Raw genomic sequence first — 56137 nt, 5'->3', positions numbered from 1 at the left:
GTTCTCACGGTCGACCCGGGTGCCCGCCAGCCGCTGGGTTCCCCACTCGTAGCCGTTGGTGATCTGCGTGAACTTGCCGCCCCCCGTGAGCTTCGCCTGGAGGGGCTTTCCGGTGAGGCTGTAGCTGGTGATGCTCGCCTTGAGGCCGCCGGACCCTCTGATCTCCGTGGGACGCAGGAGATCGTCGTAGGTGTAGAGGACGCCGTCACCGGCGAGCGAACCCGCCTTCGGCAGGAAGGTGCTCTTGACGCTGCCTGACGGGTTGTAGTTGGTTCCGAACCGGTAGGTGCCTGCCAGGGGCCCTTCGTTCGCAGGGATGACGGCGGCCGAGCGCGTGGCCCGGTAGAGCGCGTCGTACTCGTCCACACGGCTGACGTAGGCATTGCCGTCCACGTAGCGCGTTGCCGAGGCCAGCTGTCCCTTGCCGCCCGCGACCGTGTCGTAGGACCACTCGGCGAGCTTCGTTCCGCTGACGGATCCCTCGCGGAGCTCGGTCTTGCGGCCGACGTTGTCGTAGGCGTAGTAGAGCGTGTTCTTGGTCTTGCGGGCATCGGTGACGCTGGTGAGCTGGCCGCGGTCGTCGTAGGTGCTGGTGCTGGTGCCCTTGTCCGGGTCGTCCGCGGAGACCTGGTGTCCGAGCTGGTCGTAGGTGTACGACCAGGAGTTGCCCGCCGGGTCCGTGTACCGGGACAGCTTGCCCTGCGGGTTGTACGCGTAGCGGGCGACGTCGGAGTCCGCGCCCGGGCTGCGCTCGTGCAGCTGGTGGAGCTCGGTGGTCCTGCCCCGGGCGTCGACGACCGTGGTCGTCGCGGTGGATCCCGCGGGCGGGATCACCGTCGTGCGGTCGCCGCCGTAGAGCGTGCGGGTGCTGGCCAGTACCTTGCCGGCGTCGCTGTTTCCGGCGATCTGCTTGGTCTCCGCGACGCGGCCGAGCCCGTCGTAGGTGTTCCAGGTCTGGGATTCCACCTTCAGGGCGTTGTCCGGGCTGAACAGCCCGGTGCCCGGTGCGCCCAGGGCGTAGTACGGGGCGAAGGTCTTCGCGACGAGGCCGCGCTCGTCGTAGAAGGTGTCGGTGATCAGCTTTCCGCCGTCGGGGCCCGGTTCCTGGGTCTGGCGGGGGCGCTGGAAGCCGTCGTAGAGCGTGTAGGCGGTCAGCTGGCCGAAGCCGTCGTTCAGCTTCCGGGTGGCGACCGCGACGGGCTTGCCGTCCGTGATGGAGTAGGAGAACTCCAGGCTGGGCGGGCCGAAGGAGGACTGCGGCTTGTCGGGCAGCCAGACCTTGACGGAGCGGCCGAGGGCGTCGTAGGCGATGTCGGTGCGCCGGTTGTTGGCGTCCGTCCTCCTGAGGACCTGTCCGCGCAGCGGGTCGAGCAAGGTGGTGCTGGTCCAGGCGGTCGACGCGTCACCGGCCTTGGCGGGGGGCGCCGTGGTGGTGACGGTCGTGGCGAATCCCGTGCTCGGCGCATAGGCGGTCTTCGTGGTGCGGCCGTCGGAGCGTTTGGTGGTGGACACCAGGCGGCCCGAGCCGTCGAAGACGACCTCGGCGGTGAGGTCGGTGCTGGTCAGCTCCCGGGCATAGGCGTCGTACGTCTTGCCGGACTCGAGGTAGGTCGCCCGGTTGTTGTCGTCCTTCGTGAGCGTGGCCACGCCGGTGGCCTCGCCCTTGGTGGGCCGATCTCCGTAGCCGCCGCCGTCGTAGGCGGTGCGGACATCGGATATGACCTGCTTGGTGCGATCGACGGAGGAGGTGGCACAGGACACCGCCGTCGTCACCACGCGCGAACGCAGGGCGAGGATGTTGGCCTCGGTGTTGTCGGCGTACGTGGTCCGGGTGCACTGGTCGTCGGCCGGCGTGGACAGGTCCCCGAAGTCGTCGGCTTCCGTGGGCCGCCCGGCGACGGTGTCGTATTTCGTGGCCGCGGACGTCTGACGCCACTTCTTGCCAGCCCCGTCGTCGAGGGAAGTGAAGCTCTGTGCCGACTCGGTGCCGGTGAAGTTCGCGGTGATGGTCCCCCAGGAACGTTCACTCTTGGCGGTCTCGTGGTGCCAGGGCCGGCTGACCGTCTTGGCCAGCAGCTTTCCGCCGGGGCCGGAGTAGCTCTCGGTCCTGTACGCGAATCCCGCCGCGGACGAGTGATCGGTGATCGCGGCTCCCTCGTCCTTGCCCAAGGAGACGCTCACCTCCTTCTTGCCGCCGTCGGGGCCCTTCCTGTCCCCGTCCATGCCACGCAGGAAATACGTGTCCTGCTGGGACTTCACGCCGTCCGCGCCCTGCCCGCCGGTGCGGACGCGCACGTGGCCGTAGCCGCGCCACTGCGACCAGGTCTTGAACTTCTCCTTGGTCAGCCCGTTGTCGTCGTCGTAGTGCCAGGCGGCGTCGTCCAGGTAGTCGTAGCGGGTGACCTGGTCGGGGGCACCGCCCGTGCGGTCGGTCGCCGTCACGGCATCCACGACGTACTTGTTGAACCACTGCCGGGTCGGGTCGTCACTGCTGCTTCCGCCGGTGAACTGGGGGAAACAACGTGTCGTGTTGCTCTCGGGCGTCGGCTGTTTCGCCCAGTCGCATACGGGCTGGGAGTAGGTGACGTCGGTCTGGCCGCCCGTCTCGTCGGTGACGGTGGACAGGCGCTCCTTGATGAAGGGCGCCTTGCCGTCGCCGGTCTTGTCGAGGCGGTTGGGGCGCTGGGTGTAGACGAGTGTGGTCTTCGGAAGGGTGATGGCGGGGCTGGCGCTGTGGCCGGTGTGCTGGATGGATTCGAGCAGCAGCTGATAGTCGGTGTCGGCCATGCCCCAGCGGTGGCCGAACTTCCAGGAGTCGACGGGAGCGTAGCCGCCATCGGTCCTCAGGACGCTGGTAGTGATGTCCGTCAGGCGCTTGCGGGTCCAGAAAGAGGGCGACAGTCGTCCCTTGTCGCACTCCGTCCCGGCCTTGCAGTTCATGTCCCAGGGCGTGTCGTACCAGTACTGCTTCTTGTCGTCGATCGTGTCCTCGGCGCAGGTGACCTTGTCCTTGTCCTGCGGAAGGCACCGTTCGGCGTTGCCGAAGTCGAGCTTGGCCAAGGGCTTGGCGTACAGGTCGGACGACTGGAGGCCGTATTCGATGCGCTTGAGGTAGCCGCCCCGCACGTAGGGCGTGTCGTCCTTGGACTCGAGGTCGCGGCCGTAGGAGTTGGTCTCCTTGCCGTAGTAGTAGCCGACGGCGTTGCCGTGCCGGTCCACGGCGTAGTCGAGGTTCCACCGCCAGGCCTGCTGGCACCAGGAGTCCTTGAAGCCGTCCTTGTGGCAGGGTTCGCCGGCGTTGTTGCCGTAGACGGGGGCGGTCCAGGTGGAGTCGGTGGTGTCCTTGCCCTTCGCCCAGCCGTTGAGTTTGTGGTAGCCGAAGTAGTAGCGGGTGCCTTCCGGCGTGGTCACGCGCCAGTACTCGTTGTCGTTGTCACCGTTGTCGTGTTCGCTGCCGGTCAGCCGGGCGATCTTGGTGCCGTCGTCGTTCTTCAGCTTCCACTGGTCGCCGCCGGCCGGGACGAGTTCGCCTGCCTTTCCGTTGAACGAGATCGTGGCGTTGTCGTAGGCCCAGCACAGGTCGCCGGGCTTGTTGCCGTCGCCGTGCTCCTCGCCGTCCTCGGAACACGATTTGTAGCGGCGCTCGATGAAGCCCGGCCACAGCTCGAAGCCGTCGCCCACCCACGAGGGCTGGTTGTTGGTGTTGCCGGTGCGGCCGTCGACCGAGGACGAGGAATACCCCAGCCCGACCTCGGGCTTGAGGCCGCCGGGCACCTCGGGCACCGGGATGTTGTACGACCAGGTGAAGGAACCACTGTTGAGGTCGGTCCTCCACGTCGCCGACGGTGAGAGGGGTGTGGCCTTGTAGTCGCCCTTCTCGCCCCCGGCCGCAGGGGCGGCGGCGAGGACCGTTCTCGCACCCGCGCGCAGGCTCACTCGTTCGGCCGTGAGGGTCTGCTTCTCCGTGTCGTTGACGGCGACGACCGGCTTGGCGGTCCGGCAGCCGGCCTTGTCCGGGGTGGTGAGAGCGCACTCGGGGAGTTCCATCAGGCGCAGCCGGGACGCGTAGCCACCCCCGTACGCCTGGGCGAAGCCGGAGTAGTCGAGCCGGATGCCGGTGGGCGTGCTCCCCTGGGTCTTCAGGGCCGTCTTGGTCGTCTGCGCCGCGATGACGATCAGCGGGCCGCGCACTCCCGCCCGCTCACTGGCCTTGCGGTCCGCGATGCGTACTTCGGTCTTGCCGGCGGGCGGGGCGGCCGTCACCCCCTTCGTGTTCTTGTCCCGGGCGGCGGGCAGAAAGCTGACCGGCAGGCTGCCGGCCTTCACGGCCCGCCCCGCGGCCTTGGGCGGCTTCGACAGGTCGACCACGGTCTTCCCGCCCTTGGGCCACGCGGCCTTCGGTTTCTCCGACGGCACTCTGGGGGCGGGGTCGGTCTTGCGCGGCTTGCCCGTGGCCACCTCGCCGGCCACGGGCTTCCCCGGAGCGGGGGCTCCGGGCAGGGCATGACCACCCTTGGCCACTGCCGGGAGCGCCACGCCTTGCAGCAGCGACGCCATCAGGACCGTGGGCACGCCCACTGCCAGGCCTCTGCGCCACCGCGCCCTGGGGGCATGGGTCTTGCGCTTCATTCCTCGTCATCCCTCGCTGAATTGCAGAGTCGGCACGGCGCGACCTGTGCGCGGCAGCGTGCGGCGGAATCCTTCGTCCGGCTGTACTCCGGCCGGTTCAGTCGCTCGGTACCTGGGTGGGGAGGCCGGGAAGACCGGCGGCGAGCCGCTCTACCTGCTGCTTGGTCAGGGCTCCCTGGAAGGCCCATACGTCGTCGAGCTGTCCCGACCAGTGCTCCGATGCCGTCCCGCCGGCCACGGACCGCCCGAGCTGAAGGGACTTGCCGGCACCGGACGACATCGCGTTGCCGGTCCGGGAGGAACGGTCCGCGCAGGCGTTCTCCACGATCGTCGTGCCGGTGTCCGCACGGCAGGAGAACTCCTCCAGGGCGCCGTTCACGTACAACCGGATTTCATGGGCGAATCCGTCGTAGACCAGGGCCAGATGGTTCCAGGCACCCGCGTCCTGGAAGGCCCGGCTCTCCACCGTCGTGAGGGTCACGCCCTTGTCCGCGTCCTTGTCGGGCAGGGTCACCTGCCAGCGCCCCGGCCCCTCGGCGTCGGTGCCGTCCGGGGCCTTGGCACCGGGAACGTAGCGCAGGGTGAAGGCGTCGCGGAACGCGCCGTCCGCACTCATGACGGTCATGGCGCGCCCCGGCCTGTCCGCCACCCGCTGCGCCCAGGCGGTCATGGTGAAGCTGCCGCTGGTGTCGACGGGCATCCCGTGGGTGGCGGCCGCGTCGTCGGATCCGTCGAGCCGCAGGCCGCCGTTGTCGACGTGGCCGGCGCCGATCGCGGCTCCGCCCGACAGGGTCAGGTCGTGGCGGGGCGCCTTGGCGTCCGTGAGGTCGTCCGGTGACACGGCCGGCGTGCCCGAGGCCGTGTCCAGCTTCCATCGTCCCTTGACCTGGGGACGCTGTTGGAACAGTTGCCTGATCTCGTCGGCCGACACCGGGCGGTCGTAGAGGCGTACGTCGTCGATCTCTCCGGCGAAGAAGTTGCCCGGCTTGCCCGCGTAGGACCCCGCGCCGATCTGCAGTTGGCGGTCCGCGTACCAGGGCGCGGGCACCGGGGCGGAACCGGCGTCGACGCCGTTGACGTACAGAGTGAGGGTTTTCGCCACGATGTCGTGGACTCCGGCGAGGTACGTCCACTCACCGCCCCGGGGCGGCGCCCCGGCGCTCTGGACGACCTTGTTCTGCGAGGCGTCGGCGGTGTCGGCGGAGTGCTGGTTGAGCACCCATCTGTCGTAGGTGGGCGAGTAGTAGAGTTCGACGCCGCTCGCGTTCACGCCCGACTGCGTCATCACCACCGCGGTGTGCGCGGGCTTGTCCTTCGGCAGCCGCACCCATGCGGAGATCGCGAAGGCGCCCATGGTGTTGAAGTGCGGAGCGTCCACCGTCGCGTAGTCGCGTACGCCGTCCAGGGAGAGGGCCTTGCCATCGACGCCGGGCGAGCCCGGCCTGGCGCCTGCGTGGAAGGCGGCCGGCATGACGTCCGCGCGTCCGGTCACCTCCTGCGCACCGGCCTGCTCGTCCAGCGGGAAGATCGCACGCGCCGGACGGCCCGGGCCCCGGACGTGCTCCTTGGCATACAGCCGCGAGATCTCGCTCGGGGACGCCGGCTTGTTGAAGATCTCCACTTCGTCGATCTGCCCGGGGAAGAACGCGGTCGGCTTGCCGTTCGCCGACGACGCGCCGATCAGCAATCCGCGACGGGCGTCCCAGGGCGTCGTGTACGGCACGGCCGCCTCCTGCTGGCCGTTGACGAACAGCCGCAGCTCGCCGGCGCCGCTGTCGTAGACGCCCACGAGGTGCGTCCACTCCCCTGCCTTCACCCCGCCGGGCTTCTTCTGCATCACCCGTACCGGCAGTGCGCCATCGGTGTCCGAGGCGAACTGACTGAACGCCCACCGGTCGTAGTCCTTGGAGTAGTACAGACCGAAACCCGGCGAGCGGTTGCCCGCTTGGGCGGCCACAGCGGCCGGCTCGGAGGGCATGGCCGAGAGCTTCGCCCAGGCGGACACCGTGAAGCTGCCCGAGGTGTCCACCACCGGGGTGTCGCTCTCGGCGTAGGCGTCCTTGCCGTCGAGGGTCAGCGCCGCGCCCGTCACTCCCCCCGCCCCGGTGACCGCTCCTCCGTGCAGCCGCGCCGTCCGCTGGGGAGCCGCGCCCTGTGCCTCCTTGGCGTCCGGGCCGTCGTCCATCGACCACACGGCGCGCTCGGGCTGGCCGGCCCGCACCTTGTAGCGGTAGGTGTACGGCTCGCTGACGTTGCCCGCGGCGTCCATGGCCTGGACGGTCAGGAAGTTCAGTCCCGCCTCGCCGGGCAGGGCCCTGATGGTCCTGGCCGCTCCGTCCGTCGTGGTCAGCGCGTTCTTCTCCGAGGCATCGCCATTGACACCGTAGAGGTACTTGGTGATGCCCTTCTGGGCCGGGCCGACGGTGAAGGTGCCGTAGCGGCCGACTCCGTCGAACCACGGGTCGTCCGCGTCGGCGGAGGAGCCGGGCTTCGATTCCGGGTAGTCCCCCGACACGACCTTGGGAGCGGGAAGGACCTTGGGGTCGACGACGAAGTAGCAGCCGCTGGGTGACCCGGCGTAGGACCAGGGGGAGTATCCGTGCCGGTCGTAGGACCGCACGTACCAGTTCACGGGCGTACCCACCCTGACGTCGGCCGGCAGGGAGACCGCGAAGTCCGAGCCCGACTTCTTGAACGGGGTCAGCCCCGGCTTCCACCGCGCGACGTTGCCCTTGCCGTCGCCCGCGTCCCACTCGGCCTGGAACTCCACCGCGACGTCGTCGCCGTCGGGGTCGGTGACGTTGTTGGCGTAGACCTTCCCCAGGCTGCGTACGTGCACCGCCTTCTCGGGGATCCGGCACTGGCCGCCGTACTCCATCGACAGCTGCGCCATGGTGATCTGCGGCGGCGTCTGGTTGTACTGCACGCGCAGATAGGCGCGGTCGGAGAAGCGCTTCCAGGCGTAGGTGTCGGACTCGTCCGAGGCGCGCAGACCGAACGTCATCGAGGACCAGCCCTTGGCCGCCGCCTCCTTCACCGGGTCCAGCACATCGAATTCGGCGTCGGCGGAGGCGCAGCCCTCGAAGCCGTGGGCGAAGGACTCCTCACCCAGCTTCTTGATCCAGAAGCCGGACGCCTTCTGGGAGTTCCACGTGGTGGACGCGTCGATGCCCTTCGTCCGCCAGAGCTGCACCCCCTTCTTCTCGCACGAGGCCGACCACGTCTCGCGGACCACGAACTCCGCCGAGAGGATGGTCTTGCCCGCGAACCTCGAGGTGCCGATCTCGTAGAACAGGCGCTTGGTGTCCTCCGGCTGGCAGTGCATCCAGTCGCAGTAGCCCATGCCGGCGTCGCTCTTGCCGTTGAACTTCCACTGCGGCTCGTTCGCGAAGTAGCTGGTGGCCATGGTCCAGGCGGAGGCCTGCGGTGTGTACCACTGCGGGTCGATGAACACCGGGTACACCGTGCCGGGACCGCTCAGTACGGCCTTGTCCGGTGTCAGCACCAGCTCACGGCCGCTGTCGGCGACGTTCACGCCGACCCGGGCCTGCTTGCCGGACTCTCCGGGTCCCGGCTCGTCCGCGCCGCTCCCGGCGGCTTTGGCGAGCCCGCGCGCCGCCGACCGGACCGCCTTCGTCTTGTCCGCCGGGACCGGGCCCGGGCTGGAGTCCCACATCATCGGTGCCGGCGCCTCGAAGACGGCGCCGCCGGCGCCCTGGTCGACGGCCGTCAGTCCGCCCTGTGCGGTCTGCCGCACGGTCAGGCCCTCGCCGTCGAGCCGCAGGCGCAGCCGGGCCAGTTCGGGGTCGGCCGCCGCTTTCGCCGACTTCACGACCAGGAGCTGGGTGAAGCCGTCCGCCTGCGCGGCCAGCCGCAGGTCGACGTCCGGGAGGACGTCCGGGTAGGTGGCGGTGTCGCCGTCCAGGCGAGGGACCGGGAGCTTGGACGGCCAGCCCAGGGCGAGCTTGCGCCCGCCCTTGTCCAGCCGGACCAGAGGCCCGTCGCCTCCGCCGGAGAACCTCACCCCCACGGTGGCCGCACGTGGCGAGACGCCGCCGTCGGCGGCCTTCGCCAGCGTGGCGTCGACCGGCTTCCATTCGCCGCCCACTCGCGCCCGGACCGGGCGCAGGTACTCCCTGGCCTCCAGTTTTCCGTCGGGGCGGGCCACCACGTCCGAGGTCTCGGTGCGCCGGGACGCCACCTCCACGTTCCGGCCCGAGCGCTTGGCCAGGGCCAGCGCATCGGTCTCCGACGGGGCTGACGCGTCACCGGCCGGATCGGGCGCGGCGGACGAGGCCCTGTCCGGTGGGGCGGAGCCCGCCGCCCTCGCCACCGCATGGTCCGGCAGCACCCCGGTCAGCAGTGCCAGCCCGAGCCCCCACACAGCGGCACCGCCCAACGCACGCACGCGCGCATGACGAAACATCCCCCCAGCCCTCCCCAGAGCCTGACGCATGGTCGCGAGGTGTGACGGTAGGGGCACATGATGTGTCTGGTCCATGCCGGAAAATTGGGCAGAAACCGGGGAGATTCCCCCTAAGGGGGCCATTCGACAGTTGTGCCTTATCTCACAAACGTCGACAACGCGCCATCACCGCACCGGTATCCGCCACACCAGCCGTGTCCCGCCGTCCTTCGGTGTGGTCAGGTCGAGTTCGCCGCCGTGGTGGGAGGCGCGCTCGGCGAGGTTGCGGAGGCCGCTGCGGCGGGGGTGGCCGGTGCGGGGGATGCCGGTGCCGTCGTCGGTGACGGTCAGGGTGAGGTCGTGGCCGTCGTTGACGACGGAGACGTCCGTGGTGGTGGCTCCGGCGTGGCGGGCGACGTTGGCCAGGGCCTCGCCGAGGACGGCCACCGCGTCGTCGACGGCCGCGCGCGGCACCTGGGTGTCCAGGAGGCCCTCCATGCGCAGGCTCGGGGCGAAGCCGAGGAGGGTGCCGGCCTCGCCGACGGTCTGGACGACGCGGGTGCGCAGGCCGTACTGGGGTGCGGTCTCCCGGGACCGGAGTCCGAAGATCGTCGACCTGATGATCTTTATGGTCTCGTCGAGGTCGTCGACCGCGCGGTGGACGCGCTCGACGGCCTCGGGGTGGTCGATGAAGCGGTCGGCGCTCTGGAGGGTCATGCCGGTGGCGAACAGCCGCTGGATCGCCAGGTCGTGCAGGTCGCGGGCGATGCGGTCGCGGTCCTCCAGGAGGGCGATCTGCTGGGCGTCCGCGCGGCGTTCGGCCAGTTCCATGGCCAGGGCGGCCTGTCCGGCGAAGCCGGCCAGGTGCTCGGTCTCCTCCCGGGAGAACTCCGCCTGTCCCTTGCTGCGGGCCAGCAGCAGCACGGCCCGTACCGCCTCTCCCGACTTCACCGGTACGGCCACCGCCGGCCCCGGCAGGGACTCGGTGGCACTGCCGTGCACCGGGCCGCCGGCGGTGTAGGCGGCTCCGGAGAGCGAGCCGTCCGCCGGCAGGACCCGGCCGCGGATCTCCCCGGCCCGGTCGCCGACGGCCACCTCGACGGACAGCGCGTCGCCCTGGGGCACCGGCAGGGCCACCGTGGCCAGGGCGGCGCCGGTGATCTCCTGGGCGAGCTCGGCGATCAGGCCGATGACCTCGCCCGGCGGGCTGCCGGACATCAGGCGGTTCGTCACGGCGGCGCCCGCCCGCAGCCACTGCTCGCGGCGCGTGGCCTCCTCGTACAGCCGGGCGTTGTCGATGGCGACGCCGGCGGCGACGGCGAGCGTGGACAGCACGTCCTCGTCCTCGGCCTCGAACTGCGCGCCGCCGTGCTTCTCGGTCAGGTACAGGTTGCCGAACACCTGGTCGCGCACCCGGATGGGCACGCCCACGAAGCTGTGCATCGGCGGGTGGCCCGCCGGGAAGCCGTACGAGGCGGCGTGCTCGCAGATCCTGGGCAGCCGCAGCGGCTCGGGGTGACGGATGAGCTCGCCGAGGATGCCGTGGCCGCTGGGGTGGGGGCCGATGGCCGCGATGCGGTCCTCGCTCAGCCCGACGGTCAGGAACTGCGAGAGCGTCCGTCCGTCGGGGCCGATCACCCCCAGCGCGCCGTACTCGGCGTCCACCAGCACCACGGCCGCCTCGACGATGCGGCGCAGCACGTGCTCCAGGTCCAGCTCGCGCCCCACCGACAGCACGGCCTCCAGCAGGCTGTGCACCCGGTCGCGGGTGCCGCGCGCGGCGTCCAGCCGGGACTGGAGCTCCTCCAGCAGCTCGTCGAGCCGAAGGTGCGGTAACCGCACCGCTCCGTCTCCGGTGTTCTCCACAGTTGCTCTCCTCAAGCGACGCCCGACCCGAAATCTATCTTGATCATCCGGGTCGCGGCGCGCGCCCTCAGGTGCCGGGCTTGCGCCCGTAGACGTACACGTCGTCGCCGTTCTTCAGCAGCGACCAGTACGTCTTGGCGTCGGCGCGCCGCATGTTGACGCAGCCGTGCGAGCCGGGGGCCGACCAGACGCTGCCGTCGATGGAGTGGAAGGCCTGTCCGCCGTCGAAGAACTGGCTGTAGGGCATGCGGACCTTGTAGATCGTGGACCAGTGGTCGATGCTGCGCCAGTAGATCTTCTTCAGGCCCGTACGGGTCTCGTAGCCGTCGCGGCCCGAGCGGATGGGGAAGGGGCCGGACTTCAGCTTCTTGCCGTCCTGGATCCAGCTCAGCTGGCGGGTGAGGTCCACGCAGGCGATGCGGCCCTTGTTCGTCGGGCACTTGCCCGCGGCGTTGGGATTGGAGCCCGCGGCCCGCTGCTGGGTGACGAGGTCCATGACGCCCCAGGTGACGGCGCCCGCGTAGCCGATGGCCGGGCTGATGCCGTGGGCGAGCTGGAAGTCGCGTATCGCGCGGCAGTCGGCGGCGGACTGCTTGCCGTCGGCCGTCCGGCCGAGGAAGCGTTCGGCCTTCGCCTGGTACGGGCCGGTTCCGGCGGTGCACGCGGAGGTCGCCGCCTGGGCGGACCCGGCGCCCAGCGCCACGGTGAGGGGGGCGGCCAGTCCGGCCGCGCCGAGCAGGACGCCGATGCGGCGTGCGAAGGCTCTCTTCGGTGAACTTGTCATGAACGATATGACAGCTCGGCCCGCCCGTTGGTTGCGCCCGCTCCCGGACATCCCACCAGCCCTCCGGCGCGCGGCCTCACCACGGCGCCGGCGCCGGCGCCTCACCACAGCGTCAGCAGCGACAGCAGGCCGATCCCGGCCATCGTCCAGGCCACGTAGTCGCCGATGTGGCCGGAGTGCAGCCGGCGCAGCGGCGCGCTCCAGCCGCGGGACGGGACCAGGCCGACGACGGCCGCCGCGGCCAGGACCACGGCGAGGGCGGCCGAGAGCAGGCCGAGGACCGCGCCGCTCCAGGTCCACCACTCGCCGCCGTGGCCCGGTTGCCCGCCGGTGGCCCGGCCGTCGAGGACCGCGGCGGCGTAACCGGCGTGGTCCAGGAAGGCGAAGGAGGCCGCCGCGGTCGCCTCGGCGAGGGCGGGCACGGTACCCACCGCGAGCGCACCGGCCAGCAGCGCCACGGCGACCGACACCATCGGCGGGGGCGGCAGGCGGATCCGGTGACCGGTTTCCGGCTCCTCCTCCCCACCGGCCGTCTCGGGCTCCTCCTCCCCACCGGCCGTCTCGGGCTCCCCTTCACCCCCCACCGTCTCGGGCTCCTCCTCCCCACCGGCCGTCTCCGGCTCCTTCTCGCCGCCGCCCGCCGTCTCCCGCTCGTCGTGGCCGCGCTCGCCGGCCCCGAGGAAGACCCGTGCCGCGACCCTCAGCGCCGCGCCGCCGGTCAGCGCCGACACCAGGCCGAACAGCGCGGGCAGCCAGGCGGCCTGCTCCTCCACCACGGCCTTGCCCAGGCCCGTGCCGAAGGGCGGCAGGCCCGCCAGGGCGAGGCCGCCGAGGGCGAAGAGCAGCCCGATGCCCCGTATGTCCCGGCCCCGGCCGTGCAGTTCGCGCTCGTCCACGCTGCCGAGCCGTGCGAGGAGGATGCCGGTGCAGGCGAAGAGGGCGGCCTTGGCGCCCGCGTGGCCCAGGACGTACAGGCACGTGCCCGACAGGCCCTCGGGGGTCAGCAGGCCGACGCCGACGAGGAAGAGGCCGGTGTGGCCGACCGTGGAGAAGGCCAGCAGCCGCTTGATGTGCCGCTGCTGCCAGCACATCACGGCGCCGGTCAGCGCGCTCACCACGCCCAGGACGACGAGCACGCGCCGCGTGCCGTCGGCGGGGATGCCGCCGGGGCCGCCGAAGACCGTCGCGTGGACGCGGGCGACGCCGTAGACGCCCGTCTCCACCATGACGCCGGAGAGCACCAGGCACACCGGCGTGGGCGCGACCGCGTGCGCGTCCGGCAGCCAGAAGTGGAAGGGGACGGCGGCGGCCTTGACCAGCAGCCCGGTCACCACCAGCACGAACGCGGCGGCCACCAGCGCGTCGTGCCCCGGCGCCGCGTCCAGTCGCCGGCCGATCTGCGCCATGCCCAGTTCGCCGGTGCGCGCGTAGAGCAGGGCGATGCCCATCAGCGTGGCGTAGCCGCCGAGGGAGTTGACGAATCCGAAGGCCAGGGCGCCCTGCACCGGCCGGGCCTCCTCGACGTGGTAGCCGGTGAGGGCGTAGCCGACGACGCCCATCAGTTCGAAGAAGACGAAGGCGTCGAAGAGGTCGCCGGTGAGCGCGAAGCCGCACATCCCCGCCTGGAAGAGGAGGACGAGGGCCGGGAAGGCCCCCGCGTGGCCGCGCGGCGGCTCCTCGAAGTAGCGCCAGGAGTAGGTCAGTACGGCCACGATCAGTACGGAGGCCAGGGCCGCGAGCCCCAGCCCGAGGCGGTCGCCCACCAGGACGATGCCCACGCTCACGCCGTCGCGCGGCCGCCAGTCCCCCACCCAGGACACGGCCGTCGCCGGCCCCGCCAGCGCGGCGCAGGCGAGGGCGGCGGAGGCGGCGGCGCAGGCGCACGCCACCGTCTCCGCGGCGAGCCGCGGCATCCGGCGGCCCGCGCCCACCAGCACCGCGGCGCCGAGCAGGGGCACCACCACGATCAGCGGAAGCAGCCGGTCCACCACGGGTCAGCCCTTCAGCCCGGACAGCTCGTCGGGGTCGACGGTGCCGTGCCGCTTGCGGGTCTGCACCACCAGGGCCAGCAGCAGGGCCGTCACCGTGGCGCCCACGACGACGTCGGTGAGGGCGAGGGCCTGGACGACGGGGTCGACGACCGGCGTGCCCGGCGGGGTGTCGGAGAAGACGGGCGCGGTGCCGCCGCGGCGGTAGCCGACGGCCAGCAGCAGCACGTAGGTGGCGGACTGGGTCACCGCCAGGCAGCCGACCGCGTGCACGAGGTGACGGCTGGTGGCCAGGCCGTGGACGCCGGCGAGGAAGATCCACCCGGCGACGAGGTAGGGCAGTACGGTCACTCCCGCTTCCTCCTCTCCCCTCTCTCCCTTCCCTCCTCCTTCTCGTCCACGATCTCCAGGGCCTGGGCGAGGAAGCGGGCGAGCAGGACGACCACGGCGGAGGCGACCTCCATGCCGACGGCGGCGTTGAGCAGCGGGACCGTGCCGCCGGAGGACAGGGTGTTGAAGGTGCCGAGCGGCAGGATGTTGGCCAGGTAGGCCGAGCCGGCGAGCAGCCCGGCGGCGCCGAGGACCACGTACGCCCCCTCGCCGACGCCGTCGGCGAGCTCGTACAGCCCCACCGGGCGGACGCGCTCCAGGGCCCGGTAGTCGACGCCGACGTAGAGCAGGTGCAGGGCGGTGGCCACGACCACGCCGCCCTGGAAGCCGCCGCCCGGGCTGAGCTGGCCGTGGGCGACGACGTACAGCCCGATGAGGAGGGCCAGGGGCAGCACGGCGATCGCGTAGCGGCGCACGGCGGGCGGCACGGACGCGGGCTGCGGGGTGACGCGGCGTTCGCCGGAGGTGCGGCGCAGCAGGACGACCGTGCCGAGTACGGCGGCGAAGAGGATGCTCTCCTCGCCGAGGGTGTCGAAGGCGCGCTGGTCGAAGTTGACGGAGGAGACGGTGTTGGCGGTGCGCTGGAGCAGCGCCGCCTGGACGGCCCGGTCGCCGTAGGGGTGCCAGGTGCCGCCGAAGGGCGGCATGCGCAGGCAGGCGGCCGCGAACAGCGCCGCCGTGCCCAGCAGCCCGGCGGTCAGCACCCACAGCCGCGCCCGGCGCGTCACTCGCGCCGCTTCCGGCGGCGGACCTCGCGGACCGTCAGCAGGATCATCAGCGGGGTGACCGCCGAGCCGACCGCGAGCTGGGAGAGGGCCACGTCGGGCGCCTGCAGCACGGTGAAGAGCAGGGCGAGGCCGAGTCCGAGCAGGGAGAGCACGACGGCCTGCCGGGCGGGGTCGCGGGTGAGCACGGCCGCGGTGGCGGCGGCCGCGACGAACAGCAGCGAGGCGACGACGAGCGCGTCGTCCAGCGCCTCACGCATGGCGCAGGGCCCTGGAGGTGACGAGCCCTCCCGCCACCAGCAGGGCGCCGACGACGAGCAGTTTGAGCAGGGCCCGGCCGGGGCCGGTGGCGATGCACAGGGGTACGAGGGTGGCGGGGGTGCCGACGGCGACGAGGGGGGTCAGCAGGCGCAGGCCCGGCGGGGGCGCGTCGATCTCGTCGCCGAGCAGCCGGACGAAGACGAGCGTCCCGGCCGGGCCCAGCACCGAGGTCACCAGCGCGAGGTCCACGTACGACGGCCGCCCGTACCCCTGGGCGAGCAGGAGGAACACCAGGCACAGCAGCAGGGTCGCCGCGTTCTGGGCGACGACGCGCCGGCCCGCGCCGCCGCGCGCGGCGCCCCACAGGCTCGGCCCCAGGCCCGCGACGACGAGCACGGCGGCGGCCACGAGCCAGCCGTTCACCTCAGGCCGCCGCCCGCCGGGCGCCGCGGGCGGCGCAGGCCGCCAGGAGCGCGGCCGCCGCGCCGACGGCCGTCTCCAGCGGGTCCACCGAGCTGATCAGTACGGTCCACACGGCGGTGAGCGCGGCCCACCAGCCGAGGTCTTCCGCGACCGCGGCCGCCCTGCGCAGCACCGTCGCTCCACCTCCCACGGCCATCACGCCGGCATCACACCGAACCTGACTTAAATCGACCGAATCTGACCGAACCGGACCCGTTCCCGAGTATCGGCCATCGGGCGGGCCGGGGCGGGACGCCACCCCGCCGGACCGCGAACCGGGAGGTTTCATCGCGGCGCCCCGGGGTTATCCGTTGCGTCTGAGCTCACCGCGCGGCCCTGGAGGATCCCACCGCGATGACCGAGTACGGCGAGGCCCCCGACCAGCGCGTCCGGGGCGACGCGAGGCCGCCCGCCACGCCGGGCGGCAGGTGGAGAGGAACAGCATGAGTGAGCAGGTTTCCGACCACATCCTGGCGCGCCTGCGCGAGTGGGGTGTGGAGCGGGTCTTCGGCTACCCGGGGGACGGCATCAACGGGCTGCTGGCGGCCTGGGAGCGGGCCGGGGACCAGCCGAGGTTCATCCAGGCGCGGCACGAGGAGATGGCGGCGTTCGAGGCCGTGGGGTACGCCAAGTTCAGCGGCCGGCTGGGGGTGTGCGTGGCGACGTCGGGGCCGGGCGCGATCCATCTGCTCAACGGCCTCTACGACGCCAAGCTCGACCACGTGCCCGTGCTGGCGATCGTGGGCCAGACGGCCCGCTCCGCGATGGGTGGCGCGTACCAGCAGGAGGTGGACCTGCACACGCTCTTCAAGGACGTCGCCTCGGAGTTCCTGGAGACCGTCACGGTGCCCGAGCAGCTGCCGAACGTCCTGGACCGGGCGATCCGCACCGCCTGCGCGCGCCGCGCCCCCACGGCCGTCATCGTCCACGCCGACGTGCAGGAGCTCGAGTACACCCCGCCCGGTCACGACTTCAAGATGGTGCCCTCCAGCCTGGACCGCAGCGGCTGGCAGGCGCTGCCCTCGGCGGAGGCGCTCGAGCGCGCGGCGCAGGTCCTCAACGCCGGTGAGAAGGTGGCGATCCTCGCGGGCCAGGGCGCCGCCGGGGCCCGCGACGAGGTGGAGCGGGTCGCCGAGATCCTGGGCGCGGGGGTGGCGAAGGCGCTGCTGGGCCTGGACGTGCTCAGCGACGAACTGCCGTACGTCACCGGCTCGATCGGGCTGCTGGGCACCCGCCCCTCCTACGAGCTGATGCGCGACTGCGACACGCTGCTGACGATCGGGTCCAACTTCCCCTACGCGCAGTTCCTGCCGGAGTTCGGCGCGGCGCGGGCCGTGCAGATCGAGATCGACCCGCACCTGGCGGGGCTGCGCTACCCCTACGAGGTCAATCTCATCGGCGACGCGCGGGCCACGCTGGAGGCGCTGATCCCACTGCTGGAGCGCAAGGACAAGCGCGGCTGGCAGAGCCAGGTGATCTCCAATGTGCAGCGGTGGAAGGAGGTGATGGCGCGGCGGGCGGCGGTGGGCGCCGAGCCGGTGAACCCCGAGCACGTGGCGCGGGCGCTGTCGCCGCTGCTGCCGGACGACACGATCCTGACCTCGGACTCGGGTTCGGTGGCCAACTGGTACGCCCGGCACATCACCCTGCGCGGCACGATGCGCGGCTCCCTGTCGGGGACGCTGGCGACGATGGGCTGCGCGGTGCCGTACGCGATCGGGGCGAAGTTCGCCCACCCGGACCGGCCGGTGGTGGCGCTGGCCGGGGACGGGGCGATGCAGATGAACGGCCTGGCCGAGCTCATCACGGTGGCCAAGTACCGGCACGAGTGGGAGGATCCGCGGCTGGTGGTCGGGGTGTGGAACAACCGGGACCTCAACCAGGTGACCTGGGAGCTGCGCGCCATGGGCGGCTCCCCGCAGTTCCTGCCCTCGCAGGAGCTGCCCGACGTCCCCTACGCGCGGTGCGCGGAGCTGCTGGGGCTGACCGGGATCCGGGTGGAGGAGCCGGACGAGGTCGAGGACGCCTGGCGCGAGGCCCTGGCCGCGGACGGGCCCGTCGTGGTGGAGTTCGTCACCGACCCGGCGGTGCCGCCCGTTCCGCCGCACGCGGACTGGGGGCAGATCGAGGCGACGGCGGCCTCCGTCCTCAAGGGCGACGCCGACCGCAGGGGCATGCTGCGGCAGGGCATCAAGGCGAAGATCCAGGAGTTCCTGCCCGGCGGCCACGGGCGGTCCACGCGCTGAGGACGACCGCCCCGGGCAGGCCCGCTCCCTGCTGCGCGGCGGCCGGGGCGAAGCGGGGGCCGGAGATCCGCGAGACGAAGCGAAGGGAAGGGAAGCCGTCATGAAGGTCGCGTTCCTTGTGGCGCCCGAGGGCGCCGAGCAGGTCGAGCTCACCACCCCCTGGAAGGCGGTCGAGGAGGCGGGCGGCACCCCGCAGCTCGTCTCGACGAAGCCGGGGACGGTGCAGGCGTTCCACCACCTGGACCGGGGCGACACGTTCCCCGTCGACAAGACGGTGGCCGAGGTGGGCGCCGCGGAGTACGACGCCCTGGTGCTGCCGGGCGGGGTCGCCAGCCCCGACTTCCTGCGCATGGACGAGCGGGCGGTGGCGTTCGCCCGTGACTTCTTCGCGGCGGGCAAGCCCGTGGCCGCGATCTGTCACGCCCTGTGGACGCTGGTCGAGGCCGATGTGCTGCGCGGCCGCACCCTGACGTCGTGGCCGAGCCTGCGCACCGACATCCAGAACGCGGGCGGCTCCTGGGTCGACGAGCAGGTCAAGGTGTGCACCCACGGGCCCAACACGCTGATCACCAGCCGCAAGCCGGACGACCTCAAGGCGTTCTGCGACGCGTTCACCGCCGAGTTCCGCAAGGCCGGCGGAGGTGGCGGGGCCTGACGCCCCCGACGTCAGGGCTGCCGGCCGAGCCGGGCGAGCAGCTTCTGCCAGGAGTCGGCGCCGCGGGGCGGCGGCACCGGCTCCGCGAACAGGCCCGAGCCGGAGAGGTCGTCGGCGTACGGCTCCATCTCGTGCACGGTGAAGTCCACGAGGTCCTTCGAGGGGTGTTCGTCGGCGCCGATCGCGCGGGAGAGGTCCCAGGCGTGGATCACCAGGTCGGCGATCATCTGCGCGCAGTAGGCGTGGGCGGGCGTACTGCCGTACGACAGCTGCACCGTGCGGTCCAGCGCGCCGTGGGCCGCGAAGGCCTCGCGGGCGGTGGCGGCCGACCGGTCCCAGACGCCGAGGGGGTCCTTGCCGAGCCGGTCGCCGTCGAAGGCGTCGCCCACCTCCCCGACGGTCGAGCCGGCCAGCATGGGCGGCACCCACATCTGCTCGACGGCCAGGTGGTTCACCAGATCGCGCACGGTCCACTCGGTGCACGGCGTGGGCTCGTCCCACTGGTCCGGGCGGATGGCGTGCACCCGGTCGGTGAAGAGGTCGAGCGCCTCGCCGTGCCGGGCGAGCACGGTGCGCCGCCGGGAGTCGGTCAGGTTCTTGTCACCGGTCATGAGGTCCATGATCCGACCGGAGCCGGGCCGCGGCCAGTGCGGCGGCGGCGAACACCACCCCGCCGGCCAGGGCACCCCGGTGCTCGGAGAGCCACAACTGGGGCCCGTGCACCCGCGCGCCCCTGCCGAAGTCGCCGTGGGCGCCGTAGTCGTGGCCGCCGTCGCCGTCGACGGGGTGCCACAGGTTCACCGGCGGCGGCAGCTCGGGGGCGAGGTCGGGGCGCTGCTGCGAGGCGTAGGCCGTGCGGGCGAGGTAGCGGTCCATCAGGCCGGGGGCCACGGCGTTGGCGACGAGGGTGGCGACGGTGCTGGCGCCGACCCAGTACTCGCGGCGGCGCGGGTGGGCGGCGGCGTACACGATGGCACTGGCGGCGAGTTCCGGCTCGTAGACGGGCGGTACGGGGCGGGGGCGGCGCGGCATGCGGTTGAGCACCCAGCCGAACTGCGGGGTGTTCAGGGCGGGCAGCTGCACCATGGTCGTACGGACCTTGCTGCCCTGGTGGAGCAGCTCGCACCGCAGGGCCTCGTGCCAGCCCTGGATGGCGTGCTTGGCGCCGCTGTACGCGGACTGCAGGGGCAGCCCGCGGTAGGCCAGGGCCGAGCCGACCTGGACGATGGTGCCGTGGTCGCGCGGGAGCATGCGGGAGAGCGCGGCGTGGGTGCCGTACACATAGCCCAGATAGGTGACTTCGGTGACGCGCCGGAACTCGTCGGGTTCGATCTCGACGAAGGGGGCGAACACGCCGGTGAAGGCGTTGTTGACCCAGACGTCGACGGGCCCGAACACCTCTTCCACGCGGTTCGCCGCGTCGGTGACCTGCCGGTGGTCGGCCACGTCCACCGGCACCACCAGCGCCTGGCCGCCGCGCGAGCGCACCTCGGCGGCGGCGGCCTCCAGTCCCTTGTGCCCGCGCGCCAGCAGCGCGACGCAGGCGCCCTGCCGGGCGAACGCCCTGGCCGTCGCGCGCCCCACGCCGCCGCTGGCACCGGTCACCACCACGACGGACGGCTTCGTTCTCTTCATCATCGGCGCCGGGTACCCGGGGCCGTGCACCGTAAACGGATTGGACCGTTTTACCCCGGCTTCGCCCATCCGGGTGAGCGTCGGCGGCCGGACCGCACCCGTCCGGCTCGTTCACCCGTTCCGGCGATTGCGGGCGGCGGCCGGCATTGCGGACCCTGGACGAGGGGGGCTCGCGTGCCCCGGTCGACGCCGCGGTGCCGTCCGCGCCGGGGAGAACGAGGGGGGAACGTCCATGACGACAGCTCCTGCCGCGGCGGGGCAGCTCCCGGCCGGGGTCGCCGCGCACGCCGTCCGGTGGTGACGGAGGCCGGCCCGGCGGCGGACGCCGGGCAGGACGGGCGCCTGACCCGCTCGGCGTTCACGACCGCGCTGCACGCCCACGCCGATCAGTACTGGTCACGGCACCCGGTGCACCTGCGGCTGCACCAGGGGGGCCTGACCCGGCGGGAGCTGCGGCGCTGGATCGCCAACCGCTGGTACTACCAGAAGCTGCTGCCCCAGAAGGACGCGGCCATCGTCGCCAACTGCCCCGTCCCCGAGGTGCGCCGCCGCTGGACGCGGCGCATCACCTTCCAGGACGGCACGGCCGAGGGGCACGGCGGCACCGCCCAGTGGCTCGCCCTCGCCGAGGCCGCGGGCCTGAGCCGCGCCGAGGTGCTGGACGAGCGCCACGTCCTGCCCGGCGTCCGCTTCGCCACGGACGCCTATGTGACCTTCTGCCGCACGCGCCCCTGGACCGAGGCCGTCGCCGCCTGCCTGACCGAGCTGTTCGCGCCCGGCCTGATGCGCGACCGGCTCGCCGCGCTGCGCACCCACTACCCCTGGGTCGATCCCTCCGGCCACGAGTACTTCACCACCCGCCCGGCCGCGGTCACCGACGACGCCCGGCACGCCCTGGGCCTGGTCCTGTCGTACTGCACGACCCGGCAGCTGCAGGACGCCGCCCTCGCCGCCCTCACCTTCAAGTGCGACGTGCTGTGGAGCATGCTCGACGCCCTCGACCACGCGGGCAGGACGGACCAGGTTCCCCTCTAGGGCGTGTCCGATGGGTCGGTGCGGGGAGCGTCAGGCATCCAGGGGCCGCCAGGCCGGGCCGTCGCCGTCCTGCCGGACGTGACCGAACACCACGTCGGCGAAGTGGACGCCGAAGCCGATCGTGCCGGGCTCCGCCAGTTCGGCGACGAGGCGGCGGCGGTGGCCGGCGGTGCGGGTGAGGTCGTGGTCGAAGGCCGAGGACCACTCGGGGTGGTCGGCCTGGATCGGCGAGTGCATCGCGTCACCGAAGGCGATCAGGCGCCGGCCACCCCCGGTGATGACGTACTCGGCGTGCCCGACGGTGTGGCCGGGCGTGATCCGCACGTGTACGCCGGGGAAGATCTCCTGCCCGTCCGTGATCGTACGTACGCGCGGCGCGAGGGCGGCGACCTGCTGGGCCTCCAGGACGTCGCGCCCCTCCCACTCCGGCTCGGAGACCAGGTATTCGGCGTGGGCGAAGACGGGCCGGTCACCGCCGGGGGCGGGGTGGCAGGCCCAGCCGAGGTGGTCGGAGTGGAGGTGGGTGAAGGCCACCGCCTCGATGTCCTCGGGGCTGCGACCGAGTGCGGCCAGGCTCTGCGGGAGCGCGCCTCCGTGGATCACGCCGAGGGGGCCGTCCGGGGCCTCGAGCGTCTGCGGGCCGAAGCCCGCGTCGATCAGCAGAGCGCGGTCGCCGTGCTCCACCAGCAGACCGCCGACGCTCCCCACGAGGTGGCCCGTGGCGTCCAGGTACTCGGGGTGTGCGGCCCACACCTCGTCGGTGGAGTCCTGGAGCAGCGGCAGCGGCCGGAGCCGCACGTCGCCGTCCGGGACGTACGACACCTTCGTGTCGCCCAGCTGTATCGAGCGGATTCCCGCCGGCCGGCTCAGTCGTCCGTCCTGATCCACCGTCAAGTCAGCCATGAGTTCTCTCCCGTGAGTCGCATCAGGTCGTCGCCGTGTCTCCGGCGGCGACGACGCCCACCATAAGCATCAAGCTCGAATCATTCAAGCTGTAAATATGTCGCCTTGATGGACTTGCTAGGGTGGTGGCATGACGACGTCCCCGGAGCGGCAGGCCATCGCCGAGCGACAGCTGTGCGGCCTGGTGAACGGGCTGGCCCAGCGGATCGCCGAGCACGTCCGGGAGCGCGCCGCCACCCTGGGCCTCACCGCGTCCCAGGCGACCGCGCTGCGGGAGATGAGCGGGCCGATGACCATGCGGGAGCTCGCCGAACGCATGAGCTGCGAGCCCTCCAACACCACGTTCGTCATCGACAAGCTGGAGAAGCAGGGCCTGGTCGAACGCCACCCGCACCCCACCGACCGCCGCGCCAAGCACCTCGTCCTCACCGCCGAGGGCACCGCACTGCGCGAACGCCTCCTCGGACTCCTCGCCGTGGACTCCCCGCTGTCCGGCCTCAGCCCGCAGGAGCAGCGCGTCCTTCACGGCCTGCTGGAGCAGGCCGTCACCTCTCCGTAAGCCGGCGTCGGCGCGGCGGCGACCGCGGACACGCCCTAGCGCACCGTGGCGGGCAGCCGGCGGGCGCCGTGCGGGACGTCCGTGGGGGGCGGGGTCTGGCGCAGGGCCCTGGCCAGCAGCAGGAACCACACGCCCACCAGCACCAGATGGGCCCGCTGCGGGACCCCGTGCCAGCCCGGCCGGCCGAACAGCGGGCCGACCGTGGCCAGCGCCGTCAGCAGGGCGCAGGCCAGCACCCACGGGCCCCGGCGGCGGACGACCGGGCGCGGGCAGGGGCCGGGGCCGGACGCGAGGACAAGCAGCGCCATCGAGGCGAACAGCGCGGCGTGGACGAGCGCGCTGGTGGTCGTGTGCCAGGGGTTGACGGCCTCGCAGCCGCGCTCCACGGACGGCGCGCAGTGCATGGGCACGACGACGTCCGCCACGGAGAACACCCCGAAGGCCACCAGCGACCACCAGCCCGCCGCCGGCAGGCCGCCGGCCGCGCGGGGGCGGGCCAGGAGGGCGCCGGTCACCACCAGGACGGCGGCCGTGACCTCGATGCCGCCGAAGAGGAGGTGGAAGCGCTGATCGGCGGCGTACAGCTCGCTGACGTAGGAGTGCCGGGGGTCCAGGCCCGTGGGCAGGACGAACTCCAGCAGCCAGTCGTTGTAGACCACCGCCGCCGTGGCCAGCAGCAGGGACGCCCACCCGTCGCGCATCGGGGCCCTTATCCGTTCGGCCGTGCGGGTGGGGGCCCGTAGGCCGGCGGGGGCGGCATCTGCGGCGACGGGGTGGTCGGCGGCGTGGTGTGCGGAGCGGTGGGGGGCATGGTGTGCGGGGTCGTGGGCTGCGGGGGCTTGGGCGGCTGCGGGGGCCGCGGGGGCTGCTGGCCGCCCGGGGAGGTCGTCGGCCGCGGCGGGGCCGTGGACATCCCGCCCTTGGGGGCGGAGATGGAACGGTCCTCCTCGCCGTCGGTGCCGACCGGACGCTCGAACCACTCCCCCGTCTCGGGGTCGTAGACCACGATGACCTCCATGACGGAGTCGGCCGGGTCGACCACCACCACGTCCTCCGGCCGGTAGGCCGGCCAGGTGTCGCCCTTGGCCTTGGGTGTGCCCTTCACGGCGACCGGCGGCTTCAGCGGGTTGCCGCAGGCGCAACGCACCCTGGGCACGCCCCGGTCGTCGACGAGCACGGCCGTACCGGCCTGCAGGACGGACTGGAAGCTCGTGACGGAGCCGTCCTTGTAGCCGTGGTTGGTGACCCGGGTGTCCGTGCGCAGCTGCAGGGGCGTCAGGCCGCGCAGGTACGTGGCCAGGCCGCCCGCCTCGATGCCCGCCGCGCCCGCGAAGGCGCGGGCCTTGGACTGGTCCTGGTTCAGATAGCCGATCTGGCGCTCGACGTCGCAGCTGGCGACGTTGCGGGTGCCGCCGTAGAGGCCGGGCGTGGAGCCCTGGACGACGCGGGTGCCGCTGCCCGTGCCCTGGGGGCGGGCGGGGGCGGCGGCCGCGGCGGCGCTGGAGCCCTTCGCGGACGAGTGGGTGAAGGGATCGCGGCCGTCGGCCGAGGCGGACTGAAGGAAGACCTCGCCGGCGGGGGTTCCGCTCTGCCGGAGGAGGAAGACCGTGAGCACCGCGGCGAGGACCACGACGGCGGCCCCCGCCACCAGCACGACCTTGGACCGCCACCACGGCGCGCCGCCGCCGGGCCGCTCGCCCGGGGTGTCGCGCCCGTCCGAGGGTGGGGCGGGCGGCCCGGGGGGCTCCTGGGGGCCGGACGGGCCCGAGGGCTGGGCCGGCCAGTCCTGCCGGGTGGCCTCCGGCCCCTCGGAGGGTTCGGGCGGCGTGGATTCGCGCCCGGACAGCGGGCCGGACGGAGGGCCGGTGGGGCGTTTTCCTGACGGTGGTTCGGACGACACGGCCCTTCTCCTACGCTGGAGGCTCTTTTGTTCCCTTTCGCCGCCCCTGCGCACATTGTGTGTCCCAAACCGGTGTCCCCCGCAAGCGGGCGTGCGGGACGGCCCCACGGTGTGCGGCCGGGATTCCCCCGGGCGCCCGTGCGGACGGGTGGCCCGGCGCGGTCCGGTTTACGTTGGTCGGTGTGAGCCAGCCACCGACGTCCCGTGCCCCGCAGGGGGCCGCGCACGAGCTGCGCGCCTGGGCACAGGCGTTGGCGGCGGTGGTCGCCGGCGTGGTCGCCATGGCCGTGGTCGCCGCCCTCGGGCTGTGGGCGGCGGGCGCCGCCGACCTGCCGGGCGGGGCGTTCGCCGCCGTCGTCGCGGCGGCGATGGTCACGGCAGTCGGCGGCACGGTCGAACTCTCCGGCGACGCGGGCTTCATCGCCCGCACGGGTGGCGGGCTGGCCGTGGTGCCGCTGTCGGTGACGCTGGCCGGGGCCCTGGCCCTCGCGGTCCTCTTCCTGCTGCCGCTGCGGCACCACGCGGTGACGAGCGGGCGCGCGCTGCTGGCCCGCGTGGCCCGTACGGCCGTGCTGTGGCTGCTGGCGCTGCTGCTGATCGCGCTGGCGGCGCGGCACACCTTCCGGATCCAGGTGGGCGAGGAGTTCCTCGACGAGCTGGGCGAGGCGCTGGGCGCGACGCCGACCGTGGGCTTCCGCGCCGCCGTGGGGCCCACGCTCGGATACGGGCTGTTGTGGCTGCTGGTGCTGCTGGCGGTGGCGCTGGCCGCCTCCCGGAAGGCCCCGCTGCCCTCCCGGCTGCTGCGGTTCCAGGACTCCGTGCGTCCGGCCGCCTTCGTGATGGTGGTGGTGCTGCTGGCGTATGTGGTGCTGGGTCTGCTCGCCGGGGTGGTCGCGGCGTTCACCCGGGGGCACGCGGCCCAGACCTTCGCCGTCCTGCTGCTGGGCCTGCCCAACCTCGCCTGGATGGCGTTCGGCATCGGCCTGGGCGGCGCCTGGGAGGGCCGGGTGCCGGGCGACATCGGTCTGCCGGTGCCCAAGCCGCTGGCGGCGGTGCTGCGCGAGACCGACGGCGGGAGCGGCACGGTGGACCTCTCCTCGCTCTCCGAGTACGACGGGCGGGCCTGGCTGCTGGCCCTGCTGGCCGGGCTCGCGCTGCTGGCGGCCGGCTTCGTGCTGGCCGTGCGCTCGCCCGGGGGGACCTCACCCTGGCGGCTCGCGGTGCGGCTGGCCGTGGCGGTGGCGGTCACCCTGCTGGTCGTCGGCCTGCTGACGCGGGTCTCGGCGATCTTCGGCCTGTCGCTGCTGGGCCTGGGCGACCTCGGGGACTTCGGCGGCGAGGTGTCGTTGCACGCACGGCTGTTGCGGCTGGTGGGGTTCGGGTTGCTGTGGGGGCTGTTGGCGGGCTTCATTGGCGGCCTGGCGGGGTCCTGGGTGCGGCGCCGGGGAGAGGGCGCACCGCCCGGCGGGTGAGACCGGACCGGGTGAGACCCGGCTGCGGGAAGACCTGGCTACGGGAAGACCGGCGCCGCCCACTGGGGCGGGTCCGGCGGCGGGCCGGGGGCGGAGGCCTCCGCCACCTGGGTGGGCGGGTGCTCCGGCACCACTTCGGGCGCGACCAGGCGCTCGCGACCGGCCAGCCGCAGGGCCGTGACGAACTCCAGGCAGCTGTCGTAGCGGTCGTCCGGCGCCTTGGCCAGGGCCGTCGCGAGCACCTCGTCGACCCGCACCGGAAGCCCGCGCACGCGCTGGGACAGCAGCGGCGGCGGATCGTACTGGTGCGCCCACAGCAGCGCCATGTCGTCGTCGCGCTGGAAGGGCGGCGCCCCGGTGAGGGTCTCGAACACCACGCACGCCAGGCTGTAGACGTCGCAGCGCCCGTCCACCGGCTTGCCGGAGATCTGCTCCGGCGCCACGTAGTCCAGCGTGCCGACGAACTGGCCGACCCGCGTGTACCCGGTCAGCGACAGCGACTTCTTCGTGAGGCCGAAGTCGGTGAGGTAGACGTGCTCGGGGTGGTCGCTGTCGGTGCCCTCCGCGACCAGGATGTTCCCCGGCTTGACGTCCCGGTGGACCAGGTCGTGCGCGTGGGCGGCGTCCAGGGCCGAGGCGACCTGGCCGGCGATGCGCACGGCGGTGGGCAGCGGCAGCGGGCCCTCGCGGTCCAGCAGGGCGCGCAGGTCCATCCCGGCGACGTAGCGCATGGCGATGTAGAGCACGCCCTCGACCTCCCCGGCCTCGAACACCGGCACGATGTGCGGGTGGTCGATGGCGGCGGCCACCCGTGACTCGTGGGCGAAGCGGTCGCGGAAGGTGTCGTTGCGGGCGAGCTCGGGGGCGAGGAGCTTGAGGGCGACGGTGCGGCCCAGGCGCAGGTCGGTGGCGCGGTAGACGACGGCCATGCCGCCGCGTCCGATCTCGCTCTCCACGCGGTAGCCGGCCAGCTGCCGGCCGATGAGCCCCGACGGGCCGGGGGCCAGCGTGTCGTCCGGCCGGGCCCGGTGGTCGCCCTCGCCCGGCATCAGGCGTCACCGAGCTGGGTGGGCGGCGGGCCCGAGGCGGGGGTGTCCAGGCGCGTGGGTTCGGGCGGGAGGGACGACGGGGTGGGCTCGGGCGGGAGCGACTGGGGCGCGGGCCCGTGCGCGGCGAAGGTCGTCATGGCCGTGCCGTCGCAGTAGCACCAACGGTCGTGCTCGGCGTCGTAGAGCCAGACCGCCTCGCCCTCGACCACGGCCCCGATCCGCAGGCCGTGGGTGGCGTTGCGGAACGTCTCGCCGTCCATGTGTCCTTCCGCGAGCTCCTCCACCGCCTTCCGGTAGCGGCCCAGCGACTCCTCGACGTGGGCCAGCAGTCTGCGTGCGTCGGCCGTGCGCGCGAGCGGCGCGCCCGCCGCGGGCGGGCTCTGCGGCAGGGCCACGAGCAGCCGGGCGTCGACCCACGCCGCCCAGCCGTTCGAGCAGAGCACCTGTCCCCAGTCGCCGCGGCGGGTGAGCAGCTGGACGGGCAGCAGGGGGTCCAGGGGCTCGGTGGGGATGGACGCGTCGGGGGCTGCCCAGGTGGACAGCCCGCCCTGGGGCACGACATGGGTGGGCAGGAAGCCGGGGACACTGGTGGCGTCGGTGGGGAAGGCGGCCGCGTTCATGGGCCGTCACTTCCGCATGACGGCCGGTTCATGGCGGCGCAGCAGGCGCACGACCAGGAGGCCGAGGACGAGGGACAGCACCAACATCATGCTCATGTTCAGCAGCCAGGTGCCGGCGGAGTGCGCGAAGAGCGGGTCGGCCTCGGTGCCCGGCGGCGGGAGCCGGCCGCCCTCCAGCGGGATGCGTGCGATGTCGATCGTCCCGCTCATGGCCGCCAGCGCCCAGCGCGACGGCACCAGCCAGGCCAGCTGTTCGAGGGCCAGCTTGTTGTGGAGCTCGATCATCCCGCCGCAGAAGACGACCTGCACCAGCGTGATGAGCACCAGCAGGGGCATGGTGACCTCTTCCCTGCTGACCAGCGCCGACACCACCAGGCCCAGCATCATGGAGGTGAACGCCAGCACCGCCTCGGCCAGTGTCATCTCGATCAGCGGCGGCATCAGCACGCCGTTGCCGCCGGGCGCGCGGGTGTCCACCCCGCCGAGTGCGACCAGGGACAGGACGACGGCCTGTGCCACGGTGATGGCACCCAGGACCAGGATCTTCGACATCACGTACGCGGATCTGGACAGGCCCACCGCACGCTCGCGCCGGTAGATCACCCGTTCCTTGACCAGCTCGCGCACGGAGTTGGCCGCACCGGTCAGCACGCCGCCCACGCACAGGATGAGCATGACCTGGTTGGCCTTGTCCGAGTCGGTGAACCGGGTGCCCGCGGACAGCCGGGCCATCGCGCCGGTCACGATCGGCAGCGCGATCATGATGGCCAGGAAGGTCCGGTCGGCGCTGAGCGCCCGCACGTACCGGCGCATCAGCGTCCACAGCTGGGAGGTCCAGCTCTGGGCCTTCACCGGTTCGGGGGCCTGTCCCGGGGCGGCCGGCGCGGCCGGCCGCGGCTGCTCGGTGGCCGCCGCGACGTACTGCTGGTGCAGCGGGGAGGTGCCGTACTCCCCTGCCCAGTCCCGGTCCTTGTCGTTCTCGAACGCCTCGAAGGCCTCCGGCCAGGCGTCGAAGCCGAAGAAGCCGAGCGTTTCCCCGGGCGGCCCGTAGAAGGCCGTCCGCCCGCCGGGGGCGAGCACCAGGAGCCGGTCGCAGACGTCCAGGCTCAGGACGCTGTGGGTGACGACGATGACGGTGCGGCCGTCGTCCGCGAGCTCGCGCAGCGTGGTCATCACCGAGCGGTCCATGCCCGGGTCGAGGCCGGAGGTCGGCTCGTCGAGGAAGAGCAGGGACGGCTTGGTCAGCAGTTCCAGCGCGACGCTGACCCGTTTGCGCTGGCCGCCGGAGAGGCTGTGGATGGGCTGGTCGGCGCGCTGCTCGAGGCCGAGTTCGCCGATCACCTCCTCGACCCGCGCGGCGCGTTCGGAGCGGGCCGTGTCGCCGGGGAAGCGCAGTTCGGCGGCGTAGCGCAGGGCGCGGCGCACGGTGAGCTGGGTGTGCAGGATGTCGTCCTGCGGTACGAGCCCGATGCGGGCGCGCAGCTCCGCGTAGTCGCGGTAGAGGTCGCGGCCGTCGTAGAGCACGGTGCCCCGGTCGGCCGGGCGCAGTCCGGTGAGGGCGTTGAGGAGGGTGGACTTGCCGGCACCGCTGGGGCCGACGACGGCCAGCAGCGACTTGGCGCCGACCGGGAACGAGACGTCGTCCAGCAGCGTCTTGCGGCCCTCGTCGACCTGGACCGACAGCTCCTGGACGTCGAGGGACACCTCACCGGTGTCGACGAACTCCTGGAGCTGGCCGCCGACCAGGCTGAACGCCGAGTGGCCGATGCCGATGATGTCGCCGGGCAGGACCGGGCCGCGCCGGACGGACACCCCGTTGAGGTAGGTGCCGTTGTGGCTGCCGAGGTCGACGATCTCGTGGCCGCCGCCGGGCAGGGCCCGCAGTTCCGCGTGCCGCCGCGAGACGACGAGGTCGTCGAGGATCAGGTCGTTGTCGGTGCCGCGTCCGATGCGTACGGTGCGGGTGGGCAGCGGCCGTACGGAGGTGGGGCTGCGGAAGGTCCCGGTGGCCGAGGGGTGCGAGACGGACGAGGGCCGTTCCGCCGGGCGCGGCCGGACGCCGGTGACGACGGCGGCGGGGCCGTCGGAGGGGTTCCCGAAGCGGACGACGCTGCCGGGATGCACGTCCACGGACTGGACGCGGTGGCCCTCGGTGTAGGTGCCGTTGGTGCTGCCGGTGTCCTCGAGGGTCCAGTGGTCCTCGACCGCGCGCAGCACCGCGTGGTGCCACGAGACGCGTGCGTCCTGCAGCACGATGTCGCTCGACGGGTCGCGCCCCACGTGGTAGATCCGGTTCGGACTCATCACCTGTGAGCCGCCATCGGCTTGGACGACGAGTTCGGGGGCGGAGGGCACGACCGACCGCTCTCCCATGTTCCCCATGCTAAGTCCGACGGCTCGTGGCCGCCTTTCGGCGGCCGCGCGGAAGGGAGCACCGGTGACCGGCGGGCACCACGGGCGGCTGCCCGTCTTCGTCTACGGGACGCTGCGCCCCGGGCGGCGCAACCACGACCGCTTCCTGCGCGGCCGGACGGTGGCGGAGGTCCCGGCGACGCTGCGGGGCGCGGTGCTGTACGAGGGGCCCGGCTATCCGTACGCGGTCGCGGCGCCGGCGGGCGAGGTGCGGGGCGAGCTGATCACCGTGGCCCCGGAGGCGTACGACGAGGTGCTGGCCGCCCTCGACGAGCTGGAGGGCCACCGGCCGGGCGACCCGCGCAACCTCTACGAGCGCGTCGTGTGCGAGGTGGCGGTGGAGGGCGGCGGCACGGTGCGCGGCTGGGTGTACGTCGCGGCGGAGCGGTGGGCGCGGCGGCTGCGGGCGGAGGGCCGGACGGTGCCGGGCGGCGACTGGACGGGGTGACCGGCCGGGCGACCACGCGGTCGATTCACCCCCATAGACACCCTTTTGTCGTCTCACATGACAAGCAGTCTGTGAATCGCGGCAACCTCCGCACCCCGTGACGCATCTTCACCGCCGGTATGGACGGGATGTCACCCCATGATCGCCGACAGTTGATCTTTTGTTAACAGCTGGTCAATTGTTCGACTTCTCCCCTAATATCACTTTTCATGGGCATGCCAAAGCGTGCACAGTCATTCACGGACCACAGGTCCCCGTGGTGTCGCTGGTGACGGCACCGCGCGCACGCGAGCGGTCGGGCATGCCCGAACCGCCCTGATGGCAAAGGGCGCTGAATAGTGCGTAATTCCCCCACATCCTCCATATCGGCCTCGCCCCGCAGACGTCTGGTGGCCGTCGCCGTCGCGGTGGTCGCCGCCGCGACCATGGCCGGCACGGCCATCGCCACTCCCTCGGGCTCCTCGGACCCGGCCGCGGCCTCCGCGCGGTCCGCGGCCGGCGCCGCCAAGCAGGCGGAGATCGTCAAGGCGGCCCGCTCCGCCGCGGCCGCCCACGCCAAGGACACCGGCCTCGGCGCGGACGACACCCTGAAGGTCAAGGACACCCTCGTCGACCCGGAGGGCAAGCGGCACGTCCGCTTCGAGCGGGTCCACCAGGGCGTCACCGTGATCGGCGCCGACATGGTCGTCCACCTCGACGCCAAGCAGCAGTACCTGGGCGTGACCCGGGCCAACGGCCGCAAGGTCGCCCTGCCGAGCGTCACCCCGAAGCTCAGCGCCCACGAGGCGGCGGCCAAGGCCGCCAAGTCGGCCGGCGGCACGGCCGGCAAGGCCGAGCTGGTCGTGGACGCCCGCGGCGGCTCCTCCGTCCTGGCGTACCAGGTGACCGTCAAGGGCGGCGACGCCGAGACCGGCGTCGCCAAGGCCGTCGTCGTCGACGCCGCCTCGGGCAAGGTCATCAGCAGCACCCCGCTCAGCGACGGCTTCATCTCGCCGCGGCTGAAGTCCACGCTGCGCGCCAAGGGCCAGCAGGCCGCCCCGCGCGTCGCCGCCAAGCCCACCACGCCCGGCGTGGCCAAGCCGGCCGCCGGCGCCTTCCCGGCGCCCGCCAACGGCACCGGCGCCTCGATCTTCGCCGGCGACGTGCCGCTGCTCACCACGCAGACCGCGAAGAGCTCCTTCACCCTCAAGGACCCCAGCCGCGGCGACGGCGAGACCCGCGACGCGGGCCGCAAGGAGCTGGAGTCCTTCGGCGCCGGCAAGTCCTTCACCGACGCCGACAACAAGTGGGGCAACGGCACCGCCCGCGACTCCGCGAGCGCGGCGGTGGACGCCCAGTACGGCATCACCAGCACGTTCGACTACTACAAGAAGACGTTCGGCCGCAACGGCATCAAGAACGACGGCGTCGGCCCGCACGCACTCGTGCACTTCGGCGACAAGGTCGGCAACGCCTTCTGGTCCCCCGACTGCGCCTGCATGCTCTACGGCGACGGCGATGGCGAAACGTTCAAGCAGCCGCTGGTGGCCCTGGACGTCACCGGCCACGAGCTCAGCCACGGCGTCATCGAGGCCACGGCCGACTTCCAGCCCACGCGCGTCGACGCGAACGGAAACCAGTTCGGCGAGGCCGGCTCCCTCAACGAGTCCCTCGCCGACATCTTCGGCGTCGGCGTCGAGTTCAAGACCGGCAACGCCGCCAACAAGCCGAACTACCTGCTCGGCGAGAAGCTCGGCCTGGAGCAGAAGTTCCTGCGCCGCATGGACAAGCCGTCCCTCGACGTCCTCGAGGGCACGGTCGACTACTGGGACGAGGCCTCCTACGACCGCGAGGTCCACGCCGGCTCCGGCGTCTCCTCGCACGCCTTCTACCTGCTGGCCGAGGGCAGCGGCGCGAAGACGATCGGCGGCGTCTCCTACGACTCCCCCACCTCCGACGGCTCGACGGTCACCGGCATCGGCCGGGAGAAGGCCGAGCAGATCTTCTACCGCGCCCTGACCCGGTACATGGTCTCCACGACCGACTTCCACGAGGCCCGCGTCGCCACGCTGCAGGCCGCCGCGGACATGTACGGCCAGGACAGCACGGAGTACAAGACGGTGAACGCGGCGTGGGCCGCGGTGAACGTCACCGAGAAGAACACGCCGAAGCCCAAGGCCGCGGCCAAGCGCTGACGCACACGAAAAAGGGCCCCCGGGCCGCGGCCGTCGCCGCGGCCCGGGGGGCCTTTCCCGTTGGCTCGCCGGTCGCGCTACCGCGCGGCCTTGGGCGCGCGGACGGTGAACGGCAGCTCCTGGGAGAAGAAGGACATGTCCTCGTTGGCGACCGTCACGCCCGCGTCGGCGGTGGTGACGTCGCGGGGGGCGGAGCCGGCGACGGCCACCTTCAGCCGGTAGGACGCCGCGGCGCCGGGGGCGAGGGGGCCCTTGACGGCGGGCAGCAGCCGGGCGCTCATGCCCGGGTCGCAGCCGCCCGCGAGCAGCGGGACGCGGACCCAGCCCTGGCCGGGCCGGTACTGCCGCAGCACCAGGTCCTTGGGCGTCAGGGCGTGGCTCGTGCCCGCCCCGTAGGCGAAGTAGGAGGCGGCGAGCGCCGGGTAGGCGCGGTTGGTGGTGTTCTTCACCGTGACCGTGACCTCGCGCGCGCTGCCGCCGCGCTCCAGCACCGTGCCGGGCTTCCAGCCGCCGACCGTGACCTCGGGGCGGGTGGCGGTGGTCGTACGGGCGGGGGCGCGGTAGGTGTGGCCGCGGCCGTCCTCGACGGAGGCGGTGACGGTCAGGGTGCCGGGACGGTCGAGGTCCTGCAGCCGCAGCGCCACGGTGTGCGGGTGGGCGGCGCTCGCGTCCTTGGCGGTGACGGGGAAGGTGAAGACGCCGTGGGTGGGGCTGCTGCCGCCGCCCGGCGAGGTGTCGAGGTCCACCCAGCGCTTGCCGCGCGGGTCGAAGCGCTGCACCGAGAGGGAGTCGGTGCTGAAGCCCTTGCTGGCGACGTCGAGGCGGACCTTGCCCTTGGCGACGGGGGTGCGCAGGGTGACGCTCGAGGGCGACCACAGGCCGATGGGCAGCTGGGAGGTCACGCTGTAGGAGACCTTCTGCGCGGCGGTGCCGGTGGCGGCCGGCGCCGGCGCCTCGGCGGAGTCCCGCGCGGCCGTCCGGGCGGCCGTGGCGCTGCCCGCCGCCGGGGAGGCGTCGCAGCCCGTCTCCGCCCGCGCGCCGGCGGCGGGGGCCGCGTGGCCCGTCCCCGTCGCTCCCATGACCAGCGCCAGCCCGGCCGCCAGCGCCGCCGCGGTCCTCCCGGCGGCCTTACGAGCCACCGACGACCGCTGCTGTCCGACATTTCGCGTCATTTACCGCCCCTGCATGTGGGATGTTCCGTACGTCCGTACGCCTCTGGCCTCAGAGAGCGCCTTCCATAGCTGATGGTTCCCCACCGGGAACGGAAATCCCACGAATTTCGTCCGCGCCCGCGGACGGTGACAAACCGTTAGGGGTGCCACGGGCGGGGGCGCGCCCGTGGCACCCTCGTCGGACCGCTTCAGCCCGCCGCGGCCGCGCGCCCGCCGCGCAGGTAGACGGCCCGGGTGACGACGAGGCACAGGACGTAGTAGGCGAGGAAGGCGGCGTAGGCGGTCTCGCCCGTGCCGCTGTGCCCGAACGCCTCGCGGAAGGCGGTGTTGATCAGTACCCCGCCGAGGGCGCCGACCGCGCCGGCGATGCCCATCAGGGCGTTGGCCCGCTGGTGGGAGCGCTGTTCGGCGGCCTGGGGGTCCATGCCGGCGGCCGTCCAGCGGCGGGCGGCGGCGCGGTAGATGCCGGGGATCATCTTGTACGTCGAGCCGTTGCCGAGGCCGCTGAGGAGGAACAGCAGCACGAATCCCGTCAGGAACAGCGGCAGCGAGTCCAGGTGCGATGCCAGCAGCACCAGGGCCGCGCCCGCCGCCATGGCGATGAAGGTCCAGAACGTGACGCGGGCGCCGCCCCAGCGGTCGGCCAGCGTCCCGCCCACGGGCCGCACGAGCGAGCCCAGCAGCGGCCCGAGGAACGTCAGGGCGGCCGCCCGCACCGGCGTCGGGAAGTCCCCGGGGAACTGCACGAGCAGCACCTGCCCGAAGGCGAATCCGAAGCCGATGAACGAGCCGAACGTGCCGATGTAGAGCAGGGACATCGTCCAGGCGTGCGGGTCGCGGCTCACCTCGCGCAGCGGCCGGCCGCCGGAGCGGACGCGGGGCAGGTCGTCCATGCGCAGGGCCGCACCGAGCGCCGCCAGCACGATCAGGGGGATGTAGACCAGCGGTACGAGCCGGGGGTGGGCGGCGCCGGCGGTGGCCAGGACCAGCAGGCCGAGGAGTTGCACGGCCGGCACGCCGAGGTTGCCGCCGCCCGCGTTGACCCCCAGGGCGCGGCCCTTGAGGCGCTGGGGGTAGAAGGCGTTGATGTTGGCCATCGAGGAGGCGAAGTTCCCGCCGCCCACTCCCGCGACGGCCGCCACGGCGAGCAGCGTGGAGTAGGACACCCCGGGCTCGAGGACGTAGGCGGTCAGGCCGGTGGGGATCAGCAGGGCGAGCGCGCTGACGACGGTCCAGGTGCGGCCGCCGAAGACCGTCACCGCGACGGTGTAGGGCAGCCGCAGCGCGGCGCCGACCAGGGTCGGCACCGCGGTGAGCGTGAACTTGCCGGCCGCGTCGATGCCGTACTCCGGCCCGAGGAAGAGCACCAGGACGGACCAGAGGCTCCACACGGAGAAGCCGATGTGCTCGCACAGCACGGAGTACACGAGGTTGCGGCGGGCGGTACGGGCGCCGGTGGCCTGCCAGAAGGCGGGGTCCTCAGGGCGCCAGTCGCCGAGGTGGCGGGGCCGCGCCGCCGTGGCCGGCGGCGGGGTCCCGAGGGCGGGGAGAGCGGGGTTCGTGGTCACTCTCCGAGGCTAGGAACGGGCGGTTTCCGGACGGTGTGCGCCGCCGTTCGGCGGTGCTACATCTCCCGCACACGCGCTCGCGGCCGGTGTGAGGCGGACGCGCCACACGGGCAGCGCGGCCGGCTCCCCTCCGGGCGCGGCCGGCTCGTCCAGGCAGGCTCCCGTCCTGAGGTCGAAGGCCTGCTTGTACATCGGCGAGACGACCACCGGTGCGGTGCCCCGGCTGCCGAGGATGCCCCGGGAGATCACATGGGCCCCGCTGAACGGGTCGCGGTTGCCGACCGCGTACACCGCTCCCCCGCGGTCGCGGAACAGCGCGATCTGGTGGCCGTCGACGAGCACGGCCGCGCCGCGTCCGGGCAGCAGGTCGTGGTAGGCGCACACGGCCCTCCAGTCGCCGCCCGTGCCCGGCGCGATCTCGACCAGGGGTCCGGTCATCGGGCCGCCACCGCCTCGTGCTCGCGGGCCGGGCGGATCTGGCCGCGCTCGGGCAGGAAGCGCACCGTGGGGTCGGGGGTGCCGGGCGCGTTGGCGAAGGAGACGAAGCGGCGCAGCCGTTCGGGGTCCTCCAGGGTGGCCCGCCATTCGTCCTCGTAGGTCTCGGTGTGCCGGGCCATCAGCGCGTCGAGCTCGTCGCAGATGCCGAGGGCGTCGTCGACGACGACGGCCCGCAGGTGCTCCAGGCCGCCCTCCATGCGCTCGATCCAGGGGGCGGTGCGCTCCAGGCGGTCGGCGGTGCGCACGTAGAACATCAGGAAGCGGTCGATGGTGCGGAGGAGGGTGGCGTGGTCGGCGTCGGTGAGGAGGAGGTCGGCGTGGCGGGGGGTCATGCCGCCGTTGCCGCCGACGTAGAGGTTCCATCCGGCGGAGGTGGCGATGACGCCGAAGTCCTTGCTCCGCGCCTCGGCGCATTCGCGGGCGCAGCCGCTGACGGCGGCCTTGACCTTGTGCGGGGAGCGCAGGCCCCGGTAGCGCAGTTCGAGTTCGATGGCGAGCGCGACGGAGTCCTGGACGCCGTAGCGGCACCAGGTCTGCCCTACGCAGGACTTCACCGTGCGCAGGGCCTTGCCGTAGGCGTGGCCGGACTCGAAGCCGGCGTCGACGAGGCGGCGCCAGATCAGGGGCAGCTGGTCGACGGTCGCGCCGAACAGGTCGATGCGCTGACCGCCGGTGATCTTGGTGTAGAGGCCGAAGTCGCGGGCGATCTCGCCGATGGTGATGAGGCCCTCGGGGGTGATCTCGCCGCCCGGGACGCGCGGGACGACGGAGTAGGAGCCGTTGCGCTGGAGGTTGGCGAGGAAGTGGTCGTTGGTGTCCTGCAGGGCGGCCTGTTCGCCGTCCAGGATGTGCACGGAGTTGCCGAGCCGGGGGTTGAGGGTGGCGAGGATGGAGCCGACGACCGGCTTGCAGACGTCGCAGCCCTCGCCGCCGCTGCCGTGTTCGTCGATCAGGCGGGAGAAGGTGGTGACGTTCTTGACCCGTACGATCTCGAAGAGCTCGGCCCTGGTGTGGGCGAAGTGCTCGCACAGCCCCTTGGTCACCGGGGCGCCGCCGGCGGCGAGTTCGTCGTCGACGAGGGTGGTGAGCATCCTGACGCAGGAGCCGCATCCGGTGCCGGCCCTGGTGCATCGTTTCACCGCGGCCACGTCCGCGCAGCCGCCCTCGCTCACGGCGGCGCGGACGGCGCCCTTGGTGACGTTGTGGCAGGAGCAGACGACCGCCTCGTCGGGCAGGGTCACGGGGCCCGCGGCGCCGCCCTCCGGGGTGGGCAGCACGAGCTGCTCGGGGGGCGTGGCGGGCGGGGTGCCGGCCGCGGCAAGGGGGCGCAGCAGGTCGTAGGCGGCCGCGTCGCCGACGAGGACCCCGCCGAGCAGCCGGCCGTCGGGGGCGACGACCAGCTTCTTGTACACGCCCGCGCGGGTGTTGGAGTAGAGCACCTCCAGTGCGCCGTCGCCGGTGCCGTGGGCGTCGCCGAAGCTGGCGACGTCGACGCCGAGGAGCTTGAGTTTGGTGGCGGCCTCGTATCCGGTGAAGGCGCCGTCGCCGCCGGTGATGTCCTCCGCGGCCGCCTCGGCCATGGCGTAGGCGGGGGCGACGAGCCCGTGGACGCGGCCGTCGGCGGCCTGCGCGCACTCCCCGACGGCCCAGATGTGCGGGTCGGCGGTGCGGCAGCGGGTGTCGACGACGATGCCGCCGCGCTCCCCCACGGGCAGCCCGCAGGAGCGGGCGAGTTCGTCGCGGGGGCGCACTCCGGCGGAGAAGACCACCATGCCGGTGGCGAGCGTCCGGCCGTCGGAGAGCGTCAGGGAGTCGACGGTGCCGTCGGCTCCGGCGCCGACGGCCTGTCCGCCGACACCGGTGTGCACGACGACGCCCAGCTCCTCGATCCTGCGGCGCAGCGCGGCGCCCCCGCCCTCGTCGACCTGGACCGCCATCAGGCGGGGGGCGAATTCGACGACGTGGGTGTGCAGTCCCATCTCCCGCAGGGCGCCCGCCGCCTCCAGGCCGAGCAGGCCGCCGCCGACGACGGTCCCGACGCCGGTGTGCGCGGCGCGGTCCCGGATGGCCTCGAGGTCCTCGATCGTGCGGTAGACGAAGCAGCCGGGGGTGTCGTGGCCGGGCACGGGCGGCACGAAGGGCCGGGATCCGGTGGCCAGGACGAGCGCGTCGTACGCGACGGTGTGCCCCGAGCGGGTGGTGACGGTCCGCGCGGCGCGGTCGACGGCGGTGACGGGGTCGTCCAGGCGCAGGTCGATGTCGTGTTCGGCGGCGAAGCCCGCGGGCCACAGCGAGAGGTCCTCGGCGGTGGTGCCGGAGAACCAGGAGGTGAGGTGGACCCGGTCGTAGGCGGGGCGGGGTTCCTCGGCGAGGACGGTGATCCGCCACGCGCCGGGGGCGCGGTCGGTGACCGCCTCGAGCAGGCGCTGGCCGGCCATGCCGTGGCCGGCCAGCACCAGCCGCCGTCGGGTGTCCGTCACTGAAGGGCTCCTTCCGTGGTGAGCAGGTGCAGGGGGTCGCGGGGCACGGGTTCGCTCCGTTCGTGGACGGCGGTGAGGTCCGCGACCCCGGTGAGGTCGCCGACCAGGAGCGCGCCGACGAGCCGGTCGCCGCGCAGGAGGAGCTTCTTGTACGAGCCGCGGGTGGCGTCGGCGAGGTGGACGGTGTCGGTGGGGCTGCCGTCGCCGCCGGTGGAATCGCCGGTGGAATCGCCGATCGCGGCGACCTGGAGGCCGCCCGCGCTCAGCCGCAGGAACCGCGGCGAGCCGGCGTACCGGGCGCCGGGGCGGGCGCCGGACAGACGGGCGGCCAGGACGTCGGCCTGGGCCCAGGCGGCCTCGGCCCGGCCGTGGACCACGCCGCGGTGCTCGGCGCAGTCGCCGATGGCGTAGACGCCGGGCGCCGAGGTGGCCAGGGTGTCGTCGACGACGACGCCGTCCCGCACGGTCAGCCCCGCGGCGCGGGCGAGGCGGGTGCGGGGGCGGACGCCGCAGGCCAGGACGACCAGGTCGGTGGCGTGCCGGCCGCCGTCGGCGAACGCCAGGCCGGTGACGCGGGCGCCGCCGAGCAGGGCGGTGACCTCGCGGCCGGTCAGCACGGTCACGCCCACCGCCTCCAGGCCGCGGCGCACGACGGCGGCCGCTCCGGCGTCGAGGTGGCGGTCCATCAGGTGCGGTGCCCGGTGCACCAGGTGCACGCGCAGTCCCCGCCCGGCCAGGACGCGTGCCGCATCGACGCCCAGGGCCCCGCCGCCGACGACAGTGGCCCGGCGGGCGAGCGGTACGTCCTCGGTCAGGCGCGCGGCGTCGGCGAGGGAGCGCAGCACGTGGACGCCGCGACGCGGCGCGTGCCGCTCCGGCGCCCGGTGTCCGTCCGCATCCGGCCGGTCCGCGGCGGGCGGCGGCGGGACGGGCGCCGGCAGCGGCCCGGCGCCGGTGGCCAGGACGAGCGCGTCGTAGCGGGCCGCCTCGCCCGTGGCCGTCCGCAGCGTGCGGGCGGCCGGGTCGATGTCCGTCACCTCGGCGCCCGCGCGCACGGCGGCGCCGCCCGTGGGCAGGCCCAGTGCGGTGGCGCCGTAGCGGCCGGCGAGCACGCCGGTGAGCAGGGCGCGGTTGTACGGGGCGTGCGGCTCGCGGCCGTAGAGCGTGATGTCCAGCTCGCCGGGCCCGGCGAGGGCCAGCGCCTGGTGGGCGAAGCGGGCGGCGGCCATGCCCGCCCCGACGACGGCGATCCTGCGGGGCGTCATGAGGCTTCTCCCGTGGTGTCGGCGTGCGCCTTCTCCACCCGCACGGCGCACGTCTTGAACTCGGGCATGCGCGAGACGGGGTCGAGGGCGGGGTTGGTGAGGTTGTTGGCCCGGCCGGCGCCGGGCCAGTGGAAGGGCATGAAGACCGTGTCGGGCCGGATGCCGGCACTCACCCGCGCCGGTGCGGTGGCGTGCCCGCGCCGGCTGGTGACGGTCAGCAGGTCGCCGTCGGCGACGCCGAGCCGGTCCGCGAGGCGCGGATGCAGTTCGACGAACGGTCCGGGCGCGGCCCGGTTGAGGGCGGGGGTGCGGCGGGTCTGGGCCCCGCTCTGGTACTGGGCGAGCACGCGGCCGGTGGTCAGCCGCAGCGGATAGCGGGCGTCGGGTTCCTCCGCCGCCGGCCGGTAGGAGACGGCGGCGAAGCGGGCCCGGCCGTCGGGGGTCGCGAAGCGGTCCGCGAACAGCCGGGGCGTGCCGGGGTGGGCGGGCCGCCCCTCGCCGGGGTCGGGGCAGGGCCAGAAGACGCCGTCCTCCGCCGCGATGCGCCCGTAGGTGATGCCGGAGTAGTCGGCCTGGCCCCCGGCCGACGCCCGGCGGAGCTCGGCGAAGACCTCTTCGGCGACGGCCGGGAAGCCCTTCGCGACGCCGAGCCGTTCGGCGAGGCCGTGCAGGATCTCCAGGTCGGTGCGGACGCCCCCGGGCGGGGGCAGCGCGGCGCGGCGCAGGATCACCCGGCCCTCGAGGTTGGTCATGGTCCCGTCCTCCTCGGCCCACTGCGCCGACGGCAGGACGACGTCGGCGAGCGCGGCGGTCTCGGACAGCACGACGTCGCACACCACGAGGTGGTCCAGCGCGCGCAGCCGCTCGGTGACGTGGGTGGCGTGCGGGGCGGAGACGACCGGGTTGGAGCCCATGAGCAGCAGGGCCCGTACCCCGCCGTCGGTGCCCGCGGTGTCGAGGAGTTCGTACGCCGAGCGCCCCGGGCCCGGCAGGCCGTCCGGGTCCACGCCCCAGACACCGGCGACGTGGGCCCGGGCCGCGGGGTCCTCGATCGAGCGGTAGCCGGGCAGCTGGTCGGCCTTCTGGCCGTGCTCCCGGCCGCCCTGGCCGTTGCCCTGCCCGGTCAGGCAGCCGTAGCCGCTGTGGGGGCGGCCGGCCCGGCCGGTGGCCAGGCACAGGTCGATCCACGCGCCGACGGTGTCGACGCCCTTGCTGTGATGTTCGCCGCCGCGCGCGGTCAGCACCATGCCGGAGGGGGCGCCGCAGAACAGCTCCACGGCCCGGCGCATGTGCGCCACGGGGACGCCGGTGATGGCCTCGACGCGCTCGGGCCAGTGCGCCATGGCCGCCGTGCGGGCGCGCTCGTAGCCGCTGGTGCGTTCCGCCACGAACGCCTCGTCGACGTGGCCTTCGGCGATCACGAGGTGCAGCAGCCCCAGGGCGAGCGCGAGATCGGTGCCGGGGGCGGGGCGCAGGTGGAGGTCGGCGAGGGCGGCGGTGCGGGTGCGCCGGGGGTCGACGACGATCAGGTGCCCGCCGGCCTCCCGCTGTTCGCGCAGGTACCGCACGGCCGGCGGCATGGTGTCGGCCGGATTGCCGCCGACCAGGATCAGGCAGCCGGTGCGGGCGACGTCCGCGAGGGGGAAGGGCAGTCCCCGGTCCACGCCGAACGCCCTGCGCTGGGCGGCGGCCGCGGACGACATGCAGAAGCGGCCGTTGTAGTCGATGTTGGCCGTGCGCAGCGCCACGCGGGCGAACTTGCCGAGCAGGTAGGCCTTCTCGTTGGTCAGACCGCCGCCGCCGAAGACGCCGACCGCGTCCCGCCCGTGCCGGCGCGCGGCCCGGGCGAGTCCCTGGGCCGCGCGGTCGAGGGCCTCGGGCCAGTTGGCCTCGCGCAGGGTGCCGGTGCGGCGGTCGCGCACGAGCGGGGTGTGCAGGCGGGCGGCGTCGGCGAGGACCTCGGCGGCGCTGTCACCCTTGCCGCACAGCGCGCCCTGGTTGACGGGAAAGCCGGGGCGCTCCTCGACGGCCACGGCGGGGGCGCCCGGGGCGGGCCGCTCGAGGGGGCGCAGGCGCATGCCGCACTGCAGGGAGCAGTACGGGCAGTGGGTGTCGGTGGGCGGGGGAACTGCCGTCATGCCACGAAGCCTCGCCGCCGCGCGTTACGCCGGTGCGACGGGCGTATTGCCGCGGGCGCACATGCCCCGCACCCGTGGGACCAGGCGATGTGCGCGGCACGACACACGGGCGTAGGGAAGCGGTCATCGCACTAACGTCCCCGTCATGCCCGCGCAATGGCGCCTTAACGACCATCGGCCACGCTCGGCGCATGAGGACAGCACTACCCGGTGGCCCACCGCCGCCCGAGGGGCCACTGGTCGGTTTCACCGTGGGCGTCACCGCGGACCGGCGGCGCGACGAGCTCACCGCGCTGCTGGGCCGCCGGGGCGCCACCGTCGTCGGCGCGCCCGCCCTGCGCATCGTGCCCCTGTCCGACGACGCCCTGCTGTACGAGGCGACCGAGGCGTGCCTGTCCGGCGGGCTGGACTACGTGGTGGCCACGACGGGGGTGGGCTGGCGGGGCTGGATGAGCGCGGCGGAGGGCTGGGGCGCGGGCGCCCGCCTGGTCGCGGCCTGCCGGGACGCGGTGCTGGTCAGCCGCGGCCCCAAGGCGGCGGGCGCGCTGCGCGCCTGCGGGCTGCGCGAGGCGTACGCGCCGGAGTCGGAGGCCCTGGACGACGTCCTGGCCTGGCTGTTGGAGCGCGACCTGCGGGGGCGGCGGATCGCGGTGCAGGAACACGGCGCGGCGCTGCCGGAGTTCACCGCCGCCCTGCGCGGGCGCGGCGCCGTCGTCGTCACCGTGCCGGTGTACCGCTGGGGGCCGCCCGAGGACCCCGAGGCGCTGCGCAGGCTCGTCGAGCAGACCGCGCGGCGGGAGATCCACGCCCTGCCGTTCACCAGCGCGCCGGCCATCGAGGCGTTCCTGGCCGCGGCCGATGCGGCCGGCCGCCGGGCCGAGGTCGTCGAGGCGCTGCGCCACGACGTGCTGCCGGTGTGCATCGGCCCGATCTGCGCCCGCCCCCTGCTGCGCACGGGCGTGCCCTGCGTATGGCCCGAACGGGGCCGGCTGGGCGGGCTCGTGCGCACGCTCGTACGGGAACTGACCCTCCGTCACCGGCGGGAGATCGCCACGGCGGCCGGCCCCCTGGTGCTGCAGGGCACGGCCGTCCTGGCGGGCGGTGCGACGCTGTGGCTGCCGCCGCTGCCGGCGGCGGTGCTGCGGGCCCTGGCCGAGCGGCCGGGCGCGGTGCTCAGCCGCGCGGAACTGCTGCGCAGGGTGTGGCCGGGGCCGGCGGCCCGGCAGCCGGACGAGCACGCGGTGGAGGCGGCCGTGGCCCGGCTGCGGACGGCTCTGGGCCCGTACGGGCACCTGGTGGCGACCGTGACCAAGCGCGGCTACCGGCTGGCGGCCGCGCCGTGACCGCCCCGGGCACGCCGCTGCCCCTGCTGGCCGTGGCGCACGGCACCCGCGACCCGGCGGGCATGGCCGCGATCGAGGGCCTGCTGGCGCGGGTGGCGGCGCTGCGGCCGGGGCTGCCGGTCCGGCTGGGCTGTGTGGACGTCGCCCGGCCTTCCCTCGCCGAGGCGCTGGCGGGCCTGAGCGGAGCCGTCGTGGTCGTGCCGCTGCTGCTGGGGGACGGCTATCACGTACGGGTCGACATCCCCCGCGCGCTGGCCGCCGCTCCCCGGGTGCGGGCCCGGGTGGCGCCCGCGCTGGGGCCGGACCCGCTGCTGGCCGAGGCGCTGGCGGGGCGGCTGGCCGAGGCGGAGCCGCGCGGGGGCGGCGGGCCCGTGGTGCTGGCCGCGGCGGGCTCGACGGAGCCGGCGGCGAACGCGGCGACCGAGTCGATGGCCGGCCTGCTCTCCGCCCGGCTGGGGCGTCCGGCGGTCGCCGCCTATCTGTGCGGCGGCTCGCCCACGCCCGCCGAGGCGGTGTCCGCCCTGCGCGCGGGGGGCCACCGGCAGGTGGCGGTGGCCCGTTACCTGCTGGGCCCCGGCTTCTTCGCGCGCCACGCGGCCCGCGCGGGCGGCTCGGTCATCTCCGAACCGCTGGGCGCGCACGAGGCGGTGGCGCGGCTGGTGCTGCGGCGGTACGACCGGGCCGCAGCACGGCCGCCGCACTCAGTGGCCGCGTAGCTGCTCCATCTCGCGCCGCTCGCGCTTGGTCGGCCGTCCGGCGCCGCGGTCGCGCACGCCGGCCGGCGCCACGGACTCGCGCGGCGGGGGCGGCGGGGAGTTGTCGAGGAAGCACTCGGCGGCGACGGGCGGGCCGACCCGCTTGCGGACGAGCCGCTTGACGACCACGATCCGCTCGCGGCCCTCGTGCCGCAGCCGTACCTCGTCCCCCGCCTTGACCGTCTGGGCGGGCTTGGCCCGCTCGCCGTTGAGACGCACGTGGCCGGCCTTGCAGGCCGCGGCGGCCAGCGAGCGGGTCTTGGTGAGCCGCACGGACCAGATCCAGGCGTCGATCCGTACCGGCGTCCCCTCGTCGGTATCCATGCCCGCACTCTACGACAGGGCTGTGACAGCCCCGCCCGGCCGGCGCCCGGCCCCTCGCCGGCGGGAGCGGCCCCGCGCCGTGGGCGCGGCGGTGGCCGGTTACCGCTGAGCGCGGGCGGCCGGGCGCGGGGCGTGTGTTGACTTCTTCGGCACCCCATGCCACTCATGCCGTGTTCACATCAGACCCCACCTCCTCGCATCCGGCCGGCCGGCCCGCAGGGCCCGGTCCCGGACGGAAGGGAGCACGGCGATGAACACCGCTCACACCACCCCCTCGATCCCCCGGCGCCGCAGGCGGACGCTGGCGGGCGCCGCCTTCGTCACCGCCCTCGCCGCGGCCGGTGTCGGGCTCGGCGCGCCCTCCGCCCTGGCCGACACCGTGTCCGTCGGCTACACCTGCACCGGCCCCGGCGCACCCGACGGCGTCCAGTCCCTGCAGGTCACCATGACCGCCCCGGCGAGCGTCCCGCAGGGCGGCACGGCCGAACTCGCGCTGGAGGTCACCACGGAGCTGAGAGTGCCGCTCAACGTCCCCGCGCGCAGCGTCACGGGCGACATGACCATCGAGCTCGGCGGAGCGGCGTCCGGCAGCGTGACCGCCACCGGCTTCACCAACCCCGCCGCCATCCCCAGCGGCTCCACAGTGACGCTCACCGGCGGCACGGCCTCCGCCCAGCTGGACGCCGCGGGCACCACGACCTTCACCCCCGGCGAGGCCGCCGTCCACGTCTTCGGCGTGACCGTCTCCTGCACGGTCTCCGGCACCGCCCCCGTCGCCGCGACGACCGAGGTCACCGGCGCGTAGGGGCCCTCGGCGTCAGGGGCGGGCCAGGGTGGCCGCGCCGAAGGAGACGTCGAAGCGGTCGCACCAGATGCTGACGCTGCGGTAGCGGCCCAGGTCGAGGCCGGCCGGCACGGCGTAGTTCTGATCGCCCTTGTTGCCCTTGAGCGCGCCGAGGCTGACGTGGGCGCCGTCGTCGAAGACGTGCCAGCCGGCCCGGCCCTCCTTGACCGGCGCGTCGGACAACAGGACCTTCAGCTCCGGGCCGTTGCTGGTGTCGAGGTTCTCCAGGCGCACGGTGCGCGTGCCGTCCGGCAGCTGCAGCACGCGCACCGTGCCGCTGGTGGTGTGCTCGTGGCTGATCAGGTCACCGCTCGCCAGCGTCCGGGCGGCCCCGCCGCCCGGGGCGTCGGTCGCCACGGGCACCGATTCCTTGACCGTCTCGTCCACCCACAGCTTCCATGGCTGGAACCAATAGACCCCCAGGCCCACCGCCACCACGAGGACAGCCACGGCCCCCATGACGATGGGCCTGGTCAGCAGCCGTCGTACGCGTCCCATGTTCCGCCTCCCGCAGTCGTCGTGCTCTCACCCGTCAGGAACGCCGAAGCGGCGGAAAAGGATCCGTGAATCCGCGACGGAAGCCGCGGTCCGGCGAAGTCCTCGCCTCAGGGCAGGGTGAGGATGCGCGGCCCGCCCTCGGTCACGGCGACGGTGTGCTCGATGTGAGCGGACCGGCTGCCGTCGGCGGTGCGCAGGGTCCAGCCGTCGTCGGCCGTGCGGTAGGCGTCGCGGCCGCCCGCCATCAGCATGGGCTCGATGGCGAGGACCAGGCCGTGGCGCAGGGGGAAGCCGCGCCGGGGCCGTCCGCGGTTGGGGACGTCCGGCTCCTCGTGCATCCGGCGTCCGATGCCGTGACCGCCGAGGTCGGACGGCATGCCGTAGCGGCCGGCGCGGGCGACCGCGCCGATGGCGTGGGAGATGTCGCCGACGCGGTTGCCGGTCACGGCCGCGGCTATGCCCGCGTCCAGGGCGCGCCCGGTGGCCTCGATCAGGGCGAGGTCGGCGGGGCGCGCGGTGCCGACGGTGAAGCTGACGGCGGCGTCGCCGGTCCAGCCGTCGAGCTCGGCCCCGCAGTCGACGCTGAGCAGGTCGCCGTCGCGCAGCCGGTAGTCGCCGGGGATCCCGTGCACGACGGCGTCGTTGACGGAGGCACAGATCACCGCGGGGAACGGGACGGGCGCGAAGCCCGGGTGGTAGCCGAGGAAGGGAGAGCGGGCGCCGGCCTTCTCCAGCACGTCACGGGCCACCCCGTCCAGCTCCCTCAGGCCGACGCCGACGCCCGCCGCCTCCCGGACGGCGGCCAGCGCGTGCGCCACGACGCGCCCCGCCTCCCGCATGGCCTCCAGCGCCGCGTCCGTCTTGATCTCCACCATGTCGCTTCTCCCCACCACGCCGCCCGGCCGGTCCACCGGCCGGGCGGCAACCCAATTCTTATACCGGTATTAATATCACGGTATTAGTATCACGGTCATGGTGAGAACTCCTCTGACCCCCTGGGAACGACAGCGCGGCGAGCGGCTGGGCGAACTGCTGCGCCAGGCACGTGGGGCGCGCAGCATGGTGGACGTGGCGGCGGGGGCGGGGCTGTCCGCCGAGACGCTGCGCAAGATCGAGACGGGCAGGGCCCCGACCCCGGCCTTCTTCACGATCTCGGCGCTCGCGAACACGCTCGGACTGTCCCTGGACGTTTTGGCCGAGGCGTGCGTGCAGGGCCTCGGCGAGCCGGATGCCCAGGTGCCACTGTCGGCGTAGCCGGCGGGCTCGTCAGGGGTGCCTCCACCGCGCGCTCGGTCTTGGCCCAGCGCCCGCGCCGGGTCGCGATCCGCCACAGCGCGCACCAGCAGGCCAGGAAGCCGAGGTACATGCACAGCATGACGGCGGGCGCGAAGCAGACCGCCTTCCACAACGGCAGGTCGTCGGTGCGGCGCCAGTGGAGCAGCGCCGACACCAGGTAGGCGGCGAGGGCCGGTGCCTGCCAGACCAGGACGTTCAGCCATGCCGGGCCGGACACGAGGCGGAGCGTCCCGGCCCCGTCCCCGAGCAGCAGGCGCAGCGGCAGGTACTGCTGGACGAGCGAGGTGGGCAGGGTGACGACGTACGGGACGAGCAGGTAGCCGGTGAGCTCGACGCGGCCCAGGACGCCGACGGCCGGCCGGGCCCACAGTTCGGGCAGGCGCCGGAGGGCGCTCATGTGACCGTGGTACCAGCGGGTGCGCTGGCGCAGCAGGCGGCGCGGGCCGGTCAGCCCCTGCTGGGACACGAAGGCCGCGGTGGTGGAGGTGACCGTCCAGCCGCGGGCCGCGAGGCTGATGCCGAGGTCGAGGTCCTCGGTCAGGGAGTCCGACCAGGGGCGCGGCCCGACGCCGTCGAGGGCGGACAGCCGGCTGAACTGGCCGTTGCCGCCCATGCTCACGGTGCCGGTGGCGATCCGTCCGTACTGGGTCAGCGCGCTCAGGGTCCAGAATTCGAGGTCCTGCAGCCGCAGCGCCCAGCGGTGCCGGCCCCGGACGCGGACCGCCAGCTGCGCCCCGCCCACCGCCGGGTCCTCGAAGAGCCGCGTCACCCGGCTCGCGGCGCCCGGCGTCATCCGGCCGTCGGCGTCGAGCACGCACACCAGCGTCCGTCCGGGGTCCCGTCCCTCCTCCCCGGCGAGCCGGCGCACGGCGCACAGCCCGGCGTTGAGGGCGGCGCCCTTGCCCTGGCGGGCGGCGGGCGGCTTCCTGCGGACGAGGGTGACGCGGCCGGCGCCCACGGCGCGCACGATGCGGGCGGTGGCGTCGTCGCTGCCGTCGTCGACGACCACGACGCGTACGCCCGGCTGGCCGTCGAGCAGACAGCGCAGCGTGTTGGCGATGACGCGCTCCTCGTTCAGGCAGGGCACCAGGACGAAGACGCCCCAGCCGGCGCGCAGCGCGACGGGCGGCTCGTGCGCCGGCCGCAGCTGGGCGCGCAGCGAGCCGTCGAAGCGGCGGGCGAGGACGATGCCGGCAGACAGGAGCGAAATGTTGTAGAGGGCCGTGAACACGGCGATGACGACGGCGATTTCCTGGATGATCGCGTCCAGTGCGGCCACGATGCCCTCCCCGGCGGCGCCGCCCGGTCCCGGGGCGACCTGGCGGGAGGCACCGCTTTCATCAACCTTGCCCTGCTTTCTGGCTACCCGCGCCAGATGCCGGATCCACCCCGGTGAGCCCTGTTTCGGGGCGAGTTCACGACGGCCGCCGACGCATCCGCGCGCGCCCCGGCGCAGCGGTCCGCGCCGGGGCGTGGCGTGGCGCCCCCTGCCGCGAGGGAGGGAGACTCTCAGCGCACCAGGCGTGCCGCCACCGTCGCGCCCGGGCTGCTCGCGGTGAGCGCGGCCGTCAGGGCCCGGCCGGCGGCGTCCAGGGCGTCGTCGTCCATCGGGCCGAGCGCGTCGAGGATGAAGACGGCGCGGGTGGTGGTGAGCGTCAGGCGGGTACGGGCGCACTGGCGCCAGTTCCAGCGGCGGCAGGTCACGCCGGCGTCGTCGCTCCAGACGACCTCGCCGGGCGGGCAGTGCTCCACCACCGTTCCGCCGCCCGCCGTGGTCTCGAAGGGCTCCTCGCCGGTGGCCCGGATCAGCCGGGCGGGGCCGGCGTAGTGGTCGAGGTCCTCGCCGCCGAGCGGCAGGACGTGGGCGACGGAGACCGCGTTGTAGATGTCGGTGAGGCGGTCCGCGCGCGGCAGTCCGTCGGGGACGCGGCGCAGCAGCGCCTCGGCGCTGGGGCGGGTGCGCTGCGGCTTGGCGCCGAAGGCGCGGAACGCCTCGCGCCAGGCGGCCAGGTGCGGGTGGTCCTCGGGGGCGGTGCCGGCGAGCCAGGCGCGGGCGGTCTCCTCGGCGGAGGCGAGCAGCTTCTCGCTCGCCTCGTCGCTCGGCCCGGGAAGCAGCCCCTCGGCGACGACGACCAGGGCGCGGTAGTCGGGCCGCAGCGCGCGCACGGCGGGGTCGATGGCCACGGTCTCGAGCCAGGCCTTGATGTCGGCGGTGTCGGCTGCCATGCCTCTCCCTGGATCAGTGCAATGAACTGGAAAGTCACACAGACTGTACCAACCCCGGGTCGGATCGCTCCTCGGGCGCCGGTGGCAGGGCCTCGCACAGCGCCTCGAGCGCGCCGGCGAAGGCGTGCTCGGGCGGGGTGCCGTAGCCCACGACGAGGCCGTCGCCCGGCACCCCGGCCGCCTCGCCGTGCCGGTAGAGGGACAGCCCCTCGACGGCGACCCCCTGCCAGGCCGCGGCCCGCACGACGGTCCGCTCGGTGCCGGGCGGCAGCTCCAGGACCGCGTGCAGGCCGGCCGCGATGCCGGTGACCCGTACGTGCGGGGCGCGCAGGGCGAGGGCCGCGACGAGCTCGTCGCGCCGGCGCCGGTAGTGGCGCCGCATGCGGCGCACGTGGCGGTCGTACGCGCCCGAGGCGATGAAGTCCGCGAGCGTCAGCTGGTCCAGGGCGCTCGACCACGACTCCCGTTCGCCCTTCGCCTCGAGCACGGCGTCCACCAGGTGTCCCGGCAGCACCATCCACCCCAGGCGCAGCGCCGGCGACAGGCTCTTGCTGGCCGAGCCGATGTAGACCACCCGCTCCGGGTCGAGCCCCTGCAGGGCGCCGACCGGTTTGCGGTCGTAGCGGAACTCCCCGTCGTAGTCGTCCTCGAGGACGACCCCGCCCGTCGCCCGCGCCCAGTCGACGGCGGCGGCCCGCCGCCCGGGGTCCAGGGGCCCGCCCGTGGGGAACTGGTGGGCGGCGGTCAGCAGCACCGCCGTCGCCTCGCTCGCCGTCAACTCCTCGACGCGCGCGCCGCGTTCGTCGATGGGCAGGGTGACGGTGGCCAGCCCGGCGGCGGTCAGCAGCGAGCGGTGGAAGCCCAGCCCGTAGGACTCCACGGCGATCGTGCCGTCCAGCACCCGCCCCAGCAGGCGCAGCGCGCCCGCGAAGCCCGGGCAGATCACGATGCGGCCGGGGTCGGCCCGGACTCCACGGGCCCGCGCGAGGTAGTCGGCCAGGGCCCGGCGCAGTTCGACGCGGCCGCGCGGATCGCCGGGGCCGAAGGCCTCGTTGGGCGCGGCGGTCAGCGCGCGGCGGGCGGAGGCGAGCCAGGCGGTACGCGGGAAGGCGGCGGCGTCCGGGGTGCCCTGCACCAGGTCGTACGCCGGGCGCCGGGGCCGCGGCGACGTGGCCGGGCCGCGCCTGCGCCCGGCGCCCGGCGGCTCCGCGCGGTGGGCGACGCGGGTGCCGGAGCCCTGGCGGGCGGTCAGCCAGCCCTCGGCGACCAGTTCGGCGTAGGCCTCGGCGACGGTGTTGCGGGCCAGCCCCAGGTCGGCGGCGAGCGATCGGTAGGGCGGCAGGCGGGTGCCGGGGGCGAGGCGGCCCGTGCGGACCGCGTCGCGCAGGGCGCGCGTCAGGGCGCCGCGCCGCCCGCCGGGGCCGTCGGACAGCTCCAGGTGCAGGTCGCTGCCCGGGCCGGCATCCCCGGGGTCGCCTTGCGAATTGACCACTGATTTCATCCGGGAATTGCACCACAGGGGCGGCCGCTTGCGCTCCTAGCGTGGGAGCCATGACAACGACCGCACACGCCCGGCCCGTTCGGCCGGCCCAGCGCATGAACTTCACCAAGGCCGCCCCCAAGGTCTTCAAGGCCATGATCGCCCTGGACGCCGCCGCGGCCGAGGGCCTGGACCCGGCGCTCGTCGGGCTGGTCCAGATCCGCGCCTCACAGCTCAACCACTGCGCGTACTGCCTCGACATGCACACCCGCGAGGCCCGCGCGGCGGGCGAGAGCGAGGAGCGCATCCACCTCCTCGCCGCCTGGGAGGAGGCCGCCCTCTACACCGACAAGGAGCGTGCGGCGCTCACGCTGACCGAGGCCGTCACCGTCCTGACCGACGGCTTCGTCCCCGACGCGGTGTACGAGCGGGCCGCGCACCACTTCGAGGAGGAGGAACTGGCGCACCTGATCGCACTCGTCCTCACCATCAACGCCTGGAACCGCATCGCCGTCACCACCCGGAAGACGCCCGGCACGGAGTGAGGGCGCGGCGGGACCGCCCCGGACACCGCGCCGGCTCAGCCCCGGCGGAACCGGTCGCGGTAGGCGGCCGGCGAGACCCCCGTCTCGCGGACGAACGCGCGGCGCATGGTCTCGACCGTGCCGAAGCCGCACCGTCCCGCGATCGCGTCGACGCCGTCGGCGGAGCTCTCCAGCAGGGCCCGCGCCGCGGCGACCCGCGCCCGTTCGACGTAGGCGCCGGGGCTGGTGCCCACCTGCTGGGTGAACAGCCGGCTGAAGTGCCGCCGGCTCATCCCCATCAGCGCGGCCATCGCGGGCACCGAACGGTCGCCGGAGGGATCGGAGTCGATGCCGTCGACGAGCTCGCTCAGCGCCCCGCGCAGCGGTTCGGGGCGGGTCCAGCTGCTGAACTGGGACTGGCCGCCGGGCCGCTGCATGAAGACGACCAGGAACTTCGCCACGGCGCGGGCCAGTTCCGGACCGCAGTCGTCCTCCAGCAGGGCGAGGGCGAGGTCGATGCCGGCGGTCACCCCGGCCGAGGTGACGACCGTGCCGTCGCGGACGAAGAAGGAGTCGGGCTCGACCGACACGGCGGGGTAGCCTGCGGCCAGTTCGGAGCAGAACGCCCAGTGCGTGGTGGCCCGCCGCCCGTCCAGCAGCCCGGCCTCGGCCAGCACGAACGCCCCCGTGCACACCGAGCCCGTCCGCCGGGAGCCGGCCGCCAGCCGCCGTACGTGCCGGACGAGCTCGCGGTCCGCGGCGGCGGCCGCGTGCCCCGACCCGCCGGCCACCATCAGGGTGTCCGGCGGCTTGCGGATCCTGGCGAGATCCGCCTGCACCCCCAACTGCGCCTCCGCGGAGGTGGCTACGGGCCGGCCGCCCAGGGAGGCCAGCCGCACCCGGTACCCGGCGCCTCCCTCGGCCGCGGCCCGGTCGAAAACGTCCAAGGGCCCCGCGACGTCCAGCAATCGCACCCCGTCGTACACGACGATCACCACGTCGTGCGTCACCACCTTGCCGTTCACAGTGGCCATCATCGGCGACCGCTCCCGGCGGCACATCCAAAGGGAGCAGCGATCACCTTTATGGAGTAATGTCCTTTTTTCTGGGCATACGACCGCTTATGCCATTCCGGTCCGGCGCCCCGCGCGCCACCCGGCGGACGGGCCGAAGATCCCACGAGTTGCGGCCCGGCCCCCCGCCCCTAGGGTGGAAGCAATCATGAAGCGCGACCCGGGTCGCGACAGGCCGTACGCGGCGCCCCCGCTCCCCCGCAGCGCACGCTCGCTCGTCGTGGCCGCCTACGCCCTGCTCGCCGTGGCCATCGCGATGGACCTGGCGACCAACCCCACGCTGACCTTCTCCCCCGTGCTCGCCACGGCCCCCGTGCTCGCCAGCATCGGCACCCGGCGCGCCCGGGTCCCCCTGATCGCCGGCCTGCTCGCGCTCGCCGTCGTCGCCCCGCTGGCCCTGGCCGACCCCGACGTCGCCCTCGCCGTCCACCTGACGGCCGCCGCCACCGTCCTGGCCATCACCTTCGTCAGCACCGCCAACGTCGTGCTCGTCTCGACCCGCGAACGCGAGCTGCTGCAGTCGCGCTCGGTCGCCGAGGCCGCCCAGCGCACCCTGCTGCGCCTGCTCCCGGAGCGCATCGACGGCCTGCGGGTGGCCGTGCGCTACCTGGCCGCCGCGGCCGAGGCGCGGGTGGGCGGCGATCTGTACGAGGTGCTGTCCACCCCGTACGGCATCCGGATCGTCGTCGGCGACGTGCGGGGCAAGGGGCTGTCGGCCATCGAGACCGCCGCCGACGTCCTCGGCACCTTCCGGGAGGCCGCGCAGGTCGAGCCCGCGCTGGGCACGGTGGCCCGCCGACTGGACGCGGCGGTGGGCCGGCGCCAGGCGGGCGAGGAGTTCGTGACGGCCGTCCTGCTCGGCGTGCCCCGGGGCGGCGGGCCCGCGGAGCTGGTCAACTGCGGCCACCTGGCGCCGCTGCTGTGGCACGAGGGCCGGGTCACCGAGGTGGACACGCCCCTGCCCGACCCCCCGCTGGCCCTGCGGAACCTCGTCCCCGGCCCGTACCGCCGCGAGCACTTCGCCTTCCCGCCCGGCGCGTCGCTGGTGCTCTACACGGACGGCGTGACCGAGGCCCGCGACGCCGCCGGCCGCTTCTACCCGCTGGCCGAGCGCCTGGCCACCTTCCCCGACCTGGCCCCCGACCCCCTCCTCGACCGCCTCGTGGCCGACCTGCGCGCCTACACGGGCGGCTCCCTCTCCGACGACGCCGCGCTGCTGGTCGTACGCCGCGAGCGCTGAGTCTCAGGCGGCGGGGCACCGCACGCGGGCCGCCGGCATGCCGCCCTTGACCAGGAACGCCTCCACCTCCCGGTCCGTGCACTCCGAGCCGCTCGCGTACGCGGCGTGGCCCGTGCCCTCGCGGACGATCAGGGACGCCGTGCCCAGATTCCGCTGGACGGTACGGGCGTTGGCCAGCGGTGTCGCGGGGTCGACGGCGAAGGACACCAGCACCATGGCCGGCGCACGCGGGGCCTTCAGCGGCTCCGCCCGGCCCGTCGCGGCGAGCGGCCAGGCGGCGCAGCGGAACATGGCCGCGGCCACCGTGGCCCCGAAGAGCGGCGACGCCTTCTCGAACTCCCCCATGCGGGCCAGCAGTTCCCCCGCGCTGCGGGGGCCGGGCTTGTCCAGGCACTCGACCGCGTTGCGGGCCATGGTCGGGTCGACGGACGTCTCGGCGCCCTGGGTCCGCACGCGTTCGACGGCCAGCCCGATCAGCGCGCCCGGCCTGCCGCCCATCGCCTCCACGAGCGCCTGCGTCAGATCGGGCCAGCGCTCGGCCTGGTAGAGGGGTTCCCTGATGCCCTGCGCGGCGAGGCCCGTGGTGAGCCTGCTGCCCTCGGGGCCGGGCAGGGGGTGGGCGTCGAGGCTCCGTACGAACTCGGTGGTGTTCCGGACGACCTCCTCGGGCGTACGGCCCAGCGGGCACCGGAGATCGGCGCAGTCGCGCGCGTAGCTGGCGAAGCTGGCGTCGAGGGAGGTGACGTCGCTGCGGGCGGTCCCGGTCTGGTCGGTGCCGGGGTCGACGACCCCGTCGAGCACGAAGCGCCCGACGCGCTCGGGGAAGAGGTGGGCGTAGTGCTGGCCGATGTAGGTGCCGTAGGAGATGCCGAGGTAGTCCAGTTCCGGCTCGCCGAGGGCCTCCCGCAGCAGGTCCAGGTCGCGCGCGACGCTGACGGTGTCCATGTGGGCCAGCAGCGGCCCGGTGGCCTCGCGGCACTTGCGGCCCTGCTCGGCCGCCGCCCGGAACTCGGCCTCCGCCTGCTCCCGGGTCCGGGGGATGAGGTCGCCGCCCGTCCCCTCCGGGCACCGCAGCGGCTCCGACCGCCCGGTCCCGCGCGGGTCGAAGCCCACCAGGTCGTACCGCTCCATGACCCGCGAGGTCGCCTCGAACGCCCCGCCGGCCACCATGCCGGCCCCCGCCTCCCCGGGACCGCCGGGGTTGAACACCAGCGCCCCGGCCCGCCGCCCCGGATCGGCGGCCCGCACCCGTGCGACCCGCACGCCGAGCGTGTCCCCTCCGGGCGCCGCGTAGTCGACGGGCACGGTCAGCCAGGCGCACTCGGCGTCCGGCCGCAGGGTCGAGCCCCCCGCCCCGGCGTCGTCGGCCGCGCAGCCCTCCCAGACGAGCCGCTGCCGGGCGATGCGGTCGGGCAGGCCGGGCAGTGCCCGCGCCGGCCGCGACGACTGAACCCCGGCCCCCGGGGCGCCGGACGGCGACGCCGACCCCTGACGTGCCCGTCCCCCGCCCGTGTCGCACCCGCCGACGCCGGCGAGCAGGGCCGCCACCACGACGCCGCCCACGACGCCTCGCCCACGCCACCCACGCATCGCCTCACCCCTTCCGGGCCCCTGGGGTCAGTCCACTGGCGCGGGGGTGCGGGCGCAGCCGGGGTGGGCCATCGGAATGACATGGCGTAGCTTCATGATCATGAAACCTTCGAGCAGCGGCCTCACCGACCAGGCACCGGCCGATCCGGCCGCCACCGACGACATGCTCGCCGGCCAGCCCATCGGCTACTGGAGCAACCTGGTCCACGAGACCGTCACCGGGCACCTGCGCGACGCGATGGCCAGGATCGACGTCACGCAGCCGCAGTACTGGGTGCTCAACTGCGTGCGCCACCAGCCCTCGGCGCCCGGCCGCGACGAAGTCGTCACCCAGCTGACGCCGCTCGCGAACGGTCCGCACGACATCGCGCGAACCGTCGACCAGCTCCTCCACCGCGGCTGGATCCGGACCGACGACACCCAGCGCCTGCACCTCACCGACGCGGGAGAGGACGCCAGACTGCGGCTGCGCCAACTGGTCACCGAACTGCGCGCCGTGGTCCACGAGGGCATCAGCGACGAGGAGTACGTGGCCGCGCTCACCGTGCTGCGCACCATGGTCGCCAACGTCCGGCGCGCCGGGCTCAGCTGAGGATCAGCAGCGCCATGACGGCCTGGGCGCTGATCTGAGCCGTGACGATCCCACCCCGCACCGCCCGCACCCGCGCCCACCCCTCAGGCCCGGCGACCGCCGCCAGCCCGAGCACCGCCGACACCACGAAGGCCCCGAACGTCCACGCCGTCGGCGCGGACGAGTCGCACGCCTCACCGCCGGTCATCACGCAACGGCCGCCGTGGTCGCTCGTCAGATAGAGGACGTAGCAGACCACCGCCGTGGGCACCAGCAGGGCGAGGGCCCTGCCGCCACGCCGGCGCCGCCGGCGGTCCTGCTCGGCGGGATCTTCGGCGGGCTCGATCGTTCCATTCATGGAAGCCATGAAACGCTGCGCGCGGCCGGGGCGTGATCCGGAGTGCTACTCAGATCCGCCTGAGTACGCGGGCTGGTCCGGCGGGGGCAGGGCACACGGGATCAGGCATGATCGCTGGGTGCGCGTTCACGTGGCAAAAGTCCCAGGATCCCCGCAGGCCCCCCTCCTGGTCCGGGTCCGGACGGCTTGCGGGCATGCCGTGGTGCGCTGGTGCGGCGATTCAGCGGCGGCGGACGGCCCGTACGACATCGAGTGGACCGTCGACGAGAACATCCA

The 56137-nt window shown here is 73.9% G+C and carries 48 protein-coding genes (2 of these 48 running past the window's edge); 15 read left to right on the top strand and 33 right to left on the bottom strand.

All coding sequences use genetic code 11. The annotated features are described in order from the left end of the window. The 10 genes from IE295_RS07155 to IE295_RS07110 all read right to left on the bottom strand — a co-directional run. Positions 1–4629, bottom strand: partial view of a polymorphic toxin-type HINT domain-containing protein gene (locus IE295_RS07155; RefSeq protein ID WP_224323154.1) — the 5' portion only. The gene continues 2322 nt to the left of window position 1, outside the view; the window shows 4629 of its 6951 coding nt (coding positions 1–4629); its start codon is at positions 4627–4629; the stop codon falls past the left edge of the window. Between the two features lie 97 nt (positions 4630–4726). Further along, positions 4727–9055, bottom strand: coding sequence for a LamG-like jellyroll fold domain-containing protein (locus tag IE295_RS07150; RefSeq protein ID WP_190062654.1), 4329 nt, complete (start codon positions 9053–9055; stop codon positions 4727–4729). A 165-nt stretch (positions 9056–9220) separates the two neighbouring features. Next, entirely contained in the window at positions 9221–10900 is a 1680-nt protein-coding gene (locus IE295_RS07145; protein ID WP_190062653.1) for a sensor histidine kinase, read from the bottom strand. Positions 10901–10967: 67 nt separating this feature from the next. Beyond that, a complete protein-coding gene (locus IE295_RS07140) occupies positions 10968–11684 on the bottom strand; it encodes a L,D-transpeptidase (protein WP_190062652.1) in 717 nt (238 codons plus the stop codon). A gap of 101 nt (positions 11685–11785) precedes the next feature. Beyond that, positions 11786–13672, bottom strand: coding sequence for a complex I subunit 5 family protein (locus IE295_RS07135; RefSeq protein ID WP_224323168.1), 1887 nt, complete (start codon positions 13670–13672; stop codon positions 11786–11788). A gap of 6 nt (positions 13673–13678) precedes the next feature. Continuing rightward, on the bottom strand, positions 13679–14023 hold the full coding sequence (locus tag IE295_RS07130) for a sodium:proton antiporter (protein ID WP_190062651.1): 345 nt from the start codon (positions 14021–14023) through the stop codon (positions 13679–13681). After that, positions 14020–14790, bottom strand: a complete 771-nt coding sequence (locus IE295_RS07125; RefSeq protein WP_190062650.1) for an MnhB domain-containing protein — start codon at positions 14788–14790, stop codon at positions 14020–14022. Before IE295_RS07125 ends, IE295_RS07130 begins: the two co-directional genes overlap by 4 nt. Then, on the bottom strand, positions 14787–15047 hold the full coding sequence (locus IE295_RS07120; RefSeq protein WP_372478833.1) for a hydrogenase subunit MbhD domain-containing protein: 261 nt from the start codon (positions 15045–15047) through the stop codon (positions 14787–14789). The genes IE295_RS07125 and IE295_RS07120 overlap by 4 nt, the downstream gene beginning before the upstream one ends. Beyond that, positions 15040–15471 carry a monovalent cation/H+ antiporter complex subunit F gene (locus IE295_RS07115; RefSeq protein WP_190062649.1) on the bottom strand — a complete coding sequence of 144 codons (432 nt, stop codon included), beginning with the start codon at positions 15469–15471 and terminating at the stop codon, positions 15040–15042. The genes IE295_RS07120 and IE295_RS07115 overlap by 8 nt, the downstream gene beginning before the upstream one ends. A gap of 1 nt (position 15472) precedes the next feature. Continuing rightward, entirely contained in the window at positions 15473–15667 is a 195-nt protein-coding gene (locus IE295_RS07110; RefSeq protein ID WP_190062957.1) for a hypothetical protein, read from the bottom strand. A gap of 286 nt (positions 15668–15953) precedes the next feature. Between IE295_RS07110 and IE295_RS07105 the strand changes: the two genes are divergently transcribed. Together IE295_RS07105 and IE295_RS07100 are read left to right on the top strand one after the other, a co-directional pair. Then, complete coding sequence (locus IE295_RS07105; RefSeq protein WP_190062648.1) at positions 15954–17756, top strand: thiamine pyrophosphate-requiring protein; 1803 nt, start codon at positions 15954–15956, stop codon at positions 17754–17756. A gap of 100 nt (positions 17757–17856) precedes the next feature. Continuing rightward, complete coding sequence (locus IE295_RS07100) at positions 17857–18411, top strand: type 1 glutamine amidotransferase domain-containing protein (RefSeq protein ID WP_190062647.1); 555 nt, start codon at positions 17857–17859, stop codon at positions 18409–18411. A gap of 11 nt (positions 18412–18422) precedes the next feature. Here the strand turns inward: IE295_RS07100 and IE295_RS07095 are convergent, their stop codons facing one another. Next, on the bottom strand, positions 18423–19022 hold the full coding sequence (locus IE295_RS07095) for a TIGR03086 family metal-binding protein (RefSeq protein ID WP_190062646.1): 600 nt from the start codon (positions 19020–19022) through the stop codon (positions 18423–18425). Further along, on the bottom strand, positions 19012–20046 hold the full coding sequence (locus IE295_RS07090; RefSeq protein ID WP_190062955.1) for an SDR family oxidoreductase: 1035 nt from the start codon (positions 20044–20046) through the stop codon (positions 19012–19014). The genes IE295_RS07095 and IE295_RS07090 overlap by 11 nt, the downstream gene beginning before the upstream one ends. A 297-nt stretch (positions 20047–20343) precedes the next feature. Between IE295_RS07090 and pqqC the strand changes: the two genes are divergently transcribed. Then, a complete protein-coding gene (pqqC, locus tag IE295_RS07085) occupies positions 20344–21081 on the top strand; it encodes a pyrroloquinoline-quinone synthase PqqC (RefSeq protein ID WP_224323152.1) in 738 nt (245 codons plus the stop codon). Positions 21082–21111: 30 nt separating this feature from the next. On the opposite strand, the gene IE295_RS07080 is transcribed toward pqqC, so the two are convergent. Then, a complete protein-coding gene (locus IE295_RS07080; RefSeq protein ID WP_190062645.1) occupies positions 21112–21984 on the bottom strand; it encodes an MBL fold metallo-hydrolase in 873 nt (290 codons plus the stop codon). Positions 21985–22114: 130 nt separating this feature from the next. Between IE295_RS07080 and IE295_RS07075 the strand changes: the two genes are divergently transcribed. After that, positions 22115–22543 (top strand): MarR family winged helix-turn-helix transcriptional regulator, encoded by a 429-nt coding sequence (locus tag IE295_RS07075; protein ID WP_190062644.1) that lies wholly within the window; start codon positions 22115–22117, stop codon positions 22541–22543. A 35-nt stretch (positions 22544–22578) separates the two neighbouring features. On the opposite strand, the gene IE295_RS07070 is transcribed toward IE295_RS07075, so the two are convergent. Both IE295_RS07070 and IE295_RS07065 read right to left on the bottom strand, forming a co-directional pair. Beyond that, positions 22579–23244 carry a DUF998 domain-containing protein gene (locus IE295_RS07070; protein ID WP_190062643.1) on the bottom strand — a complete coding sequence of 222 codons (666 nt, stop codon included), beginning with the start codon at positions 23242–23244 and terminating at the stop codon, positions 22579–22581. 8 nt (positions 23245–23252) lie between these two features. Then, positions 23253–24443 carry a DUF6777 domain-containing protein gene (locus IE295_RS07065; RefSeq protein WP_190062642.1) on the bottom strand — a complete coding sequence of 397 codons (1191 nt, stop codon included), beginning with the start codon at positions 24441–24443 and terminating at the stop codon, positions 23253–23255. 182 nt (positions 24444–24625) lie between these two features. Between IE295_RS07065 and IE295_RS07060 the strand changes: the two genes are divergently transcribed. Then, positions 24626–25915, top strand: a complete 1290-nt coding sequence (locus tag IE295_RS07060; protein WP_190062641.1) for a streptophobe family protein — start codon at positions 24626–24628, stop codon at positions 25913–25915. A gap of 38 nt (positions 25916–25953) precedes the next feature. On the opposite strand, the gene IE295_RS07055 is transcribed toward IE295_RS07060, so the two are convergent. From IE295_RS07055 to IE295_RS07045, 3 genes are read right to left on the bottom strand one after another with little or no spacing between them, the layout of a single operon-like run. Further along, positions 25954–26964, bottom strand: coding sequence for a serine/threonine-protein kinase (locus IE295_RS07055; RefSeq protein WP_190062640.1), 1011 nt, complete (start codon positions 26962–26964; stop codon positions 25954–25956). Continuing rightward, entirely contained in the window at positions 26964–27584 is a 621-nt protein-coding gene (locus IE295_RS07050; protein WP_190062639.1) for an SH3 domain-containing protein, read from the bottom strand. Before IE295_RS07050 ends, IE295_RS07055 begins: the two co-directional genes overlap by 1 nt. 6 nt (positions 27585–27590) lie before the next feature. Beyond that, a complete protein-coding gene (locus IE295_RS07045; protein WP_190062638.1) occupies positions 27591–29957 on the bottom strand; it encodes an FHA domain-containing protein in 2367 nt (788 codons plus the stop codon). Positions 29958–30021: 64 nt separating this feature from the next. On the opposite strand from IE295_RS07045, the gene IE295_RS07040 reads away from it, so the two are divergent. After that, positions 30022–30444 carry a gamma-glutamylcyclotransferase family protein gene (locus IE295_RS07040; protein ID WP_224323151.1) on the top strand — a complete coding sequence of 141 codons (423 nt, stop codon included), beginning with the start codon at positions 30022–30024 and terminating at the stop codon, positions 30442–30444. A 425-nt stretch (positions 30445–30869) separates the two neighbouring features. Next, on the top strand, positions 30870–32618 hold the full coding sequence (locus IE295_RS07035) for a M4 family metallopeptidase (RefSeq protein ID WP_190062953.1): 1749 nt from the start codon (positions 30870–30872) through the stop codon (positions 32616–32618). Between the two features lie 77 nt (positions 32619–32695). On the opposite strand, the gene IE295_RS07030 is transcribed toward IE295_RS07035, so the two are convergent. The 6 genes from IE295_RS07030 to IE295_RS07005 all read right to left on the bottom strand — a co-directional run bounded on the left by IE295_RS07030 (position 32696) and on the right by IE295_RS07005 (position 41739). Further along, positions 32696–33790 carry a COG1361 family protein gene (locus tag IE295_RS07030; RefSeq protein WP_190062636.1) on the bottom strand — a complete coding sequence of 365 codons (1095 nt, stop codon included), beginning with the start codon at positions 33788–33790 and terminating at the stop codon, positions 32696–32698. 188 nt (positions 33791–33978) lie between these two features. After that, entirely contained in the window at positions 33979–35358 is a 1380-nt protein-coding gene (locus tag IE295_RS07025) for a nitrate/nitrite transporter (protein ID WP_190062635.1), read from the bottom strand. A 9-nt stretch (positions 35359–35367) separates the two neighbouring features. Further along, positions 35368–35796: a nitrite reductase small subunit NirD gene (gene nirD / locus IE295_RS07020; RefSeq protein ID WP_190062634.1), complete on the bottom strand. Its 429-nt coding sequence runs from the start codon at positions 35794–35796 to the stop codon at positions 35368–35370. Continuing rightward, on the bottom strand, positions 35793–38294 hold the full coding sequence (gene nirB / locus IE295_RS07015; protein WP_190062952.1) for a nitrite reductase large subunit NirB: 2502 nt from the start codon (positions 38292–38294) through the stop codon (positions 35793–35795). The genes nirD and nirB overlap by 4 nt, the downstream gene beginning before the upstream one ends. Before the next feature lie 38 nt (positions 38295–38332). After that, a complete protein-coding gene (locus IE295_RS07010; protein WP_190062633.1) occupies positions 38333–39601 on the bottom strand; it encodes an NAD(P)/FAD-dependent oxidoreductase in 1269 nt (422 codons plus the stop codon). Further along, positions 39598–41739, bottom strand: a complete 2142-nt coding sequence (locus IE295_RS07005) for a molybdopterin oxidoreductase family protein (RefSeq protein WP_190062632.1) — start codon at positions 41737–41739, stop codon at positions 39598–39600. The genes IE295_RS07010 and IE295_RS07005 overlap by 4 nt, the downstream gene beginning before the upstream one ends. Before the next feature lie 191 nt (positions 41740–41930). Between IE295_RS07005 and IE295_RS07000 the strand changes: the two genes are divergently transcribed. Together IE295_RS07000 and IE295_RS34090 are read left to right on the top strand one after the other, a co-directional pair. Next, a complete protein-coding gene (locus IE295_RS07000) occupies positions 41931–43082 on the top strand; it encodes a uroporphyrinogen-III synthase (RefSeq protein WP_190062631.1) in 1152 nt (383 codons plus the stop codon). Beyond that, positions 43079–43798 (top strand): sirohydrochlorin chelatase, encoded by a 720-nt coding sequence (locus IE295_RS34090; RefSeq protein ID WP_268255687.1) that lies wholly within the window; start codon positions 43079–43081, stop codon positions 43796–43798. The genes IE295_RS07000 and IE295_RS34090 overlap by 4 nt, the downstream gene beginning before the upstream one ends. On the opposite strand, the gene IE295_RS06990 is transcribed toward IE295_RS34090, so the two are convergent. Continuing rightward, a complete protein-coding gene (locus IE295_RS06990) occupies positions 43784–44161 on the bottom strand; it encodes an RNA-binding S4 domain-containing protein (RefSeq protein ID WP_190062630.1) in 378 nt (125 codons plus the stop codon). The two genes, IE295_RS34090 and IE295_RS06990, sit on opposite strands and share 15 nt — an antisense overlap. 250 nt (positions 44162–44411) lie before the next feature. On the opposite strand from IE295_RS06990, the gene IE295_RS06985 reads away from it, so the two are divergent. After that, positions 44412–44966: a hypothetical protein gene (locus IE295_RS06985; protein ID WP_190062629.1), complete on the top strand. Its 555-nt coding sequence runs from the start codon at positions 44412–44414 to the stop codon at positions 44964–44966. A 12-nt stretch (positions 44967–44978) separates the two neighbouring features. Here IE295_RS06985 and IE295_RS06980 read toward each other — a convergent pair whose 3' ends face one another. Both IE295_RS06980 and map read right to left on the bottom strand, forming a co-directional pair. Further along, positions 44979–45503 (bottom strand): DM13 domain-containing protein, encoded by a 525-nt coding sequence (locus IE295_RS06980; protein ID WP_190062628.1) that lies wholly within the window; start codon positions 45501–45503, stop codon positions 44979–44981. Between the two features lie 107 nt (positions 45504–45610). Continuing rightward, on the bottom strand, positions 45611–46378 hold the full coding sequence (map, locus tag IE295_RS06975) for a type I methionyl aminopeptidase (protein ID WP_190062627.1): 768 nt from the start codon (positions 46376–46378) through the stop codon (positions 45611–45613). A 97-nt stretch (positions 46379–46475) separates the two neighbouring features. On the opposite strand from map, the gene IE295_RS06970 reads away from it, so the two are divergent. Next, positions 46476–46757, top strand: coding sequence for a helix-turn-helix domain-containing protein (locus IE295_RS06970; RefSeq protein ID WP_190062626.1), 282 nt, complete (start codon positions 46476–46478; stop codon positions 46755–46757). On the opposite strand, the gene IE295_RS06965 is transcribed toward IE295_RS06970, so the two are convergent. The 3 genes from IE295_RS06965 to pdxR all read right to left on the bottom strand — a co-directional run bounded on the left by IE295_RS06965 (position 46648) and on the right by pdxR (position 50526). Further along, entirely contained in the window at positions 46648–48078 is a 1431-nt protein-coding gene (locus tag IE295_RS06965; RefSeq protein ID WP_190062625.1) for a glycosyltransferase family 2 protein, read from the bottom strand. The two genes, IE295_RS06970 and IE295_RS06965, sit on opposite strands and share 110 nt — an antisense overlap. A 230-nt stretch (positions 48079–48308) precedes the next feature. Beyond that, on the bottom strand, positions 48309–49025 hold the full coding sequence (locus IE295_RS06960; protein WP_190062624.1) for a B3/B4 domain-containing protein: 717 nt from the start codon (positions 49023–49025) through the stop codon (positions 48309–48311). A 34-nt stretch (positions 49026–49059) separates the two neighbouring features. Continuing rightward, positions 49060–50526, bottom strand: coding sequence for a MocR-like pyridoxine biosynthesis transcription factor PdxR (gene pdxR, locus IE295_RS06955; protein WP_190062623.1), 1467 nt, complete (start codon positions 50524–50526; stop codon positions 49060–49062). Positions 50527–50576: 50 nt separating this feature from the next. On the opposite strand from pdxR, the gene IE295_RS06950 reads away from it, so the two are divergent. After that, a complete protein-coding gene (locus IE295_RS06950; RefSeq protein ID WP_224323148.1) occupies positions 50577–51050 on the top strand; it encodes a carboxymuconolactone decarboxylase family protein in 474 nt (157 codons plus the stop codon). Positions 51051–51085: 35 nt separating this feature from the next. On the opposite strand, the gene IE295_RS06945 is transcribed toward IE295_RS06950, so the two are convergent. Next, positions 51086–52042, bottom strand: coding sequence for a GlxA family transcriptional regulator (locus tag IE295_RS06945; RefSeq protein ID WP_443732311.1), 957 nt, complete (start codon positions 52040–52042; stop codon positions 51086–51088). Between the two features lie 208 nt (positions 52043–52250). Here IE295_RS06945 and IE295_RS06940 point away from each other — a divergent pair, with 208 nt between their 5' ends. Further along, complete coding sequence (locus tag IE295_RS06940) at positions 52251–53342, top strand: PP2C family protein-serine/threonine phosphatase (protein WP_190062622.1); 1092 nt, start codon at positions 52251–52253, stop codon at positions 53340–53342. A 3-nt stretch (positions 53343–53345) separates the two neighbouring features. Here the strand turns inward: IE295_RS06940 and IE295_RS06935 are convergent, their stop codons facing one another. Beyond that, positions 53346–54932, bottom strand: a complete 1587-nt coding sequence (locus tag IE295_RS06935; RefSeq protein ID WP_190062621.1) for an alpha/beta hydrolase — start codon at positions 54930–54932, stop codon at positions 53346–53348. 100 nt (positions 54933–55032) lie between these two features. Between IE295_RS06935 and IE295_RS06930 the strand changes: the two genes are divergently transcribed. Continuing rightward, positions 55033–55524, top strand: coding sequence for a MarR family winged helix-turn-helix transcriptional regulator (locus tag IE295_RS06930; RefSeq protein WP_190062620.1), 492 nt, complete (start codon positions 55033–55035; stop codon positions 55522–55524). On the opposite strand, the gene IE295_RS06925 is transcribed toward IE295_RS06930, so the two are convergent. Further along, positions 55517–55861, bottom strand: a complete 345-nt coding sequence (locus IE295_RS06925; protein ID WP_190062619.1) for a hypothetical protein — start codon at positions 55859–55861, stop codon at positions 55517–55519. The two genes, IE295_RS06930 and IE295_RS06925, sit on opposite strands and share 8 nt — an antisense overlap. 130 nt (positions 55862–55991) lie before the next feature. On the opposite strand from IE295_RS06925, the gene IE295_RS06920 reads away from it, so the two are divergent. Beyond that, positions 55992–56137 carry the start of a hypothetical protein gene (locus tag IE295_RS06920; RefSeq protein WP_190062618.1) on the top strand. 238 nt of this gene lie beyond the right edge of the window, so only the first 146 of its 384 coding nucleotides appear in the window; the start codon lies at positions 55992–55994; the stop codon falls past the right edge of the window.

Source organism: Streptomyces griseocarneus, from assembly GCF_014655595.1.
In the GTDB taxonomy this organism is placed as follows: domain Bacteria; phylum Actinomycetota; class Actinomycetes; order Streptomycetales; family Streptomycetaceae; genus Streptomyces; species Streptomyces griseocarneus.
This window is presented reverse-complemented; position numbering and strand designations above follow the sequence as displayed.

What these genes read in the sequence shown, in the direction of transcription:
- IE295_RS07150 (WP_190062654.1), bottom strand. Translation starts at nt 9,055, where the DNA reads ATGTTTCGTCATGCGCGCGTGCGTGCGTTGGGCGGTGCCGCTGTGTGG.
- IE295_RS07140 (WP_190062652.1), bottom strand. Translation starts at nt 11,684, where the DNA reads ATGACAAGTTCACCGAAGAGAGCCTTCGCACGCCGCATCGGCGTCCTG.
- IE295_RS07120 (WP_372478833.1), bottom strand. Translation starts at nt 15,047, where the DNA reads ATGCGTGAGGCGCTGGACGACGCGCTCGTCGTCGCCTCGCTGCTGTTC.
- IE295_RS07110 (WP_190062957.1), bottom strand. Translation starts at nt 15,667, where the DNA reads ATGGCCGTGGGAGGTGGAGCGACGGTGCTGCGCAGGGCGGCCGCGGTC.
- IE295_RS07105 (WP_190062648.1), top strand. Translation starts at nt 15,954, where the DNA reads ATGAGTGAGCAGGTTTCCGACCACATCCTGGCGCGCCTGCGCGAGTGG.
- IE295_RS07100 (WP_190062647.1), top strand. Translation starts at nt 17,857, where the DNA reads ATGAAGGTCGCGTTCCTTGTGGCGCCCGAGGGCGCCGAGCAGGTCGAG.
- IE295_RS07095 (WP_190062646.1), bottom strand. Translation starts at nt 19,022, where the DNA reads ATGACCGGTGACAAGAACCTGACCGACTCCCGGCGGCGCACCGTGCTC.
- IE295_RS07090 (WP_190062955.1), bottom strand. Translation starts at nt 20,046, where the DNA reads ATGAAGAGAACGAAGCCGTCCGTCGTGGTGGTGACCGGTGCCAGCGGC.
- IE295_RS07080 (WP_190062645.1), bottom strand. Translation starts at nt 21,984, where the DNA reads ATGGCTGACTTGACGGTGGATCAGGACGGACGACTGAGCCGGCCGGCG.
- IE295_RS07075 (WP_190062644.1), top strand. Translation starts at nt 22,115, where the DNA reads ATGACGACGTCCCCGGAGCGGCAGGCCATCGCCGAGCGACAGCTGTGC.
- IE295_RS07070 (WP_190062643.1), bottom strand. Translation starts at nt 23,244, where the DNA reads ATGCGCGACGGGTGGGCGTCCCTGCTGCTGGCCACGGCGGCGGTGGTC.
- IE295_RS07055 (WP_190062640.1), bottom strand. Translation starts at nt 26,964, where the DNA reads ATGCCGGGCGAGGGCGACCACCGGGCCCGGCCGGACGACACGCTGGCC.
- IE295_RS07050 (WP_190062639.1), bottom strand. Translation starts at nt 27,584, where the DNA reads ATGAACGCGGCCGCCTTCCCCACCGACGCCACCAGTGTCCCCGGCTTC.
- IE295_RS07045 (WP_190062638.1), bottom strand. Translation starts at nt 29,957, where the DNA reads ATGGGAGAGCGGTCGGTCGTGCCCTCCGCCCCCGAACTCGTCGTCCAA.
- IE295_RS07035 (WP_190062953.1), top strand. Translation starts at nt 30,870, where the DNA reads ATGGCCGGCACGGCCATCGCCACTCCCTCGGGCTCCTCGGACCCGGCC.
- IE295_RS07030 (WP_190062636.1), bottom strand. Translation starts at nt 33,790, where the DNA reads ATGACGCGAAATGTCGGACAGCAGCGGTCGTCGGTGGCTCGTAAGGCC.
- nirD (WP_190062634.1), bottom strand. Translation starts at nt 35,796, where the DNA reads ATGACCGGACCCCTGGTCGAGATCGCGCCGGGCACGGGCGGCGACTGG.
- nirB (WP_190062952.1), bottom strand. Translation starts at nt 38,294, where the DNA reads ATGGCCGGCCAGCGCCTGCTCGAGGCGGTCACCGACCGCGCCCCCGGC.
- IE295_RS07010 (WP_190062633.1), bottom strand. Translation starts at nt 39,601, where the DNA reads ATGACGCCCCGCAGGATCGCCGTCGTCGGGGCGGGCATGGCCGCCGCC.
- IE295_RS07005 (WP_190062632.1), bottom strand. Translation starts at nt 41,739, where the DNA reads ATGACGGCAGTTCCCCCGCCCACCGACACCCACTGCCCGTACTGCTCC.
- IE295_RS07000 (WP_190062631.1), top strand. Translation starts at nt 41,931, where the DNA reads ATGAGGACAGCACTACCCGGTGGCCCACCGCCGCCCGAGGGGCCACTG.
- IE295_RS06990 (WP_190062630.1), bottom strand. Translation starts at nt 44,161, where the DNA reads ATGGATACCGACGAGGGGACGCCGGTACGGATCGACGCCTGGATCTGG.
- IE295_RS06985 (WP_190062629.1), top strand. Translation starts at nt 44,412, where the DNA reads ATGAACACCGCTCACACCACCCCCTCGATCCCCCGGCGCCGCAGGCGG.
- IE295_RS06980 (WP_190062628.1), bottom strand. Translation starts at nt 45,503, where the DNA reads ATGGGACGCGTACGACGGCTGCTGACCAGGCCCATCGTCATGGGGGCC.
- map (WP_190062627.1), bottom strand. Translation starts at nt 46,378, where the DNA reads ATGGTGGAGATCAAGACGGACGCGGCGCTGGAGGCCATGCGGGAGGCG.
- IE295_RS06970 (WP_190062626.1), top strand. Translation starts at nt 46,476, where the DNA reads ATGGTGAGAACTCCTCTGACCCCCTGGGAACGACAGCGCGGCGAGCGG.
- IE295_RS06960 (WP_190062624.1), bottom strand. Translation starts at nt 49,025, where the DNA reads ATGGCAGCCGACACCGCCGACATCAAGGCCTGGCTCGAGACCGTGGCC.
- pdxR (WP_190062623.1), bottom strand. Translation starts at nt 50,526, where the DNA reads ATGAAATCAGTGGTCAATTCGCAAGGCGACCCCGGGGATGCCGGCCCG.
- IE295_RS06950 (WP_224323148.1), top strand. Translation starts at nt 50,577, where the DNA reads ATGACAACGACCGCACACGCCCGGCCCGTTCGGCCGGCCCAGCGCATG.
- IE295_RS06940 (WP_190062622.1), top strand. Translation starts at nt 52,251, where the DNA reads ATGAAGCGCGACCCGGGTCGCGACAGGCCGTACGCGGCGCCCCCGCTC.
- IE295_RS06935 (WP_190062621.1), bottom strand. Translation starts at nt 54,932, where the DNA reads ATGCGTGGGTGGCGTGGGCGAGGCGTCGTGGGCGGCGTCGTGGTGGCG.
- IE295_RS06930 (WP_190062620.1), top strand. Translation starts at nt 55,033, where the DNA reads ATGAAACCTTCGAGCAGCGGCCTCACCGACCAGGCACCGGCCGATCCG.
- IE295_RS06925 (WP_190062619.1), bottom strand. Translation starts at nt 55,861, where the DNA reads ATGAATGGAACGATCGAGCCCGCCGAAGATCCCGCCGAGCAGGACCGC.